Raw genomic sequence first — 56256 nt, 5'->3', positions numbered from 1 at the left:
AGCCGAGCTGGCCGGCGAAGCCCGAGGCGACGAAGAGCGCCAGCAGCGAGGAGCCGAGCACGATCTCGGGGGCGGCCATCGGCAGGAAGATCAGCAGGTTGGAGGCCGAGCGGCCGGCGAAGTCGTGGCGCACCAGCGCGAAGCCCGCCAGCGTGCCCAGCACCGTGGCCACCAGCGTGGCCAGCAGCCCGATCTGGATCGAGCGGCCCAGCGCCGAGCACATCCCCTCGGCGGCACACGGGTTGGCCCAGTTGTCGAGGGTGAAGGCGTCGAAGCGGTAGACGTTGCGGCTCGCGGGGGCGTTGAAGCTCATCAGGACCACCACCGCGATCGGCACGAAGGTGTAGACGAGCACCAGCAGCCCGAGCACCAGCACGATCCGCTCGCGGATCCAGCGCGCGGTCACAGCAGCTCCTCCGTGCCCGCGCGGCGTACGTAGAAGAGGACCATCACCACGATGATCACCATCAGCAGCATCGACAGCGCCGCGGCCGAGGGGTAGTCGTTGGCGTCGGTGAACTGGCTCTGGATGACCGAGCCGATCATCCGCTGGTTGGGGCTGCCCAGCAGCTGGGCGTTGATGTAGTCGCCCACCGCGGGGATGAAGGTGAGCAGCGTGCCGGAGACGACCCCGGGCAGCGACAGCGGCCAGGTGACCTTGAAGAACCCGACGAACGGGTGGGCGTAGAGGTCGGAGGAGGCCTCGATCAGCCGCGGGTCGATCTTGTCGATGCTGGCGAAGAGCGGCAGCACCATGAACGGCAGGAAGTTGTAGGTAAGCCCCGCCACCACCGCCACCGGCGTGGCCAGCAGCCGGCCGTCGTCGCCGAGCAGGTGCACCGTCTGCAGCGCGTCGACGACGAAGCCGTCGTCGGCCAGGATCAGCTTCCACGACAGGGTGCGCAGCAGGAAGCTGGTGAAGAACGGGGCGATGACCAGCACCAGCATCAGGTTCTTCCAGCGCCCGGCCTTGAACGCGATGGCGTAGGCCAGCACGTAGCCGAGCACCAGGCAGATCAGCGTCGCGACGGCGCCGTAGGCCAGCGAGCGCACGAACGGCTGCCAGTACTCGCGCAGCGCGTCGACGTAGTTGCTGACGTGGTAGGTCATCTCGTAGCCGCGGAAGTCCGAGCCCGCCGGGTCGTAGAGGCTGGTCGCGAGCAGCGAGTAGAACGGCACCACGAAGAACAGCGCCAGCCAGGCCAGCGCGGGCAGCAGGAGCAGGTAGCCGGTCAGGCCCCGCCGCCGCCCGGTCGTGGCGTCCCGGGGTGCTGCCGGCGAGGGCTCCGGCGGCGTCGCCGCCGAGGGCGCGGTCACCGGGGCCGCGCTGACCATCAGACGCTCCCCCGCTGGGCGCCGGCGCTGGCGTCCTGCGAGAAGTCGAGGAGGAAGGCGTACTCGGGGCGCCACGAGAGCTCGACCTGCTCGCCGGTGGCGAAGAGCCGGCTGCGACCGGTGTTCTGGGAGAAGACCTGCAGCTCCTGGCCCCAGGGCATCCGCACCAGGTACTGCGTGGAGACCCCGACGAAGCTGACGTCGGTGACCACCCCGCCGGGGATGGTGTTGCCGGGCGCGTCGAGGCTCTCCCCCGGCTCGCCGACCAGCACCTTCTCGGGCCGGATCCCGATCCAGCCGCGCTCGCCGTCGGTGTGGGTGCGCGCGGTCGGGACCGACACCGCGATGCCGTGCATGTCGACGGTGGTCAGGTCGGCGTCGCGGCGTACGACGCTGCCCTCGATGAGGTTGGACTGGCCCAGGAAGTTGGCCACGAAGGTCGAGCGCGGGTTCTCGTAGAGCTGCGCGGGAGCACCCATCTGCTCGATGACGCCCGCGTTCATCACCGCGACCGTGTCGGCCATCGTCATGGCCTCCTCCTGGTCGTGGGTGACGTGCACGAAGGTCAGGCCCACCTCGGTCTGGATGCGCTTGAGCTCGATCTGCATCCCGCGGCGCAGCTTGAGGTCGAGCGCGCCCAGCGGCTCGTCGAGCAGCAGCACCTCGGGCTTGTTGATCAGCGCCCGGGCCAGCGCGACGCGCTGCTGCTGGCCGCCGGAGAGCTGCACCGGCTTCTTGCGGGCCTGGCTGCCGAGCTCGACGAGGTCGAGCATGTCGCGCACCTGGGTGTCGACGTCCTTGGTGCGGCGCCGGCGCAGCCCGAAGGCGACGTTCTCGTAGATGTCGAGGTGGGGGAAGAGCGCGTAGCTCTGGAAGACGGTGTTGACCGGGCGCCGGTAGGGCTTGGCGTGGGTGATGTCGGCGCCGGCCAGCGTGATCGAGCCGGAGGTCGGCGTCTCGAGCCCGGCCACCATCCGCAGCGTCGTGGTCTTGCCGCAGCCCGAGGGGCCCAGCAGCGCGAAGAACGAGCCGCGCGGCACGTCGAGGTCGAGCTCGCGCACCGCGGTGAAGGTCGCGAACTCCTTGGTCACCGCGCGCAGCCGCAGCCCCTCGTACGACGCGTGGTCGCCGTCGCGGGGCCCGCCCGGGCCGGCGCTGGTCTGGTCAGCCACCTGTGACATCGGCGAACTCTCCTTCGTACTGCGTCGTCTGGCGGTCGTCGAGCGGCATGAAGTCGAAGGTGGCCGCGAGCGCCTCGTCGCTGGGGAAGATCAGCTCGTTGTCGACCAGCGACGGGTCGACCTGCTCCATGGCCTCGCGGGCACCCCTGACCGGGCAGATGTAGTTGACCCAGGCGGCGAGCCTGGCGGCGACCTCGGGCTCGTAGTAGTAGTCGATCCACTGCTCGGCGTTGGCGGTGTGGGTGGCCAGGTTGGGCACCAGCATGTTGTCGCTCCACAGCACCAGCCCCTCCTCCGGCGTGACGAACTTGATGTCGGGGTTCTCGAACTGCAGCTGGATGACGTCGCCCGACCACGCCTCGCAGGCGTAGATGTTCCCGGCGGCGAGGTCCTGGGTGTAGTCGTTGCCGGTGAAGGCGCGCACCTGGCCGCTGGCCACCACCTCGCGCAGCCGGTCGATGGCCACGCCCCACTGGTCGTCGGTGAAGTCGCGGGGGTCGGCGCCGGTGACGGCGAGCAGGAACGACATCGTGTCGCGCATCTCGGTGAGCAGGGTGACGCGGCCCTTGAGGTCGGAGCGGGTCAACAGCTCCTCGAAGCTGCCGACCTCCCCGGTCTTGGCGGCGTTGTAGGCGATGCCGGTCAGGCCGGTCTGCCACGGCGCGTGGTAGGTCAGGTCGGGGTCCCACTGCCGCTCGCGCAGCGGGTCGATGAGGTTGGCGTGCAGGTTGGGGACCCGGTCGGGATCGAGGGGCTGGACCCAGCCCAGCCCGATCATCCGGGCGGCCATCCAGTCGGTGAGCATCACCAGGTCGCGGTCGATGGGCTGGCAGCTGCCGAGCTGGTTGCGCACCTTGGCGTAGAACTCGGCGTTGTCGTTGACGTCGTCGGTGTAGGCGACCTCGATGCCGGTGCGGCGCTGGAAGGTCTGGAAGGTGCCCTCCTCCTTGCGCCGCGGGTCGATGTACTGCGGCCAGTTCGAGATGACCAGCCGGCGCTCGGCCTCGGACACGTCGGCGGCGGCGCAGGCGGCGGGGTCCTGCCGGGCGCCGGCGACCTCGAAGAGCGGCAGCTTGAGGGCGGCGGCGCTGAGCCCGGCGAACGCCAGCACGCCCCCGCCGCGCAGCAGCCCCCGGCGCGTGACCGGCGGGCGTCCAGGTCCTCGTTCTCCTGACATGACCCTCCTGTCGTCCGATGGGTCGGATCGTGCCACTTCGACACCATGACGACAAGCGATTCCGTCGATCAGAAACATGATCGCAACGAAATCCATCGGATCTCGATCCGCAGAGAACCTTTCCGGCAGGGACGACCAGACCGGTAGGTTCCTCCCATGAGCCCCCGCAGCGAGCGCCCCGCCACGCCCCTCGACGACGTCTCCAAGGCCATCATCGAGCAGCTCCAGCAGGACGGACGTCGCTCGTACGCCGCCATCGGCAAGGTCGTGGGCCTCTCGGAGGCCGCCGTGCGCCAGCGGGTGCAGCGCCTCGTCGAGGGCGGGGTGATGCAGGTCGTGGCGGTCACCGACCCGCTCGAGCTCGGCTTCGCCCGCCAGGCGATGGTGGGGGTCCGGGTCAGCGGCCCCCTCGAGCCGGTCGCCGACGCGCTGGCCGAGATCGCCGAGGTCGACTACGTCGTGATCACCGCCGGCTCCTACGACCTGCTCGCCGAGGTGGTCGCCGAGAGCGACGAGGGCCTGCTCGAGCTGATCTCGCAGCGGATCCGCACCATCGAGGGCGTCGTGGCGACCGAGACCTTCATGTACCTCCAGCTGCGCAAGCAGACCTACTCGTGGGGTGTGCGCTGAGCGCGCCCGCCTCCCCGGCCGAGGACTACGGGTCGCTGTCGCTGTGGCACGCCACGGCCGACGACGACTGGGCCCCGCGCGCCGCGCTGGACGGCGACCTCGACGTCGACGTGGCCGTCGTGGGCGCCGGCCTGACCGGCCTGTGGACGGCACACTACCTCGCCGAGGCCGACCCGGCGCTGCGGATCGCGGTGCTCGAGGCCGAGGTGGCCGGGTACGGCGCGTCGGGACGCAACGGCGGCTGGTGCTCGGCGCTCTTCCCCGCCTCCCCCGGCATGTTGGCAGCGCTGCCTCGCGCCGACGGGCAACCGCACGGGCGCGAGGGGGCGCTGGCCCAGCACGCCGCGATGCGGGCGAGCATCGACGAGGTCGCCCGGGCCGCGGCCGGGGAGGGCATCGAGGCCCAGCTCGCCAAGGGCGGCACCATCACCCTGGCCCGCGGCCCCGCCCAGCTGGCCCGTGCCCGGGCCGAGGTCGCGCACGCCCGTGCCTGGGGTCGCGACGAGGACGACCTGCGCCTGCTCGACCGGGCCGGTGCCGAGGAGGTCGTGCGGGCCGACGGCACCGTCGGCGCGACGTACACGCCCGACTGCGCGGCGCTGCACCCGGCGCGGCTGGTGCGCGGCCTGGCCCGGGCGGTGGAGCGCCGCGGCGTGCGGGTGCTCGAGCGGACCCCGGTCACCGCGATCGCGCCGGGTGGCTGCACGACCCCGCACGGTGTCGTGCGCGCCGACGTGGTCGTGCGGGCCACCGAGGGCTACACGCCGCGCCTGCCCGGGCACGAGCGCGACGTCGTGCCCGTCTACTCCCTGGTGATCGCCACCGAGCCGCTGCCCGACGCGGTCTGGGACGAGATCGGCCTGGCCCGGCGCGAGACGTTCACCGACCACCGCCACCTCATCGTCTACGGCCAGCGCACCGCCGACGGCCGCCTGGTCTTCGGCGGCCGCGGCGCGCCCTACCACCTCGGCTCGGCGGTCCGCCCCGGCCACGACCGCGACCCGCGCGTGCACGCCCGGCTGCTGGCGACCCTGCACGAGTTGTTCCCGGTGCTGGGCCGCGGGGCCGGGGTGCGGGTCACCCACGCCTGGGGCGGCCCGCTGGGCATCCCCCGCGACTGGTGCGCCTCGGTGGGGCTGGACCGCGCCAGCGGACTGGCCTGGGCGGGCGGGTACGTCGGCGACGGCGTGGCCACCACCAACCTGGCCGGGCGCACCCTGCGCGACCTCGTGCTCGGCCACGACACCGACCTGACCGGCCTGCCCTGGGTGGGCCACCGCTCGCCGCGCTGGGAGCCCGAGCCGCTGCGCTGGCTGGGCATCAACGCCGGCCTGCGCGCGACCACCCTCGCCGACGCCGAGGAGTCGCTGACCGGGCGCGCCTCCCTCGTCGCGCGCGCCGTCGCGCCGCTGCTCGGCTGAGCCGCGCCGAGGGGCAGGATGGACCCATGAGGAAGCTCGCCCTGGTCCGCCGCCCCGGCCCGCGCCTGGCCGACGGCATCGTGACCCACATCGACCGCTCCCCCGTCGACCTCGACCTGGCGCTGCGCCAGTGGGAGGGGTACGTCGAGGCGCTGCACGACCACGGCTGGCAGAGCGTCGAGGTCGACCCGGCCGACGAGTGCCCCGACGCCGTCTTCGTCGAGGACACCGTCGTCGTCTACGACGACCTGGCCGTCGTCGCCCGCCCGGGCGCCGACGAGCGCAAGCCCGAGACGCCCGCGGCCGAGGAGGCACTGCGCCGGCTCGGCTACCGCATCGCCCGCATCGAGGCGCCCGAGACCCTCGACGGCGGAGACGTGCTCAAGCACGACGGCACCGTGTGGGTGGGGCTCGGTGGGCGCACCACCCCCGGGGCCGTCGACCAGCTGCGGACGCTGCTGGCCCCGCTGGGCGCGCGCGTGGTCGGCGTACCGCTGGCCAAGGTGCTGCACCTGAAGTCGGCCGTCACCGCGCTGCCCGACGGCACCGTCGTGGGCTGGGACCCGGTCGTCGACGACGCCTCGGTCTGGGAGTCCTACCTGCCCGTGCCCGAGGAGCCCGGCGCCCACGTGGTGCTGCTCGACGAGGCCACGGTGCTGATGTCGACCAGCGCCCCCCGCACCAGGGCGCTCTTCGAGGAGCGCGGGCTGCGGGTGGTCGCCGTCGACATGAGCGAGTACGAGAAGCTCGAGGGCTGCGTGACCTGCCTGTCGGTGCGCCTGCGCGGGGCGCCGACGGCCTGAGCCGGCCGCTGCGGGCCCGCCACCGGGACCGCCGTCCCGGTTCGTCGATCGGTTGATCAACGCGCTCGCCCATTGGTCAACCGGTCGACGAACCGGCGACGTGGGGTCCTGGCCGGGGGTGGAGGCGAAAACCCGTTGCGGCGCGCCGACCCGGACCTCCACCCTGGACCGGAGCAGCACGGCGTACGAGCCGTGCGACATCGAGAGGAGCGTGACATGTCGACGACTGTCCCTGGCCTGCCCGCAGACCACCCCCTCTTCTCCCGATGGAGCACCCACCGTGACGTACGACGTCTCCCAGCAGACCCAGCAGACCCAGCACCCGCAGGACCGCACCGCCCCTGAGCCCCTCCACGGCGCCGACCGGCTCGGCTTCGACTTCCGCCCGCTCGACGACCTCGACGACGACCAGCGCTGGTCGACCTGGCTCGAGGTCGAGCCGCTCTCGCGCGGGCCCGAGCCCCGACCCGCCTGGGTCGTGACCAGCCAGGCCGCCGTCGACACCGAGCTGGGGATCCTCAAGACCGGCAAGGAGGCGGACGCGTTCCTGCTGGAGCGCGCCGTGCCCGACACCGACCCGTCCTTCGTGCCGGGCGCCGACGGGCAGTCGGTGGTGCTGGTCGCCAAGCGCTACCGCGGCGAGGAGCACCGCTCGTTCCACCGCTCCGGCGCCTACACCGAGGGCCGCCGGGTGCGGAACACCCGCGACGCCCGGGCGATGGCCAAGAAGACCGACTACGGCCGCCAGGTGGCGGCCGGCCAGTGGGCCTCCGCCGAGTGGCTGGCGCTGACCCGGCTGTGGACCCTCGGGCTCGCGGTCCCCTACCCCGTGCAGGTCGACGGCACCGAGCTGTTGATGGAGTGGATCACCGTCGAGGGTGAGCACGGTCCCGAGACCGCGCCCCGCCTGGCCCAGGCCCGTCCGTCGCCGCGGCTGCTGGCGTCGTGGTGGGAGCAGGTGCGCGAGGCGATGGCGCTGATGGTGCAGGAGGGCATCGTGCACGGCGACCTGTCGCCGTACAACGTGCTGGCCGCCGGCGAGCGGCTGGTGGTCATCGACCTCCCGCAGGTGGTCGACCTGGTCGGCAACGTCAACGGGATGGACTTCCTGCTGCGCGACTGCCGCAACATGGCCACCTGGTTCCGTGCCCGCGGGCTCGACGTCGACGAGCACGACCTCTTCGCCGACCTGGTGGCGCACGCGTTCTGACCGCGCCGAGCGCAACGACTACCCGAGGCCTACCCGAGCACGGTGCGGGTGCTGGCGGCGTTCACCGCCCGGATGCGGGAGAACGCCGCCAGGTCGATGTCGAGCCCGGTGTGCGCGCCGCGGTGGACGACCGGGTCGCGGTCGTGGTCGACGCCGCCGTCCTCGACCGCCGCGATGATCGCGGCCAGGAAGCAGCCGGCGACCGGAGCGTTCTTGAACTGGTTGCCGCTGGTGCCCATGGCGACGTAGAAGCCGTCGGCGTCGGTGCGGTCGTAGATCGGTGTCCAGTCGTCGGCCACGTCGTAGACGCCGACGACCCCCGAGGGCCGGTTGGGCACCCGCAGCTCGGGCAGGCGGCGCGCGGCCCGGGTCACCTGCGACTCGTAGCGCGCCAGCGAGACGTGGTCGTCGACGGCGTCGGGGTCCTCGATCCAGTCGAAGGGGTCGCACTCGGGCTCGGTGCCGCCGATCACCCACGCCTGCTGCGGGCCGGGGCGCATGTAGGTGCCGAGGTCGATGTCGAAGACCCCCGGGCCGGGTGCCTCCTCCGTGCCGTAGCCCACCGGCTGGGCCACCTGGTGCACCTCCTGGCGCAGCGGCCGGACGCCGACGGTGAACTCCGCCCCGACCCCCGCCATCCGGTTGAACGCGCCCGACCAGGGACCGGCGGCGTTGACCACGACCGGCGCCTCGACGCGCCGCCCGTCGGCCAGCGCGAGGTGCCACAGCGAGCCGCGGCGCTCGGCCGCGACCACCTGCGCCCGGTAGGTCGTGCGTGCTCCGTGCAGCCGAGCGGCGTACGCCAGGTTGTCGGCGGCCAGGCGCGGGTCGTCCATGTAGCCGGCGTCGGGGGTGTGGATCGCGCCGAGCCGGGCCTCGGCGTCGTCCCAGAACGCGTCGTCGGCGACCGGCTTGTTGGGCCAGTAGGCGCCGGTGTCGAGGTGCGGGAAGCGCGCCGCGAGCTCGTCGGGGCCCAGGTGCTCGCAGGGCACCCCGGCCGACTCCAGCAGACGCATCCCCTCGGTCCACGGCACGGCCGGCACGTCGAGGTGCAGCATCCCGGTGCGGTGGAAGCGCGAGAGCACCGGCGGGTCGGTCAGCGGCTCGCGGCCGGGCAGCCCCAGGTGCTCGGCCCACTGCTCCCACATGAACTTGGCCTCCCACGACGTCGCGACCGTGTCGTAGGTCGAGTAGAGGAAGCGGATGACCGCGCTCGAGGCGCAGGTCGAGCCGTGCCCGGGACCACCCGCCTTGTCGACGACGAGCACGTCGCGTCCGGCGCGGGCGAGCTCGAGGGCGACGGCCGAGCCGATCACCCCCGAGCCGACGACGACCGCGTCGGCGGTCAGGGTGGTGGTCACAGGTCTCTCCCTCTGGGGTCGGCGGGGTCAGGCGTCGACGACGATGTCGCCGTCGGGGGTCGAGCAGCAGGGCAGGAACTTGTCCTGCGCGATCTCGCGGGGCCGGATGCCGCCCTGGTGCACCATGTCGACCCGGCCCGCGAGCAGGGTCGACTTGCAGGTGCCGCAGAGGCCGGCCGAGCACGACGACGGCAGGCGTACGCCGGCCTGCTGGGCGGCCGCCAGCACCGTGGTGCCCGGCGGGCACACGATCTCGCGGTCGCTGCGCCCGAAGCGCACCCGTGCCCCGGGCACGACCTCGGGCACGCTCTCCCGTGCCGGAGCGGCCTCGTGCGCGGCGGGCGCACCCGGGGCGCCCAGCACGAAGCTCTCCTCGTGGCAGCACGCCGGGTCGGCCCCGACCTCGGCCAGCACGGCCCGCACACCGGCCATGTAGCCGGGCGGCCCGCAGGTCAGCACCTCGCGCCCGGTCGCGTCGGGCACGGCCGCGAGCAGGATCTCGGCGTCGAGGCGGCCCCGCCAGCCGGTCCAGGCGCCCGGGCGGCCCGGCGGGTCGTCCTCGCACACCCACACCACCCGCAGCCCCTCGTGCGCGGCGGCCAGGTGCTCGAGCTCGTCGCGTCCGACCAGGTCGTCGGGAGTGCGGGCGCTGTGCACCACCACGACGTCGAGCGCACCGTCCTCGAGCTCGGCCAGGTCGGCCATCGTGCGCAGGGTCGCGAGCGTCGGGGTGATGCCGCTGCCGGCCGAGAGCAGCAGGTAGCGGGCGGCGGGGTGCTCGGTGACGGTGAACCCGCCGAGCGGCCCGGCCGCGTGCAGCCGGTCGCCGACCGCGAGCCGGTCGTGCAGGTACGGCGACAGCCCACCGCCCTCGACCCGCTTGACGGTGACCCGGAGCAGGTGCGGGCGGGTCGGCGGCGACGAGATCGTGTAGCAGCGCTCGACCCGCTGGCCGTCGACGTCGACGCCGAGGGTCAGGAACTGGCCGGGGCGGAACGCGAAGGCGCTCGGGCTGGCCGGCTCGAGGACCAGCGACACCACGTCGTGGGTCTCCTGCACCCGGGCCCGCAGCACCAGCTCGGTGTCGAAGCCCTCCCCCTGGTCCGGGTCGGCCAGGACCCCCTCGCCCAGCGGCCGCACCGGCCGCCACGTGTCTGGCACCACCCGCAGCGCCGGGCCGGGCGGCTCGACCTGCACCTCGTGGGCCCGCGGGGCGGGCTGCACCTCGCTCATCGCGCGACCGCCTCGCGCACACGGGCGTCGTACCAGGCCACGAACGCCTCGACCTGCTCCTCCGCCTCGGAGTAGGGACCGGGCAGGTAGCCCGGGTCGGCGACCCCGGACTGGGTGCCGGCGACGAACGCGGCGTCCTGCTCGTTGGTCGCGCGCCAGGTCGCGGTGAGCTCGTCGACCTCGTAGTCCACACCCTCGACGGCGTCCTGGTGCACCAGCCACGTGGTGCGCACCAGCGTGCGGTCGACCGCGAGCGGCAGCGCCGCGAACGTCACCACGTGGTCGGCCTGGAAGTGGAACCAGGCGTTCGGCTGGGTGTGCAGCCCCAGGCGGCCCAGCCGCGCCTCGGGGAGGTCGCCGAGCAGCCGGCGGACCAGCCGCGTGCCGTCGGGGCTGAACGACTCCCCCGCGCCGTCGAGCGGCTCGCGCTGGACCCGGAAGCCCAGGGGCCGGTCGACGAGGTCCTCGACGAGGCCGTGCGGCAGCCCGAGCTCGTCGCTGCGCCGCTCGAGGTCGGCCAGGGCAGCGAGGTAGCGGTCGTGGTCGGCGCGCATCCGCTCGGGGACCTGGTCGTCGCTCAGCCCCCAGGTCGGGAAGAACGTGCAGCGCAGCTCGGGGTGGCCGTCGCAGTGGTAGCACTCGCGGTTGTTCTCCATGGTGAGCTTCCAGTTGCCGTCCTCGACGAGGTCGACCTGGGCGGCCACCTTGGTGCGGCCCAGCTGGTGCGGGGCGACGTACGGCGCCACGACGCGCGCGACGTGCTCGATGTCGGCGGGCGGGTCGTCGGCCAGGCACACGAAGAGCAGGCCGGCCACCTCGCGCAGGTGCACCGGACGCAGGCCCAGCGCCCCGGTGTCGGTGGTCGGCGGCAGCTGCGGGGCGTGCAGCAGCCGACCGTCGGTGCCGTAGGTCCAGTGGTGGTAGCCGCACACGATGTTGCCCACGCAGCCGTGGGAGCCGGTGACAAGCCGCGAGCCGCGGTGCCGGCACACGTTGCGCAGCGCCCGCACCTGCTCGTCGTCGTCGCGCAGCACCACCACGGAGGCGGTGCCGATGTCGACGGTGAGGAAGTCGCCGGCCTCGGGCACCTCGGCGACCGTGCCGACGAAGAGCCACTGCCGCTGCCAGACCAGGCGCAGGTCGGCCTCGTGCAGCGCGGGGTCGGTGTAGCAGGGGCCGGGCAGCGAGTGCGCCGGCGGGCGGGAGTCGAGGAGCTCCAGCAGCCGGGCCGCGACGGATCCCGCTGGACGCGCCGGGCGGGCGGGACGGAGGTCGGGGGCCGGGCGGGTGATCGTCATCGGTTCCTCCTGCGCGGGCGGGTCAGACGGTGACGCACAGTCGCAGCGCGTCGTAGATGGCGGCGTGGATGGAGCGGCTCGCGACCGCGTCGCCGATGCGGAAGAGCTGGTAGGCGCCGTCGGGGTGGGTGGCGACCTCCTGGGCCCGCCCGGCGAGCAGGGCCGGGTGGTCGACCTCGCCGAGGTTGCGCGAGCCGGGCACGAGGTCGAGGTAGAGCTCGTCGTTGGGCACGGTGCCGTGCTCGACGACCACGTGGTCGACCAGGCGCTCCTCGACCACGCCCGCGTAGTCGCTGCCGAGCACCGCCACCAGCCGGGCGTCCTGGTCGGGCGCAGCGCGCCGCACCGAGCGCAGCCGGCGGGCCACCGAGAGCGCCACCCCGTGCTCGGCGAAGGCCCGCAGGTAGGCGGGACTGTTCATGGCGCCGACCGAGATGCCGACCATCCGCTCCGGCGTGACCAGCTCGACCCGGGCCCCGCGGCGGGCCAGGTGCTCGGCGGCGTCGAGAGCCGGCTCACCGCCGTGGTCGTCGTAGACCAGCACCCGTTCACCCGGGCGCGGCCCCGCGCCTCCGAGCACGTCCCAGGTGTCGAGCACGAGCTCCTCGCCGCCCCCGGCCACCGAGCGGTCCGGCACCCCGCCGGTCGCGACGACGACCAGGTCGGGCTGCTCGGCCAGGACCGTGGCGGCGTCGGCGTACACGCCGTAGCGGACCTCGACGCCGCTGTGCTTGAGCTCGGCGACGCGCCAGTCGACGATCCCGACCAGGTCGCGGCGGCGCAGCGTGGAGGAGGCCAGCAGCAGCTGGCCGCCGGGGCGGTCGGCCGCCTCGAGGAGCACCACGTCGTGGCCGCGCTCGCCGAGCACCCGGGCGGCCTCGAGGCCGCCCGGCCCGGCGCCCACGACGACCGCGCGCCGGCGACGGCCCGGCGTGGGGACGATGACGTGCGGCAGCGACTGCTCGCGACCGGTCGCGGGGTTGTGCACGCACTTGGCGTCGCCCGACTCGTAGATCGCGTCGAGGCAGAAGCTGGCGCCCACGCACGGGCGCACCCGGTCCTCCTCGCCGCGGGCGACCTTGGCGACCAGGTGCGGGTCGGCGATCTGCGGCCGGGTCATCCCGACGAGGTCGAGCAGGCCGTCGCGGATCGCGTGGCGTGCCGTCGCGACGTCGCCGATGCGCGCCGCGTGCATCACCGGTACCCCGAGCGCGCGGCGCACGGTGCCGGCGAGCTCGAGGAAGGGCGCCGACGGGGTGCCCATCGACGGGATGGTCGCCGCCAGCCGGGCGTCGCTGTCGAGGCCACCCTTGATGACGGAGAGGAAGTCGACGCCGTGCTCGAGGTAGCGCCGCGCGATCGGGAGCGTGTCCTCGAGCCCCAGCCCGTCGGGCAGGTCCTCGTCCATCGCCATCCGCAGGCCGACCACGAAGTCGGGCCCCACCGCGCGGCGTACGGCGTCGAGCACGCGCAGCGGGAAGACCAGGCGCGCCTCGGGGTCGCCGCCGAAGGCGTCGGTGCGCAGGTTGGTGGCCGGGGACGCCCAGGCGTCGAAGAGGTGGCTGTAGGACTCGATCTCGATGCCGTCGAGGCCGGCCGCCTGGCACCGGGCCGCCGCGTCGGCGTAGTCGCGCACGATCCGGTCGACGTCCCAGGCCTCGGCGACCTTGGGGAACGAGCGGTGCTGCGGCTCGCGCAGGCGGGAGGGGTAGACCAGCGGCAGCCAGTCGCCGCTGGCGCTGCTGGTGCGCCGCCCCAGGTGGGTGACCTGGCACATCACGGCCGCGCCGGCCTCGTGGAGGTCGTCGCAGAGCCGGCGCAGCCACCCGACGACCTCGTCGCGGTAGAGCAGCATGTTGCCGAAGGCCGGCGGGCTGTCCGGCGAGACGACGGCCGACCCGCCGATCATCGTCAGCCCGACACCGCCGCGGGCCTTCTCGAGGTGGTAGAGCCGGTAGCGGTCCTTCGGCATCCCGTCCTCGGTGTAGGCGGGCTCGTGGGAGGTGCTGACGACGCGGTTGCGCAAGGTGGTGCCGCGGAGCCGGTACGCCTCGAGAAGCGGGTCCACCTGGTGCACGTCACCATGGTGTGGGTCACGCTCGATGAAAGAAAAGCGCACGATTTCGCCGCTGATCGTGCAATCTGGTCACATGATCGATCGTCGCCTCAAGGTGCTGCGGGTCGTGGCCGACCGGGGCACCGTCTCGGCCGCGGCCGAGCACCTCGGCTACACCGCCTCGGCCGTCTCGCACCAGATGCGCACCCTGTCCCGCGACCTCGGAGTGGCCCTGCTCGAGCCGGACGGGCGTCGGGTTCGGCTGACCCCGGCGGCGCTGACCCTGCTCGGCCGCTGCGACGACCTCTTCGCCCTGTGGGAGGAGATCCGCACCGAGGTGCAGAGCAGCTCGAGCACCGGGACCGGCCAGCTGCGCCTCGCCGGCTTCTCCACGGCCGCCTCGGCCCTGCTGCCGGCGGTCGCCGCCGAGGTGTCGCGGCGCTTCCCCCGCTCGACGGTGCGCATCACCGAGGCCGACCCCCAGGTCTGCTTCGAGATGCTCGTGGCCGACCGGGTGGACCTCGTGGTGGTCGTGGTCACCGACCTGCTGCCGCCCACCGACGACGCCCGCTTCGAGCAGCACCCACTGCTGGCCGACACCCTCGACCTGCTCGTGCCGACCGGGCACCGGCTGGCCGGCCGCTCGTGGGTCTCCCTGACCGAGCTGGCCCGGGAGCCCTGGATCATGGACCGGCCCGGGAGGCCGCACCACCAGATGGTGACCACGGCCTGCGCGGCGGCGGGCTTCACCCCGCACCAGGTCCACGAGGTGGTCGAGTGGGACACCGGGGCGGCGCTGGTCGCTGCCGGCTTCGGGGTCGCGCTGGTGCCCCGGCTGGCCCGGCTCCCGCCCGACGAGGACCTCGTGCGGGTGCCGCTGCGCGGGGTGGCCACCCCGGTGCGACACCTACGCACCGCGGTGCGCCGCGGCACCGCGGCCCAGCCCGAGATCGCGCTGGCGCTCGCCGAGCTGCAGCGCCTGGCCGCCGCGGTGGGCCGGGAGCGACCCGTCGGCTAGGTTGCCGCGGTGAGGCACACCCGCGGACGCACCGTCGACATCACCACCCTCGACGAGCTCGACCACCGGCTGCGCGCCGGGGCCCGCACCCTCTCGGGCTGGCGGGTGCGCTCGGTCGACCTCAGCGAGCGCGGCGCCGAGCTGGGCCGCTGCCGGCTCGCGGGAGCCACCTTCCTGGGCTGCCGCTTCGCCGAAGGTGACGCCGAGCGTGCCGAGGCCGCCGGCGCGGTGGTGCTCCCCCGCATCCCCGACGTGCCGGTCGACGTCTACCGCCACGAGCTCTACGACGCCCGGGAGCTCTTCGACGCGCTGCGCTGGAGCGACTCCCTCGACGGCCGCGCCTACGCCTGGTCCAAGCCGGGTGCGATCGACGGCGCCGAGGTCTCCGCCGAGGTGCCGCTGGCCCGCACCCTGCACGACCACGCCATCGACCTGGCACTGGACCGCTGGCGCCAGGACCGCCGCGTCGTCGGCGTGATGGGTGGTCACGCCGCCTCCCGGGGCACGCCGCTCTTCGCCGACGCCGCCGCGCTGGGGCACCGGCTGGGCTCGGCCGGGCTGACCGTCGCCACCGGCGGCGGGCCCGGGGCGATGGAGGCCGCGAACCTCGGGGCCCGGCTCTCCTCCCGCGACGACGCGGTGCTCGCGGAGGCGCTGCGGATGCTGGCGGCGGTGCCGTCGTACCGGCCCTCGGTCGACGCGTGGGTGCTCTCGGCCTTCGACGCCCTCGCCGCCCTCGACCCCTCCGACGCCGACGGCGGCCCCGTCGCCAACCTCGGGATCCCGACCTGGCACTACGGCCACGAGCCGCCCAACATCTTCGCCACCGCGATCGCGAAGTACTTCCGCAACGCCACCCGCGAGGCGATCCTGCTCGAGGTGTGCGACGCCGGCATCGTCTTCCTGCCCGGCGCCGGAGGCACGGTGCAGGAGATCTTCCAGGACGCCTGCGAGAACTACTACGCCGACGAGTCGTCGGTGGCGCCGATGGTGCTCGTCGGGCGCGAGCACTGGAGCGTCGAGCTGCCGGCCTGGCCGCTGCTGCAGGCGCTCGCCGCGGGGCGGGCCATGGAGCCGCACGTGCACCTGGTCGACACCGTCGAGGAGGCGCTGGAGGTCGTGACCACGTCGCGGTAGTGCCCGACCAGGGCCTCGTCGAGCGCGCGCCACGAGCGGTGCCGCACGCTGCGGCGCGCGGCCAGCGCGGTGCGGCGCAGCGCGAGGTCGTCGTGCAGCAGCCGGGCCACGCAGGCCTCGAGATCGGCGGCGTCACCCGGCTCGAAGAGCAGCCCGGCGCTGCCCTCGTCGACCAGGTCCTCGGCCACGCCGTTGCGGGGCGCGACCACCGGGACGCCCGAGGCCAACGCCTCCAGCCCGGCGCGCACGAGACGCCCGCAGGTCTCGCGGCGAGCGGTGTGCACCAGCACGTCGAGCGAGGCGTACGCCGCCGCGAGGGCCTCGCCGCGCAGGTCGCCCAGGAAGTGCGCGTGCGGGAGCAGCCGGCGCAACCGGGCCTCGTCGGGGCCGCTGCCCACCAGCACGAGCCGGTAGCGCTCGTCGCGGTCGAGACCGGTCAGCAGGTCGACCTCCTCGACGCGCTCCAGCGGACCCACGTGCCCCACCAGCCGCTGGCCGTCGGGGGCCAGCGAGCCACGCCACGACTCGCTGCGGCGGCTGGGGTGGAAGGCCGTCAGGTCGACCCCGCAGGGCCACAGCGCCAGCCGTTCGAGACCGTGGGCCTGCAGGTCGCGCAGCGCCGCCGCCGACCCGGCGAGCACCCGGTCGACCTGCTCGAGCACCCGCGGCGGCGGGCCGCTCTCCCCCGTGGGGCCGGTCGGCCCCACGTCGAGCACGACCGGCACCCCCAGGCTCGCGGCGACCGGCACAGCGCGGCGGCCCAGCCGGCCGTGACCGGCGACGTGCACCACGTCGGGCCCGAAGCGCCGCATCGTGCCCCGCAGCCTGGGCGCGGCGGGCCAGCTGCTGACCCGGCGCACCGGGAAGCCGGCGTACGTCGTGGGGCCGGCGTGGGTGACCAGCAGGGCCTCGTGCCCCTCCGCGGCCAGGTGCGCCAGCACCCGCGGCACGCTGCCCGAGCCGGGCTCGAAGGACTCGGCGACCACCAGCACCCGGAGCCGGGCCCGGCGCGGCGCGGCGGCGCGGCCGGGCGCGGGCTGGGGCTGGCTCATGGGCACACGCTCCTCCCCGCGCGCCAGCGGGCGGCGAGCACGCGGGGCGTGGCGGTGGACGATCGGGTGAACAGCACGCCAACTGGCCCGGCCGCCGGTGGGGCGATCCGGGCCCGGTCAGCGCGAGATCCGGGCCGGGTCGGCGCGAAGTTCAGGCCGGGTCAGACGTCGGTGGCGGCGAGCTGGCCGCAGGCCCCGTCGATCTCCGAGCCGCGGGTGTCGCGCACGGTGGTGGGGATGCCCTTGGCCTCCAGCCGGCGCACGAACTCGCGCTCGTCGGCGGGGTCGGAGGCGGTCCACTTGCTGCCCGGGGTGGGGTTGAGCGGGATCAGGTTGACGTGCACCCAGCCCCAGTCGCCGTAGCCGCGCAGCACGTCGGCGAGCAGGTCGGCGCGCCAGGCCTGGTCGTTGATGCCGCGCATCATGGCGTACTCGATCGAGACCCGGCGCCGGGTGACCCGGGCGTAGTCCCAGGCCGCCTCGACGGTCTCGGCGACCGAGGAGCGGGTGTTGATCGGCACCAGCTCGTTGCGCAGCTCGTCGTCAGGGGCGTGCAGGCTCAGCGCGAGGGTGACCGGGATGCCCTCCTCGGTGAGCTGGCGGATGCGCGGGACGAGCCCGACGGTCGAGACCGTGACGCCGCGCGCCGACATGCCCAGCCCGTCGGGCGAGGGGTCGGTGAGGCGGCGCACCGCGCCGATGACGGCCTTGTAGTTGGCCAGCGGCTCGCCCATGCCCATGAAGACGACGTTGTTGACGCGCCCACGGCCGCCGGGCACCTCGTCGCGGTCGAGCGAGCGCGCGCCCGCGACGACCTGCTCGACGATCTCGGCGGTGCTCATGTTGCGCTGCAGGCCGCCCTGGCCGGTCGCGCAGAAGGGGCAGGCCATGCCGCAGCCGGCCTGGCTGGAGACGCACATCGTGGTGCGGCCGGGGTAGCGCATCAGCACCGACTCGACCAGCGCCCCGTCGAAGAGCTTCCACAGCGTCTTGCGGGTGGTGCCCTTGTCGGCCTCGAGGGTGCGCAGCGGCGTCATCAGGTGCGGCAGCAGGGTGCCGACCAGCTCGGCGCGCTGGGCCGCCGGCAGGTCGGTCATCTGCTCGGGGTCGTCGACCAGGCGGCTGAAGTAGTGCGTGGAGAGCTGCTTGGCCCGGAAGCCCGGCAGGCCGTTGTCCTCGAGCAGCTGCTTGCGCTCGGGCGCGGTCAGGTCGGCCAGGTGGCGCGGCGGCTTCTTGCGCCCACGAGGCTCCTCGAAGACCAGCGGGAGCGCGCTCACGCCCTCGGCCGGCTCGGGGGCACGGGGCGGGACGGCGGCGGAGGCGGGCACGGGGGCGGCGTTGTCGTCGGGCATAGCACGACCAGTCTCCCACCCGCGCGGGCGCCCGGGCGAACTCCCGGCGCCGCTCAGGTCAGCGGCACCACGTCGGGCGCCCCGAGGCGCGCCGCGTCGGCGGTCTCGTCGTCGGGCTGCTGCTGGCTCTCGCGCTCGGCCGCGACCCGCGCCCGGTAGTGCTCGATCTCGAGGTCGACCTGCTCCTTGCTCCAGCCCAGCGGCTCGCTGACCAGGCCGGCCACCTCCTCGACCACCCCCAGGCCGCGGTCGAAGGTCTCGATCGAGATGCGGGTGCGCCGGGTCAGGATGTCGTCGAGGTGCCGCGCGCCCTCGTGGGTGGCGGCGTAGACCGCCTCGACGCGCAGGTAGTCCGACGCCCCGGCCAGGGGCTCGCCCAGCGAGGGGTCCTCGGCGACCATCGCCAGCAGCTCGTGGACCAGCGAGCCGTAGCGCTGCAGCAGGTGCTCGATGCGCACCTCGTGCAGCCCCGACTGCGCGGCCAGCCGGTGCCGGGCGTTCCACAGCGCCTGGTAGCCCTCGGCGCCCAGCAGCGGCACCTGGTCGGTCACCGAGGCCGGCACCTGCCGGCCCTCGTGGCGCTCCAGGCCGTAGACCGCCTCGTCGACGACGTCCTTGGCCATCACCCGGTACGTCGTGTACTTGCCGCCGGCGATGACGACCAGGCCCGGCGCGGGGTGGCCCACCGCGTGCTCGCGCGAGAGCTTCGAGGTCGCCTCGGACTCCCCCTCCAGCAGCGGGCGCAGCCCCGCGTAGACGCCCTCGACGTCGTCGCGGGTCAGCGGCGTCTCGAGCACCGCGTTGACGTGGTCGAGCAGGTAGTCGATGTCGGCCTCGCTGGCCGCGGGGTGGGCCTTGTCGAGCTCCCAGTCGGTGTCGGTGGTGCCGATGATCCAGTGCCGCCCCCACGGGATCACGAAGAGCACCGAGGTCTCGGTGCGCAGGATCAGCCCGGTCTCGGAGCGGATGCGGTCCTTGGGCACCACCAGGTGCACGCCCTTGCTGGCCCGCACCCGGAAGGCCCCCCGCTGCCCGCCCAGCGACTGCGTCTCGTCGGTCCACACACCGGTGGCGTTGACGACCTGGCGGGCGCGGACGGTGAGGGTCTCGCCGCTCTCGAGGTCGTCGACCACCGCGCCGGTGACCCGCTCGCCCTCGCGCAGCAGCTCCACCACGCGGGCCCGGGAGGCCACCTTGGCGCCGTAGGCCGCCGCGGTGCGGGCCAGGAACATCGTGTGCCGGGCGTCGTCGACCTGGGCGTCGTAGTAGTGCAGCGCCCCGACCAGGGCGTCCTTGCGCAGCGCCGGCACCAGCCTGCGCGCGCCGCGGCGGGTCAGGTGCTTGTGCAGCGGCAGCCCCGAGCGGCCCGAGAGCCGCGACAGGGCGTCGTACAGCGCGACGCCGGAGCCGGCGTAGAGCCGCTCCCAGCCCCGGTGCTGCAACGGGTAGAGGAAGCCCACGGGGCGCACCAGGTGCGGTGCGAGGGTCTGCATGAGCAGCCCGCGCTCCTTGAGCGCCTCGGCGACCAGCGCGAAGTCGAGCATCTCCAGGTAGCGCAGCCCGCCGTGGATGAGCTTGCTGGAGCGGCTGGAGGTGCCCGAGGCGAAGTCGCGGGCCTCGACGAGCCCGACCTTGAGGCCGCGGGTGGCGGCGTCGAGCGCGGCGCCGCTGCCGACCACGCCTCCCCCGACGACCAGGACGTCGAGCTCCTCGGCGGCCATCTCCCTCAGGGACGACGTGCGCAGCTGCGGGGACAGGGCGACAGGTCTCATGGTCCTACTCTCCGTGAGGGGTCAAGGCGGACGAGCGCGGGGTCGGTCCACGCGGGTCAGTCCACGCGGGTCAGTCCACGCAGGTCAGTCCACGTCGACCCAGTCGAGCGTGCGCTGCACGGCCTTGGTCCACTGCGCGTGACCCGCGGCGCGCTGCTCGTCGTTCCACTGCGGCGACCAGCGCCGGCCCTCGTTCCAGTTCGTGCGCAGCTCGTCGGTGCCCGACCAGAACCCCACCGCGAGCCCGGCGGCGTACGCCGCTCCGAGGCAGGTGGTCTCGGCGAGCACCGGGCGGCTGACCTCGACGCCGAGCGTGTCGGCCTGGATCTGCATGCACAGCTCGTTCGCGGTCACGCCGCCGTCGACCTTGAGCACCTCGAGCTTGACGCCGGAGTCCTGCTCCATGGCCGCGGCCACGTCGCAGCTCTGGTAGGCGATCGCCTCGAGCGTGGCCCGGGCGACGTGGGCGTTGGTGTTGTAGCGCGAGAGCCCGACGATGGCGCCGCGGGCGTCGGAGCGCCAGTGCGGGGCGAAGAGCCCGGAGAAGGCGGGCACGAAGTAGACCCCGCCGTTGTCCTCGACCTGGCGGGCCAGCGACTCGCTCTGCGAGGCACCCGAGATGATGCCGAGCTGGTCGCGCAGCCACTGCACCGCCGAGCCGGTGACCGCGATCGAGCCCTCGAGGGCGTAGACCGGCTCCTCCTTGCCGAAGCGGTAGCAGACGGTGGTCAGCAGCCCGTGCTCGGAGCGGATCAGCTCGGTGCCGGTGTTGAGCAGCATGAAGTTGCCGGTGCCGTAGGTGTTCTTGGCCTCGCCCGGCTCGAAGCAGACCTGACCGACCGTGGCGGCCTGCTGGTCGCCCAGGATGCCGGTCAGCGCCACCTCGCCGCCGAAGGGGCCGTCGCGGCGGGTGGTGCCGTAGCCCTCGGGCTCGCTGGAGGAGCGGATCTCGGGCAGCATCTGCCGCGGGATGTCGAAGAGCCCCAGCAGCTCGTCGTCCCACTCGCAGGTCTCGAGGTCCATCAGCATCGTGCGGCTGGCGTTGGTGACGTCGGTGACGTGCACCCCGCCGTCGGTGCCGCCCGTCAGGTTCCAGATCAGCCAGGAGTCGGTGGTGCCGAAGATCGCGTCGCCCGCCTCGGCTGCCTCGCGCACGCCGTCGACGTTCTCGAGGATCCACTGGATCTTGCCGCCGGCGAAGTAGGTGGCCGGCGGCAGCCCGGCGCGGTGCCGGATCAGGTCGCCGTGGCCGTCACGCTCGAGCTTGGAGGCGATCTTGTCGGTGCGGGTGTCCTGCCACACGATCGCGTTGTAGTAGGGCCTGCCGGTCCTGCGGTTCCACACCACGGTCGTCTCGCGCTGGTTGGTGATCCCCACCGCACAGAGGTCGTCGGCCTGCAGGCCGGCCTTGCCCATCGCCTTCTGGATGACCGAGCGGGTGCGCTCCCAGATCTCCACCGGGTCGTGCTCGACCCACCCGGCCTGCGGCATCACCTGCTCGTGCTCGAGCTGGTGGCGCGCCACCTCCTCGCCGGCGTGGTCGAAGATCATGAAGCGGGTGCTCGTGGTGCCCTGGTCGACGGCGCCGACGTACTGGATCTTGTCCTGGGCCTCGGTCACGGGTCTCTCCTCGTCGCTACGGGGTCGGTACGGGGTCGGTGCGGGGTCGGTACGGGGTCGGTGCTGGTGTTCACCTGGCTGCGGGCTGCGCCTGGCGCTGGTGCTGGTCCTGGGGCTGGTGCTGGTCCTGGGGCTCCGGGATCGGCTCGCCGACGGCCTCGCGGCCGCCGTCGGGGGTGACCTGCTCAGTCTGCTCCTCGTCGGGGTCGGTGAGGTGGTCGTCCACGAGGAGCTTGAAGAGCGCACCGCCGACGAGGCCGCCGACCAGCGGCGCGACGATCGGCAGCCAGAAGTAGAGGTAGCCGTTCTGGTCGCGCATCGCTCCCCCGTAGCCGGTGATCAACGAGGCGATGCGGGGGCCGAAGTCGCGGGCCGGGTTGATCGCGTAGCCGGCGTTCGCTCCCCAGGCCATCCCGATGGCCACCACCACGAGCCCGATCACGAACGGCCCCAGGTTGGCCATCGGCGGGTTGTTCCAGGCCGAGGTGAGCGCGAGGACGAGGAAGACCAGGATGGCGGTGCCCACCACCTGGTCGACGAAGGCGCTGCTGATGCTCACGTCGGCGGCCCCGTTGCCGGGCAGGGTCGAGAAGATGCCCTGGGTGGCGATCGTGTGCTCGGGGTCGACGGCGGCGATGAGGTCGGCGTAGGAGACCCGCACGACCAGCGCCGCCACGAACGCACCCAGTGTCTGGGCGAGGGTGTAGGGCAGCACCTTGCGCCACGAGAAGCCCTTGAAGACCGCGAGCGCCAGGGTCACGGCGGGGTTGAGGTGCGCCCCCGACAGCCGTGCGGCGACGTAGACGCCGAGGGTCACGCCGAGCCCCCACGCCCACGCGATCGAGTCGTGGTCGCCCAGCGCGCCGTCCTGGCTGGTCGTGACCTGGGCGACGACGCCCACACCGAAGAGGATGAGGATCATGGTGCCGGCGAACTCGGCACACATCTCCCCGACGAGAGCGGGTCTCCTGCTGCGCGACATCGTGGCCTCCGAGTAGGCGGTGCGTCGGTGTGGTGACGGTCACACCCGCCTACCCGCCCGCGGCGGCCTTCACACGTCTCGGAGGTGGCGCTCGCTCAGGAGCGGCTGACCAGGAACCACACGACCAGCGCGGCGACCCCCAGCACGACCACCGCGGTGGAGACCACGCCCAGCAGCATGTAGCGACCGAACCGGCGCGTGTGCGGCGCGAGCGTCAGCCCCACCGGCACGGCCAGCGCGACCAGCACGAAGGGGAACAGGCGCGAGGTCGTCTCGTCGTCGGCGAGCGTGCTCAGCACGCCGGCGTAGACCGAGGGCACCAGCAGCACGAAGAGCAGGCCGGCGAAGAAGCCGGCCAGCGGCGTGAAGACCGGGTGGTCGCGGTGCCACCAGCTGGGCCGCGACGCGGTGTCCTCCGCCGCCGGCGCAGCCTGGTCGTCCGTGGTCACCATGGGCTCAGTCTCCCACCCGGTCGCCGCCGGGGCCCTCAGGCACGACGGGCACCTCCAGCACGTCGGGCATCGCCAGCTCGCGCCAGCGCTCGAGGTCGGGCGGGCGACCGGTCAGCTCGGCCACCGCCAGGGTCCAGGCCGTGCCGTGGCCCACCAGCACGACCTCCTCGTCGCGGTGCACGTCGGCGATGCGGCGCACCGCGGCCCCCACCCGCTCGCGGCAGCGCGCCAACGGCTCCCACCCGTCGTACGCCGCCTGCTCGGGCTCGGCGAAGGCCCGCTCGACCGTGCCGGCGAAGTCCTCGAGCCAGCCGGCCCCGCGCTCGTGCTCGCGCAGGTCGTCGACGACGCCGACCTCGCCCTCGGTGAGCAGCTGGGCGGTGGCCACCGCCTTCGGCTCCGGCGAGCAGAACCAGACGGCGCGCCGCGGCAGCCGGCCCGACTCGCGCAGCGCCCACACGTCGTCGAAGCCGGCCGCGTCGAGCTCCCAGCGCGCGGCGGGCAGGGCGGGCTCGACCAGGGGCCGCCCGTGGCGGACCAGGTGCAGGCTCACGCCCGGAAGACCAGGTGGTGCAGCAGCAGCCAGACCGGGGCGATCGTGGCCAGCAGCGAGTCGAGCCGGTCCATCAGCCCGCCGTGGCCGGGGATGACCTGGCTCATGTCCTTGATGCCGAGGTCGCGCTTGACGACCGACTCGCACAGGTCGCCCAGGGTGGCCATCACCGCGACGATGAGGCCCAGGAAGATGCCGACCCACCAGCGCCCGTCGAGCAGCCAGACCATCGCGACGATGCCGGCCGCGACGCTGAAGACGACCGAGCCGGCGAAGCCCTCCCACGACTTCTTGGGCGAGATCACCGGGGCCATCGGGTGCTTGCCGAAGAGCACCCCGGCGGCGTACCCGCCGGTGTCGGAGAGCACCGTGACGGCGATGAAGACGATGATGCCGCGCACCCCGTCGTTCTCGAACCCGCCGCCGTAGAGCCCGCCCTCACGCAGCAGCAGCGCCACGAAGGCGCCCAGGAAGGGCACGTAGACCAGCGTGAACAGCGAGGCCGTGGCGTTCTGCACGTAGCCGTCGATGCCGCGGCGCAGCAGCCACAGCATCGTGACCAGGGCCGTCACGGCGGTGGCCGTCACCAGGGCGTCGGCGCCGAAGACGTAGGCGACCACGACCATCACCGCGCCGCCGAGCATCAGCGGCTCCTCGGGCAGGTCGATGTCCTTGGCGCCCAGCCCGCGGCCCAGCTCCCAGATGGCCACGACGACCGCCGCGACCACGATCACCATGAAGGCGGTCTTCCACAGCAGCAGCGAGGCCAGGATCGCCCCGATCAGCAGGAAGGCCGAGGTGAAGGCGGCGCGCAGGTCACGACCGGCGCGCCCGTGGTCCTTGACGGGCGGGCCTGCGGCGGGCGCGCCCGGAGGCGTGGTGGGGTTCGTCATCGGCATCGGGAGCAGGGAGGTCTCAGACCTCCAGCAGCTCGGCTTCCTTGTTCTTGAGCATCTCGTCGATGGCGTCGGTGTGCTTCTTCGTGGTCCCGTCGAGCTTCTTCTCGGCGCCGGTGACGTCGTCCTTGCCGACCTCGCCGTCCTTCTCGAGCTTCTCCAGGCCCTGCTTGGCCGAGCGGCGCAGGTTGCGCACCGCGACGCGGCCGTCCTCGGCCTTGGTGCGCGCGACCTTGATGTACTCCTTGCGGCGCTCCTCGGTCAGCTCGGGGAAGTTGCAGCGGATGACCTTGCCGTCGTCGGCGGGGTTGACGCCCAGGTCGGAGTCGCGGATGGCCCGCTCGATGGCCTTCATCGCGCTCTGGTCGAAGGGCGCGATCAGGATGACGCGCGCCTCGGGGGCGGTGAACGAGGCCAGCTGCTGCAGCGGCGTCGGCGAGCCGTAGTAGTCCACGACGATCTTGGAGAACATCGAGGGGTGGGCGCGCCCGGCACGGATGGCAGCGAACTCCTCGCGGGTCGCCTCCACCGACTTGCTCATCTTGGTGTCGGCCTCGTTGAGGATGTCGTTGATCACGGCTGCTCCTGGGTTCGTCGCGTACGTCGGGCTGTGCGGGACTGGTCACTCGGCGCTGACCAGCGTGCCGATCTTCTCACCCTTGAGCACACGGGGGATGTTGCCCTCGGGCTCCATGCCGAAGACCACCATCGGCAGCTTGTTCTCCGCGCACAGGGTGAAGGCGGTCTGGTCGACGACCTCGAGGTTGCGCTGGATGGCCTCGGCGTAGGTGATGGTGTCGAACTTGGTCGCGCTCGGGTCCTTGCGCGGGTCGGCGTCGTAGACGCCGTCGACGCCGCTCTTGGCGAAGAAGACCGCGTCGCAGCGGCTCTCGAGGGCGCGCTGGACCGCGACGGTGTCGGTGGAGAAGAACGGCATGCCCATGCCGGCACCGAAGATGACCACGCGCCCCTTCTCCATGTGCCGGATCGCGCGGCGCGGCACGTAGGGCTCGGCGACCTGGCCCATCGTGATCGCGGTCTGCACGCGGGTCTCGACGCCCATCTTCTCGAGGAAGTCCTGCAGGGCCAGGCAGTTCATCACGATGCCGAGCATCCCCATGTAGTCGGCGCGCACGCGGTCCATGCCGCGCTGCTGCAGCTCGGCGCCGCGGAAGAAGTTGCCGCCACCGGTGACGACGGCGATCTGCACGCCCGAGCGGGCGACCTCGGCCACGTCGCTGGCGATCTTCTGGACCACGTCGGGGTCCACACCGACCTTGCCGCCGCCGAAGACCTCGCCGGAGAGCTTGAGAAGGACACGCTGGTACTGCTGGGTCATCGGGGTTCCCTTCGTGGGGGTGGGGGCACAGCACGAAGGCCGGCCCGTTGATCCATCTGGTGGGGGATCAAGCGGACCGGCCTCCTTGGCGTCAGGTGCAACCTAGCGGATCAGCGCCTCTCAGGCACCGACCTCGAAGCGGGCGAAGCGCTTGAGGGTGGTGCCGGCCTCCTTGAGGACGGCCTCCACGCTCTTCTTGGACTCGGTCACCGACGGCTGCTCGAGCAGCACGACCTCCTTGAAGAAGCCGTTCACCCGGCCCTCGGTGATCTTGGCGATCGCCTGCTCGGGCTTGCCCTCCTCGCGCGACTTCTGCTCGGCGATGGAGCGCTCCGACTCGACGACGTCGGCGGGGACCTCGTCGCGGCTGAGGTACTGCGGGCGCATCGCGGCGATCTGCATCGCGGCGCCGCGCGCGGCCTCGTCGGAGCCGTCGTACTCGACCAGGACGCCCACGGCGGGCGGCAGGTCGGCGGCACGCTTGTGCATGTAGGTCACCACGGGGCCGTCGAAGTAGGCCACGCGACCGAGCTCGATCTTCTCGCCGATGGTGATGGCGAGCTGCTCGACGACCTCGCCGACGGTCTTGCCGTCGAGCTCGACGGCCCTGAGCGCCTCGGTGTCGCCGGCCTTGGCGGCGTCAGCGGCGGCGGCGATCTTCTCGGCGGCCGCGACGAAGTCGTCGTTCTTGGCGACGAAGTCAGTCTCGGAGCGCATCTCGACCAGCGCGTTGCCGGAGGTGACGACCAGGCCCGAGGAGGCCTCGCGCTCGGCGCCGCGCTTGGCGGCCTTGGCCTCGCCCTTGACCCGCAGGATCTCGACGGCCTTGTCCAGGTCGCCGTCGGCCTCGGTCAGCGCCTTCTTGCAGTCCATCATGCCGGCGCCGGTCTGCTCGCGGAGCTTCTTGACGTCGGCCGCGGAGATGTTCGTCATTGACGTTCCGTCCCTCGAAGAGAAAGTGGTGGAGTAGCGGGGAGATCCCCGGCGTGCCGCCGTCCGCGAGCCCCGGAGGGCCCGCGGACGGCGGTCAGCACGGAGAGGTCAGGCCTTGGCCTCGTCCTTGGTCTCGTCCTTGGCGGACTCGTCCTCGGGGGCCTCGGGAGCCACGGGGGCGTCGGTCGCCTCGGCGGCGGCCTCGTCGGAGGCGGCGGCCTCGGACGACGCGCCGGTGGCCTCGGAGGCCGCGGTGTCGTCGGCCTTGGTGGCGCTCTCGGCGGCCTTCTCGGCCTCACCGGCGAGCAGCTCGCGCTCCCACTCGGCCAGCGGCTCGTCGGTGGTGCCCGAAGCGGCACCCTCGCTCTTGCCACCGCCACGGGCGATGAGGCCCTCGGCCACGGCGTCGGCGATGACGCGGGTCAGCAGGCCGACCGCACGGATCGCGTCGTCGTTGCCCGGGATCGGGAAGTCGACCTCGTCGGGGTCGCAGTTGGTGTCCAGGATGCCGATGATCGGGATCCGGAGCTTGCGGGCCTCCTCGACGGCGAGGTGCTCCTTCTTGGTGTCGACGATCCACACGGCGGAGGGCACGCGGCCCATCTCGCGGATGCCGCCCAGGGTCCGGTCGAGCTTGTCGCGCTCCCGCTTCATCTGCAGGAGCTCCTTCTTGGTGCGACCCGAGCCGGCGACGGCGTCGAAGTCGACCTCGTCGAGCTCCTTGAGGCGGTTGATCCGCTGGTGCACGGTCTGGAAGTTGGTGAGCATGCCGCCCAGCCAGCGCTGGTTGACGTAGGGCATCCCGACGCGGGTCGCCTGCTCGGCGATCGCCTCCTGGGCCTGCTTCTTGGTGCCCACGAACATCACGGTGCCGCCCTTGGCGACGGTCTCCTTGATGAAGGCGTAGGAGCGGTCGATGTAGCTCAGCGACTGCTGCAGGTCGATGATGTAGATGCCGTTGCGCTCGGTCATGATGAAGCGCTTCATCTTGGGGTTCCAGCGACGGGTCTGGTGCCCGAAGTGGACGCCGCTCTCGAGGAGCTGGCGCATGGTCACGACTGCCATGGTGGTGATCTCCTGTGCTGAGCCGGCACCGCTGGTGGCGTCCTTGGTGCCTTGCGGCCAGGACGCACCGGTGTCGTGCTCCGGTGGTGGTTTACGGTTCGATGCGCCCGGCGGGTGCCGGTCGCCCTGACGTCTGCGCGCGACCCGACCCGGCTCTCCAGGCTCGCGCCTGTCGGTCCGGGACCGAGGATCGTCGCCCACGGGTGGCCACCCCTCCTCGCGGAGGCGTGTCGCGGTCTGCGGACGTGCGAAGTCAATCCCTGAGGATTGCGTCCGCCAGCGTACGCCAGCCCGGGCCCCGCCAGCGAATCCGTCGCGGGCCGCCTCGTGTGCACAGCGCGGGTCCCCTGCTGCGCCGTCCCCACGGGGGCCGCGGGGCCGCGACGCCGGCGGTCCGCGGCCCCAGCCTGGCGGGGTGCCCTCCTCCTCCGCCGCCACCCTGCTCACCGCCCTCCTCACCACCCTGATGTCCGCCATGGGCCCCACCGCCGAGCCGGACCCGGTGGGCAGCTGGCCGCTGCGCCCCGAGCCCGAGGTGGTCGCCGGCTTCGACGCCCCGTCCTCCCCCTACGGCCCCGGGCACCGTGGCGTCGACCTCCTGGGCCGGCCCGGCCAGCCGGTGCGCGCGGCCCTCGCGGGCCAGGTCTCCTTCGCCGGGCGCATCGCGGGCCGCGGCGTCGTCGTGGTCGCCCACGGGCCCACGCGCACGACGTACGAGCCGGTGGCGGGCGACCTCGCGGTGGGTGAGCCGGTGGCCGCCGGTGAGGTCGTCGGCCGCCTGGAGGTGGCGCCGTCGCACTGTGCCCCACGCGCCTGCCTGCACTGGGGCTGGATCGAGAGCGGCCCGGCGGGCGACACCTACCTCGACCCCCTGCGCCTGGTCGGCCTCGGCCCGGTCCGCCTGCTCCCCCTCTGGAGCACCTCCCCCGCGCCGACTCCCGTCGACACGCCGTACCGAGCGGTCCTCGACCACCTCGCTGCGCTCGGGTGACCGCGAGCCGGCTCGGCGGGAAGTAGCGCCGGGTCGGTCAGGCGCGCGGGTGGGCCTGGCGGTACGCGGCGCGCAGCCGGTCGGTGGTGACGTGCGTGTAGAGCTGGGTGGTGGCCAGCGAGGCGTGGCCCAGCAGCTCCTGCACCGAGCGCAGGTCGGCGCCGCCCTCGAGCAGGTGGGTGGCCGCGGTGTGCCGCAGCCCGTGGGGGCCGATGTCGGGGGCGCCGGGTACCTCGGCGATGCGCCGGTGCACCAGGGTGCGCACCGCGCGCTGGTCGATGCGCCCTCCCCTGGCACCGAGGAAGAGCGCGGGCCCAGAGCCGTCGACCGCCAGCAGGGGGCGGCCGTGGCGGGTCCAGAAGTCGAGCGCGTGGGCGGCCGGCCGTCCGAACGGGACGCTGCGCTCCTTGCGGCCCTTGCCCAGGACCCGCACCACGTTGCGCTCGCGGTCGACGTCGTCGACGTCGAGCCCGACCAGCTCGCCGACGCGGATGCCGGTGGCGTAGAGCAGCTCGAGCATCGCCACGTCGCGCAGCCCCACCGGGCTGCCGTCGTCGGCGAGCGCGGTGGCCGTGCGGATCAGGTCGTCGGCCTCGTCGCGGCGCAGGACCGGCGGCAGCGTGCGGTGCGCCTTGGGGCTGGCCAGGCTGGCGCCGGCGTCGTGCTCGGCGCGGCCGGTGCGCGCCAGCCAGGCGGTGAAGACACGGGCGGCGGTGGCGCGGCGGGCGATCGTGGTGCGCGAGCGGCCCAGGCTCTGCTGCTGGGCCAGCCAGCTGCGCAGGGTGCGCAGGTCGAGCCGGGCCACGTCGTCGAGCCCGAGCCGCCGGGCGTGCTCGAGCAGCCCGGCGACGTCGGTGAGGTAGGCGCGCACGGAGTGCGGGGTCAGGTCGCGCTCGACCGCGAGGTGGCGCTCGTAGTCGCCGAGGACCCGGACGAAGGCCTCGGGCAGCGCGTCCGCCTCCTGCTGCGCGTCGTCGGCCATGTCCGGAGTCTAGGAACCCGCCGGGGGCTCACGGCAGAGCCAGCCCGGCGAGCCGCCAGCCGTTGCCGTCGCTGCGCACCAGCCCGGCCTCCTGCAGCCGCACCAGGACCGCGTCGGTGGTGCCCGGGCCCACGCCGGCGGTGCGCGCGATCGAGACGCTGGCGACGCCCCGCGAGACGGGCACCGCGTCGAGCACCTGCCGGTCGACCGGGTCGAGCCGGTCGCGCAGCGTCTCGGGCCCCCGCGGGATCTCCAGCAGGTACTGCCCCGACTCGGCGACCATCTCGAGCACCTCGGGCCCGGTGGTGACCAGGCCGGCCGCCCCGGCCCGCACGAGCTGGTGCACGCCCTGCGACTGCGCCGACGTGACGGGACCGGGCACGCCCATGACCGGACGGTTGAGCTGCTGCGCCCAGTTGGCGGTGTTGAGCGCACCGCTGCGCAGCGCGGCCTCGACGACCACGGTGCCGGTCGTCAGGGCCGCGATCAGCCGGTTGCGGCTCAGGAACCGCACCCGCATCGGCGACCAGCCGGGCGGCGACTCCGAGACGACGGCGTGGTGGGTGGCGAGGTGCTCGATGAGGTCGCGGTGCGCCTCGGGGTAGATCCGGTCGGCGCCGCAGGCCAGCACCGCGACCGTCGAGCCGTCGGTGCCGAGCGCCCCGCGGTGGGCGGCCTGGTCGATGCCGAAGGCCGCCCCCGAGACGACGGGACGTCCGGCGCTCGCGACCGCGGCGGCGACGTCACCGGCGACCGAGGCGCCGTACCCGGTCGCGGTGCGCGCGCCGACCACCGCGACCGAGCCGCCGAGCGTGTCGAGCCGTTGCGGCCCGCGCACCCACAGCCCCACGGGCACTCCCCCGCGCCCCTGCACGCGCGGCTGCTCGAGGTCGCCCAGCTGCGCGGGCCACTCGGCGTCGGCCGGGGTGACGAAGCGGATGCCCTGCCGGGCGGCGAGCGCCAGGATGCGCTCGGGGTCGAGCCCCTGGCTGCGGGCCTGGGTCTCGGCCTGGAGGTCGGCGAGGTCGGGAGCGCTGCGAGCCAGCTGCTGCAGCGTCTCGACCGGCCCGATGCTGCCCACGCTCGCCAGCAGGCGCGGGTCGCCCGGCTCGACGATCCGCGAGAGCGCCACCCGGGCGAGCCGGTCGTCCTGCCAGGGCGCCATCACGCGCCCCGCTCGAGCGCGCTGAGCATCAGCGGGTGGCCGGAGCGCAGCCGCAGGGCGGTCTCGGCCTCGGCGGCACCCGGGCGGCGCTCGGGGTCGGCGCCGGGCAGCAGGTCGAGCACGCTCCAGGCCAGCCGGTGCACCCTGACGGCCCCGCGGCTGGTGACCTCGGCGTCGTAGAGCGCCTTGTCGAGCATGGCCTGGCCGTCCTCCGCCAGCGGCCAGCGCTCGCGCAGCGCCGCTCCCGGCACCTGGGAGTTCAGCCGCCAGGTGCAGCCGCGGTAGCGCTCCGCCTGGCGCCGCCGGGCCGCCGTGACGCGCACCCGTACGTCGGCGGAGGTCTCGCGCACCGCGAGGGGGTCGCGGCGCTCGTGGGGCCGCACCGGGTCGACCTGGCGGGTGATGTCGATGCGGTCGGTGACCGGGCCGGTGACCTTGCGCCGGTAGTCGCGGCGCACGGTGTCGCGGCACGAGCACCGGTTGGCCCCGGCGTGGGCGCGGAACTCGCCGCACGGGCAGGGGTTGGCGGCGAGCACCACCATGCCGCGGGCGGGCAGGGTCACGAGCTCCTCGGCCCGGGCGACGGTGATCTCGCCGTTCTCGAGCGGCTCGCGCAGCGCCTCGATCACGTCGGCGCGGAAGAGCGGGAACTCGTCGAGGAGCAGGACCCCGCAGTGCGAGCGGCTGAGCTCGCCGGGCCGGACCTGCCCGCTGCCACCGCCGACGATGGAGGCCTTGCTCGCGTCGTGGTGCGGGGCGGCGTAGGGCGGGCGTCGCAGCATGCCGCGGCTGGGGTCGAGCACCCCGGCCAGCGAGTGGATCGCGGTCAGCTCGAGCGACTCCTCGGCGTCGAGGTCGGGCAGGATCGTGGGGATCCGCTCGGCCAGCGTGGTCTTGCCGGAGCCCTTCGGGCCCTGCAGCAGCAGGTGGTGGCCGCCGGCGGCGGCGACCTCGGCGGCGTACCTGGCGTCGGCCATGCCGATCAGGTCGGACATGTCGACCTCGTCGTGGCGGTCGGAGCCGCGCCAGGACAGCAGGCTGGCCCCCGTGGACGACGCCACGGGCGGGGCGTCGGGCACCTCGTCGCCCTTGAGCTGGGCGACCACCTGGCGCAGCGAGCGCATGCCGAAGACGGTGGTGCCGGGCACCATGGCCGCCTCGGCGGCCTGCGGCTCGGGCACGAAGACGGTGCGCACCCCCGCCTCGCGGGCAGCGAGCACCATGGGCAGCACGCCGGTGACCGGGCGCAGGCCGCCGTCGAGGGTGAGCTCGCCGATGAAGAGGCACCCGTGGAGGGCCTGCTCGGTGATCACCGCGTCGGCGGCCAGCACCGACAGGGCCATGGCCAGGTCGAAGTGGGTGCCACGCTTGCGCAGGTCGGCGGGCGAGAGCAGGATCGTGATGCGCTTGGTGGCCGGCCAGCCGAGCCCGGAGTTGATGATGGCCATCCGCACCCGGTCGCGGGCCTCGCTGATGGCGATGTCGGGGCGGCCCACCAGGGTGGTGCCGACCTGGCCCGGCGAGACGTCGGCCTGCACGTGGATGAGGTGGCCCACCGCGCCGTGCAGGGAGACGGTGCAGGCGGTCGCGAACGGCATCAGACCAGCCCCCGCACGTGCTCGACCTCGGCGGCGCCCCGGGCCGCCAGGCGCACCGCCACCAGGTCGACCCGCACCTCGGGCAGCCGGGGGCCGTGGGAGACCTGCCACTGCTCCCCCAGGCGCTGGAGGCGCTCCAGCTTGGCGGGGGTGATCGCCTCGTGCGGCGAGCCGCCCACCTCACCGGCCCTGGTCTTCACCTCGCCCACGACGAGCACGTGGCCCTCGCGCAGCACCAGGTCGACCTCGCCCACCGGGCACCGCCAGTTCCGTTCGAGCAGGGTCATCCCCTGCTCCACCAGGTGGCGCGCCGCCACCGTCTCGCCGTACGCCCCGAGGGCCTGCCGGCTCGCTGCTGTCGCTGTCATCTCCGACCTCCTGCGCCCAGCGTGCGACCACTCGGCGGTGGGAGGAGAGCGGACGCTGCGGGCTGTGGACACACCTGAGCCGGCCCTGACCTGTGGACCGGAAGTGGTCAGCCGACCAGCCGCGGAGAAGCGCAGCTCAGCTCTGGAGAGCTGTCGAGGATCGCGTCGGAGCCCGCGATCCTCGCACCGACGAGAGCCAGGATCGGGGCGAAGACCGTGTTGGTGAGACTCCCGGCGTCGTCGGCGTCGAACAAGGACGTCAAGCCCGAGGCGACGATCGCGTCGATGAGCGCGGCCTGACGACCCGCATCCAGGTTGATCCCGACTCCGAGCAGCCCCCCGAGGAGCTCGACGTTCGCGGAGATGCTGGCGTGGCTCTTCGACGTGGACAGGATCGACACCCCGCCGCTGCCCGTCGGGTACGGCGTGTCGAACTGCTGCGGCGGCACCGTGATCGACAACGACGACACCCCGTTCGCACCCACCGTCGCGACGACGGTCACGGCGGCGTTGAGCCTGATGACGGCCCGGCTGTCCAAGAGGCTGCCCGGCAGCAAGCCCGGGAGCACGTTCTTGAGCTCTCCCTTCACCTCTGCTCGCAGGGGGGTGGTGAGCGTGACCGTCGCCAGCCCGTTCTCGACGTCGAGGACGACACCGTCAGGGCTGTCACAGCTGATGGACCGCAACGAGGAGCTGGTGCCGGCGACCGAGACGTCGATCGACACGTGGTTCTGCGCGGTGATCGTCGACGAGGTGATCGACCCCAGGAACGGCAACGACGGCATCGAGAAGTCGAGGTCCGTGGGCGCCAGCGTCCCGTCGATGTGGACGTTGAGCTGCTCGGTGTCGGAGGCGACACCGATCGTGGCCCCGGTCCCGGGTGCGCCGCAGTACTGGCGCGGCCCCTGCAGCAGCGTGGCAGCGAAGTTGACGTTGCTCAGTCCCGGCAGCGTCGAGGCCAGGTACACGTTCGCCACGTTGGTCCCGTTGAGCAGCGAGAGCGAGCCACCGACCAGGTCCAAGACGTTGGCGCGTGCCTCGGCGAGGGAGCCAGCACCCGTCTCGGCGGACAGCAGACGGCCCATCTGCACCATCGCCGAGGACTTCGCGTTGGCCGCCAGGACGCCCAGCACCGACACGGTCGTGGCGTTGGTGGGCGTCGCCAGGGCCTCGATGGCGGCGTACAGGCTGTGCAGCGACACCGTCGACGTCGCGAGCTGGTCGACGGAGCCGGCACCCAGCTCCACGGCCAGGTCGTCGAGATCGACCGAGCCGGACGCGAGGGCGCGGTAGTCGAGCACGCGGACGGCTCCCCCGTTCGTGAAGCCTCCCCCCTGCTCGGCCAGCTTCTGCAGGAGGGGATTGAGCAGGACCGAGTCCGAGGTGTCGAGCGCGGCGGCCCAGGACCCCAGCTTGTAGCAGGCGAACGAGGTCGAGGCCGACAGGGCGCTGCGCTGCGCTGCTCCCGAGCCAGGCCGGAAGGCGAAGTCGACCTCACCAGCGGCCTCGACGAACACTCCGTCGGGGACCTGTCCGTCGGGCACCTCGAGCAGCGCGCCACCGGCACCGCGCCGCGGCACCAGGGCACCCCGGGCATCGGTCTCGACGAAGACGAGCGTCGCCTCGACCTGCTCGACGTCGCCGAGCGTGGTGCCGTTGCGAGCGACGCTGCCAGCCACCACCGAGTCGAGCGAGGGTGGCCCGGCACGGACCTGACCAGCGGTGCTGCTGCCGTCCAGCAGTCGGGCGGCATCGAGGGCCACGACGTCAGCCAGCGCCTGCATGTCGGCACGCACGACACGCTGCATCCCCAGGTCGACGGCGAAGGCGGCCACCGTCACCAGGAGCAGCGAGGCGGCCGCTGCCACCAGTGCCACCGCACCTCGGTCACCTCGGTCGCTGAGGCCTCTGCGTGCCACCGCTCAGCTCACCGTCGCCGTGGCCGTGTAGCTCAGGGTGTCCGGCAGGGCGAACCCGAAGACGAGCTCGGGCTTGCTCGGATCACCGGCATAGTCGTAGGACACCTCCACCGCGAGACAGCTGCTGCAACCAGCGACCGGTGGGAACGAGCAGGTCAGGTAGGCGCTGCCGCAGGCCACTCCCATGGCGTCCTCGATCGCATCGGTCGCGATGGTCTCCCGGTCGGCGCCGGCGGGGGCCACCACTGCGGCGCGCGCGCCCTCGGCGGCCGCCTGGCTGATGGACTGGCGGAAGCTGAGCATGAACCCGAAGCTGATGATCCCGAACAGCAACGTGATGAGCAGCGGCACCACGAGGGCGAACTCGACCGCGGCCGCACCACGCTCACGCCCGGGCGCGCGCCGAGACCCTCCAGCCATGCTCCCACCCCGCCTTCGACACGGACTCCCGTTCCCGAGCCTAGGGAGCCGCGACCGCCGCCGGGGGCAGCACTGGGGCAGATGGCCCAGAAGGACTAGTCATCGTGCACGCTCGGCCCCCGCAGGCGCGCTCAGGACTTGGGCGGCTCGACGTCGGAGGACTGCAGCTCCTCGACGTTGACGTCCTTGAAGGTCAGCACCTTGACGTTCTTGGCGAAGCGGGCGGGACGGTACATGTCCCACACCCAGGCATCGCTCATGGAGACCTCGAAGAAGACGTCGCCCTGCTCGGTGCGGGCCTTCACGTCGACCTGGTTGCACAGGTAGAAGCGACGATCGGTCTCCACGACGTACTTGAAGATCCCCACGACGTCGCGGTACTCGCGGTAGAGGGTCAGCTCCATCTCGGCCTCGTACTGCTCGAGCTCCTCGGCGCTCACACGTGCTCCTCACTCGACCGGCGGACCTGATCGCCCACCCCCGCGGTGAGGTGGGCACTGGCATCGTAGACGCGTGCCACCCACCGCGAGCACGACTCCCCCGGGCCAGGGCCCACCCTTGGCCGGCCGCGCGATCATGGACCAGTGCTGGCGCGACATCACGTTCCTGCACTGGCCCGTCGACCCCGCCCTGGTGGCGCCGTTGCTGCCGCGCGGGGTGCGCCCCGACCTGTACGACGGCGCCGCCTGGGTCGGGCTGATCCCGTTCCGGATGGTCGACGCGGGCGTGGGGTCGGGTCGACCCGTCCCCTGGCTGGGGACGTTCCTCGAGACCAACGTGCGGCTCTACTCGACCGACGACCGGGGTCGCCGCGGCGTGGTCTTCCGCTCCCTCGACGCCGACCGCCTGGCCGTGGTCGCCGGCGCCAACACCGGCTTCGGCGTGCCCTACAAGTGGGCGCGGATGACGGCCGCGCAGGTCACCGGCGGCTGGCGCTACGAGATGCGCCGCCGCACCGGCGCCCGGCCCCGCAGCGTCATCGACGTCGAGGTCGGGGAGCCGGTCGAGCCCGGCCCGCTCGAGCTCTTCCTCACCGCCCGCTTCGGGCTGCACACCTCCGTGCTCGGGCGCACCCTGTGGGTGCCCAACACCCACGGCCCCTGGCCGCTGCACCGCGCCACGGTGCGCGAGCTGCACGACGAGCTGGTCACCGCCGCCGGCCTGCCGGGCGTGGCCACCGCCGCCCCCGCCTCGGTGCTGCACTCCCCCGGCGTGCGCACCTGGTTCGGGATGCCCCAGGCGCTCTGAGCTACGAGCGGCCTACGACGGCAGCCCGGCCGCGCGGCGCACGTTGACGAAGCGCATCCGGTGCACCGGCGAGGGCCCGTGCTGCTCCAGCGCCCGGGTGTGGGTGTCGGTGATGTAGCCCTTGTGGGTCCCGAAGTCGTACGCCGGCCACTCGCGGTCGAGCTCGCGCATCAGGCGGTCGCGGGTCACCTTCGCCAGCACCGAGGCGGCCGAGATGCAGGCGGCGACCCGGTCGCCCTTCCAGACCGCGAGCCCCGGCACCCCGAGCCCGTCGACGGGGAAGCCGTCGGTGAGCACGTAGTCGGCCGGCACGTCGAGCAGCGCCACGGCCCGCCGCAGCGCCTCGATGTTGGCCACGTGCATGCCGAGCCGGTCGCACTCCTCGTGCGAGAGCACCACCACCGACCAGGCGACGGCTCGCCGCACGACCTGGTCGTAGCAGCGCTCACGGGCCTTCTCGGTCAACAGCTTGGAGTCGGCCAGGCCGGGCACCACGCCGCTGCGCCCCGGCGGCAGGATGCAGGCGCCGGCCACCAGCGGCCCCGCGCAGGCGCCCCGGCCGGCCTCGTCGACCCCGGCCACGGACTCGAGGCCGTGGCGGCGCAGGGCGCGCTCGTAGCCGTAGAGCCCGGCGTCGCGACGGACCGTGGAACCCTTCGGCAGCAACGACATCGTCGATCCCGCCTAGGAGGCGTCCGGCACGTCGTCGAACGCGTCGGTGTCCTCGAGGCCGCCGAAGCGGTCGGTGGGCCACAGCAGCAGCCAGACCTCGCCGACGACCAGGTCGGTGGGCACGTACTCGTCGCCGGGCACGCACTCGGTCTCGTCCTCGAGGCACATGTGCACCGTGGAGTCCGCGGACCGGCCACGGTTGTCGCCCATGACGAAGATCGACCCCTCCGGCACGGGCCCGGCCTCCCAGGCGCAGTTGCCGGTCATCGGGCCGCGGCAGCCGCGCACCCGGCGGTCCTCGAGCACGTAGTCGTCCTCCTCGAGCGCGACCCCGTTGACCACGAGCCGCTTCTGGGCGTCGCAGCACACGATGGTGTCGCCCTCGACCCCCACGACGCGCTTGACCAGGAAGCCGGTGTCGGGCAGCAGGCCGATGGCGGCCAGGGCGCCGGCGACCGGGTTGGTCGGCTCGTCGACCTCGCCACGGGTCAGCCAGCCGCCCGGGTCCTCGAAGACCACGACGTCGCCGCGCTCGACCTCGCCCCCGAACCAGCCCGACCACTTCTCGACCAGGATGCGGTCGTCCTCGACGAGTCCGGGCTCCATGGACTCGGAGGGGATGTAGAAGGCCTGCACCACGAACGACTTGAGCAGCACCGCGAGCACCACCGCGAGCGCGAGCAGGAGCAGGGACTCCTGCCACACCGGCAGGCCCCGCCGGCTCTTGTCGCGGGCGGCCGCGACGCGTTGGGCCGGGGACGGCACGACCCCGCCGGCCTCGTTCGTCGGGCCTGCGGGGTCGTGGTCGTCGCTGCTCACGCGGCGAGTGTAGAGAAGGAGTCGCCGATCAGGAGTCGCGACGCTCCTTGATCTTGGCGGCCTTGCCGCGCAGGTTGCGCAGGTAGTACAGCTTGGCGCGGCGCACGTCGCCGCGGGTCACGACCTCGATGGTCTCGAAGATCGGGGAGTGCAGCGGGAAGGTGCGCTCGACGCCGACGCCGAAGGAGACCTTGCGGACGGTGAAGGTGCGGCCGACGCCGGAGCCCTGCACGCGGATGACGACGCCCTGGAAGATCTGCACGCGCGAGCGCGAGCCCTCGATGACCTTCACGTGCACCTTGACGGTGTCACCGGCGCGGAAGTGGGGGTTGTCGTCGCGCTTGACGTCGTTGCCGATCTGGGCGACCAGGTTGTTGCTCATGGTGTCTCCTCGCGGGTGCCACAGACCAGCCGCGGTATCAGGTGGTGCAGGAATTGTCGCGGCCCGCCGTGTGCTCCGGTGGCGTGGGCCGCCCTCTGTGGCAGGCGTCCGACGCGGGCCCCCCGTGCGTTCCTCGGGGCTGCCCTCCGGTCCGGCAGGACCAGCGACGAAGTCTGCCACAGCCGCCCGTGCGGGCCACAATCAGCCGCGGCCGCTCCGGCGTCGCTGCTTGGTCAGCACCGCGGGCCCCGACGGCCCGTCGAGCACCTCGCGCACCCGGTAGCCCGCGCGCTGGTAGCGGCGCAGGTTGGCCTGGCTGCCCTTCCCCGTCACCAGTCGGTACGCCGCCGCCGCGGGCGGGGCGGCCCGCTCGGCGTGCTCGAGCAGCACCCGGCCCAGGCCGCGGCCCTGCAGGTCGGGGGCGACCATCAGCCGGCCGATCTCCCACGTGGTGTCCTCGAGCCGGCCTCGCACCGAGCCCACGAGGCGTCCACCGACCCGCACGACGTAGGTGTCCCACTGCGCCAGCGAGGCCGCGGTGTCGGCGACCGACTCGTGCAGCGGCGGGATCGTGAGGTCGTCGTTGACCAGCGCCTCGCCGACCCAGCAGGCGAGCGTGAGCACGTGCAGCTCGGCGGTGTCGCCGGGTGCCGCGGGCACGACCTCCCACTCCCCCGCCACGTGGCTGGCGTGCAGCAGGTCCGGGCGCCGCTCGGCGGTGCGCTCGAGCGACTGCGCGTGGCGCCAGGCGGCGATCGCGGCGTGGTTGCCGCTGAGCAGCACCGGGGGCACGTCGTGGCCGCGCCACGAGGCGGGCTTGGTGTAGACGGGGTACTCCAGGAGCCCCTGCTCGTGGGACTCCTCCTCCAGGGAGGCGGCGTTGCCCATGAACCCGGGCAGCAGCCGCACCACGGCCTCGGTGACCGCCAGGGCGGCGACCTCGCCGCCGTTGAGCACGTAGTCGCCCAGCGAGACCTCGACGACCTCCGCGACGTCGTCTCGCCCCCGGGCGTGGTCGAGCACGCGCTGGTCGATGCCCTCGTAGCGCCCGCAGGCGAAGACCAGGCGGGGCCGGGTGGCCAGCTCGCGGGCCAGCGCCTGGGTCAACGGCCGCCCGGCGGGGCTGGGCACCACCACGGTCGCTGCCGAGCCGGGCGCCCCGAGGCCACCGGGGCCGCCCAGCAGCTCGTCGAGCGCCTCGCCCCACGGCTCGGGCCGCATCACCATGCCGGCGCCGCCGCCGTACGGCGTGTCGTCGACGGTGCGGTGCCGGTCGTGGGTCCAGCCCCGCAGGTCGTGCACGTGCAGCTCGACCAGGCCCTTGGCGGCCGCCTTACCGGGCAGCGAGAGCCCGAGGGGGGCGAGGTAGTCGGGGAAGATCGTCAGGTAGTCCAGGCGCACGGTGCTCGTCCTCGCCGGCTCAGTCGTCGTCGGGCAGCGGCGAGACGAGGCCGGGGCGGTCGGCCACCACGACCCGCCCGGCCGCCAGGTCGACCTCGGGCACCAGGGCCGCGACGAAGGGCACCAGGGTGTCGCGGCCGTCCAGCGCCTTGACGCCCAGCAGGTCCTGCGCGCCGTGCACCACCGAGGTGATCGTGCCGAGCGCGACGCCGTCGGTGTCGACGACGGCGAGACCGACGAGCTGGTGGTCGTAGAACTCCTCGGGGTCCTCCGGCGTCGCGTCGGCGGGCAGCTGCGCGTGCAGCACGATCCCGCGCGCGGCCTCGGCGCCGTTGCGGTCGGCGAGCTCCTCGAAGGTCACCAGCAGCACCCCCTGGTGCCAGCGGGTGCGCGCCACCTGCAGGGTCCGCCACGTCACGGCCGAGCCGCGCGGCGCCTCGACCTCGAGCACCGCGCCGTCGGCGAAGCGCAGGCCCGGCTCGTCGGTGCGCACGTCGATGGTCACCTCGCCGCGCAGCCCGTGCGGCTTGCCGATCCTGCCCACGACCACGTCGATGGTCTCCACCGCTGTCTCCTGTCGAAATGACACCGACCCGCCCGAGTGTCCCGGGCGGGTCGGTGTGTGTGTCTGGTGCTGGCTCGGTGCTGGATCAGTGCCGGCGGTCGACGTCGACGAAGTCGACGCGCGCCCCACCGCGACCGGCGAGCGCACCGACGACGGTGCGGAACGCCGAGGCGGTCCGACCGCCCCGGCCGATCACCTTGCCGAGGTCGTCGGGGTGGACCCGGACCTCGAGCACCGAACCTCGGCGCAGCTCCTTGTCGCGCACGCTGACGTCGTCAGGGTTGTCGACGATGCCGCGCACCAGGTGCTCCAGCGCCTCCGCGAGCACGGGACTCAGGCCCCGGTCTCGTCAGCGACCTTGTCGGCCAACTTGTCAGCGTCGGCGGTGCCGGGCTCGCTGTCGGCCTTCGACTCGGCGGCCTCGATGGCCGCGCCCTCGTCCTCAGCACCCTCCGGCGACATGCCGGCGGTGACGGGAGCAGGCTCCTCGGCCTTGGTCTCCGCCTTGGCCTCGGCCTTGGCGTCGCTCTTCTTGGCGGCCGACTTCTTGGTCGTCGCGGCGGCGCCGGACGAGCCGTGCGCCTCCTTGAGGGCCTCGTTGAAGATGTCGAGCTTGTCGCGCTTGGCGTCAGCGGTCTTCAGCGTGCCCTCGGCGCCCGGGAGGCCGTGGTACTTCTGGAAGTCACCGGTGATCTTGAGGATCGCGGCGACCGCGTCGCTGGGCTGCGCGCCGACGGAGAGCCAGTACTGCGCCCGGTCGGAGACGACGTCGATGTACGACGGGTCCTCCTTGGGGTGGTACTTGCCGATCTCCTCGATCACGCGACCGTCGCGCTTCTTGCGCGAGTCGACGACGACGATGCGGTACTGCGGCACCCGGACCTTGCCCAGGCGCTTCAAACGGATCTTGACGGCCACGGTTGTGGTGTCTCCTTGATGTCGTGTGTGGTGAGGACCGGGGCTCCAGGTGGGGACCGGGACACGATTCCTCGATGGGCTCCACGCGTCCGGTTGAGAGGGGCCGCACGCGCGGGACTCAGCGTGGAATGATGCCAGACCCGAGGGGGCCGGGAGAAATCGCCTGCCCCTCAGGCGACCACGCGCCCCCGCAGCACCACGCAGACGGGCTCCCACAGCGCCGTCAGGTCCTGGGCCGGGTCCCGGTCGTAGACCACGAAGTCGGCGCCGGCTCCCTCCACCAGCCCGTCGAAGCCCAGCCACTCGCGCGCCTTCCACGACGCGGCGGCGAGCACGTCGGCGGCCGGCATCCCCAGCTGCGCCATCGCCAGCACCTCGCCGGCGAGGTGGCCGTGGCGCTGGGCGCCACCGCCGTCGCTGCCGACGTAGAGCGGGACACCGGCCTCGTGCGCCGACATCAGCACCTCGCGGCGGCGGGCGTGCAGCTGGTCCATGGTGGCGGCGTACGCCGGGAACTTCTCGCGGCCCTGGGCGGCGAACCCGGGGAACTTGTCGGTCTGCATCACCGTGGGCACCAGCGCGACCCCCGCGGCCGCCATCTGCTCGACCTGCTCGAGGGCGAGCCCGGTGCCGTGCTCGATGCAGTCGATGCCCGCGTCGAGCAGGCCCTGCAGCACCTCGTGGCCGAAGCAGTGCGCGGTCACCTTGGCTCCGTGGCGGTGCGCCACCTCGATGGCCTCGGCGAAGCTCTCCTGCGGGAACGAGGGCGCCAGGTCGCCGGCGTCGCGGGAGATCCAGTCCCCCACCAGCTTGACCCACCCGTCACCGGCCTGCGCCTCCTGCGCGACGTACGCCGACAGCTCGGCGGGCTCGACCTCGTGGGCGTAGCTGCGGATGTAGCGCCGGGTGCGCGCGATGTGGCGCCCGGCACGCACCAGCCGGGGCAGGTCGTCGCGCTCGTGCACCCAGCGGGTGTCGGCGGGCGACCCGCAGTCGCGCAGCAGCAGGGCGCCGGCGTCGCGGTCGGCGAGGGCCTGGCCCTCGACCTCGTCGTCGCCCACGGCGCCGTGGTCCTCCATGCCCAGGTGGTTGTGCGCGTCGACGAGGCCCGGCACGATCCACCCGCGCGCGGCGGTCTCGGCACCGGGCTGGGCCTCGAAGGTGACCCGGCCGTCGACGACGTACAGGTCGCGGCTCTCGCCGTCGGGCAGGACCGGGCCGGTGAACTTCAGCGCGCTCATGCCCGCGAGGCTAACCCGTCGGCCGACGAGGCGAGGAGGCTCAACCGTGGTCGAGCTTGTCGAGCTGGTCGAGCAGCCAGGTCGGGCCCACCACGGTGGCGCCGGTGGCCGAGACGTTGGCGGCCAGGGCCCGGTCGGCGGTCACGACCGTGACGGTGCAGCCGCGCTGGCCGGCGCGCTGGGCCTCGGACAGGATCGTCGCGTCACCCTCCTTGGGCGCGTGCACGATGCGCACGTGGGCGTCCTTGCCGGGCCGGGCGCCCCCGCGGGCACCGCCCTCGAGGACCATCACGATCTCGTCGCCGGGCACGTCGGCCACCAGCAGCGCCTCGTGCAGGCGCCGCGTCGCCGCGGCGCGGTCCTTCCACCAGCCGTCGGGACGGCTGCCGATCACGTTGGCCGAGTCGACCACCACCACGGACCTCACTTGAGGAACTTCGAGAAGTCCTTGGGCAGGTCGAGGTCGGCTGCCGCCTTCTCGTAGTCGACCGGCTCACCGCCCGGCGTGCCGAAGGGGTTGGCCGGCGCGGCCGCCGCCTTCTCCTTGGCCGCCTGCTCCTGCTGGGCGGCCTTGGCGGGGTTGCCCGAGCGCTTGGCGCCCTTGCCCTTCTTCTGCTGCGGCTTGGCCTTGCCGCGCTTGCCACCACCCATGCCGGGCATGCCCGGCATCCCCGGCATGCCGGGCATCCCGCCGCCGCGAGCCATCTGCATCATCATCTTGCGTGCCTCGAAGAAGCGGTCGACGAGCTGGTTGACGTCGGAGACCTGGCGCCCGCAGCCCTTGGCGATGCGGGAGCGGCGCGATCCGTCGATGAGCTTGGGGTTGGCCCGCTCGGCCGGTGTCATCGACTGGATGATCGCCTGGATGCGGTCGATCTCGCGCTCGTCGAAGTTCTCGAGCTGCTCGCGGAACTGCCCCATGCCGGGCAGCATCCCCATGATCTTCGACATCGAGCCGAGCTTGCGGACCTGCTGCATCTGCTCGAGGAAGTCGTCGAGGGTGAACTCGCCGCCCTGGCCGCTGAGCTTCTGCGCGGCCTTGAGCGCCTGCTCGGAGTCGAAGCTCTTCTCGGCCTGCTCGATCAGGGTCATCACGTCGCCCATGTCGAGGATCCGTGAGGCCATGCGGTCGGGGTGGAACAGGTCGAAGTCGGTCAGCTTCTCGCCGTTGGAGGCGAACATGACCGGCTTGCCGGTGATCGAGGCGATCGACAGCGCGGCACCACCACGGGCGTCGCCGTCGAGCTTGGTGAGCACCACGCCGTCGTAGCCCACCCCGTCGAGGAAGGACTGCGCGGTGACGACGGCGTCCTGGCCGATCATCGCGTCGACGACGAAGAGCACCTCGTCGGGCGAGACGGCGTCGCGGATGTCGGAGGCCTGCTTCATCAGCTCGGCGTCGATGCCCAGGCGACCGGCGGTGTCGACGATGACGACGTCGTGCAGGGTGCGCTTGGCCTCCTCGATCGAGGCCTTCGCCACGCCCACGGGGTCGCCGACGCCGTTGCCCGGCTCGGGGGCGAAGACGGTCACGCCGACCCGCTCGCCGTTGACCTGCAGCTGCTTGACGGCGTTGGGGCGCTGGAGGTCGGCGGCCACCAGCATCGGCGACTTGCCCTGGTCCTTGAGCCACAGCGCCAGCTTGGCGGCCAGCGTGGTCTTGCCGGCGCCCTGGAGGCCGGCGAGCATGATCACGGTCGGGCCGCTCTTGGCGTAGCGCAGCCGGCGGGTCTCGCCGCCCAGGATCGTCACGAGCTCCTCGTTGACGATCTTGATGATCTGCTGGGCCGGGTTCAGCGCGCCGCTGACCTCCTCGCCGCGCGCCCGCTCCTTGACGGCGCCGACGAACTCCTTGACCACCGGGAGGGCGACGTCGGCCTCGAGCAGCGCGATGCGGATCTCGCGCGCGGTCGCGTCGATGTCGGCCTCGGACAGGCGACCCTTCCCCCGGAGGTTCTTGAAGGTGTCGGCGAGCCGGTCGGACAGTGTGGCGAACAAAGGCGTCCCTCGGTGAGTCGGCGGAGCGTGGTGGAGGCTCCAGCCTACCGGGGCTCCACCGTGAGAGCCGCACGGACGGCGTGGGCGGCGTCGGCGGCCCGGGTCTCGGAGAGCGCGCCGGCGGCGGCCTCCTGCAGGTAGAACACGTCGACCGCCTGCGGACCGAGGGTCTCGACATGGGCCGAGCGCACCGCCACGTCGAGCTGGGCCAGCGCCGCGCAGACGCGGTGGACGACGCCGGGCTGGTCGGCGGCGCGCACCTCCAGCACCGTCGCGGTGCGCGAGGCGTCGGGACGCACCTCCACGGTGGGAGCCAGGGCCCGGGGGTCGGGACGCAGCCGGCTGGCCGGGTCGACCCGGCCCTCGGCGATCGCCTCGTACCGCTCCCGCAGGTAGGGCACGTCGAGGCCCGGCTCGGCGACCTCCCAGACCGAGACGCTGTAGACCTCCTGGGCCCAGGCGCGCGCGGCACGCACGGGGATGCGCTGCAGGGCGAACAGGCCCGAGAAGTCGGCCAGCAGCCCGACCCGGTCGGGGGCCATGGCGGTCACGCGGGTGCCGTCGGGGGTGGCCTCCACGGCGAAGTGGACCGCGCCGTTGCGCACCTCGCGCGGGATCTGCACCTCCTCGTCGGCGACCGGCGGCAGGCTGCGCCCGGTGTCGAGGGCGGTGTGCACCCGGCGCGAGAGCTCGACCACCAGGCCCGCCCGCCAGGTCGACCACGCCTGGGACGAGGCCGCCTTGGCGTCGGCCTCGGTCAGCGCGGTCAGCAGGGAGAGCGCCTCGGTCGAGCCCACCCGCGAGGCGACCCGCTCGATGGTGGCCGGGTCGTCGTGGTCGCGGGTCGTGGCGGTCTCGGCGAGCAGCAGGTGCCAGCGCACCAGGCCGGCGATCAGGTCGACCGAGGCCGGCTCGAAGCCCATCCGGGCCGCGATCTCCCGCGCGATCGGCTCCCCCGCCACGCTGTGCTCGGTCAGGCTGCCCTTGCCGATGTCGTGCAGCAGCGCCGCGACCATCAGCACGTCGGGCCGGTTGACCTGACGGATCAGCGACGACGCCTCGATGCAGGTCTCGACGACGTGGCGGTCGACGGTGAAGCGGTGGATCGCCGAGGCGTGGGGCAGCAGCCGGATGCGCTCCCACTCGGGCAGCAGCCGCGGGAGCGCGCCGGTCTCCTCGAGCGTCTCCCAGACCGGAAGCAGGCCGCGCCCCGAGGCCAGCAGCCGCACCAGCTGCTGGCGCGCCTCGGTGGGCCACGGGTCGGGCAGGTCGGCGACCTCGCGGGCCAGCCGGGCCGCGGTCGGGGGGGCCAGGACGGCGTCCATCTCGGCGGCCGCCGCAGCGGCACGCAGCAGCAGCACGGGGTCCTCGGCCGGCCGGGCCTTGCGGTCCAGGACGATCTCGCGCCCGGCGAGCGCCACGCCGCGGGCGATCGGGAACAGCGCCGGCTTGCGGGCGGTGCGCACCGAGACCGGGCGCGCCAGGAAGTCGTCGACGCGGCGCCAGCTCAGCCGCGACAGGTGGGTGATGCGCCGCCCCAGGGTGCGCACGTGCACCTGGGCGCTGCGCGCGTCGCTCATCCCCAGGCCGGTGGCCAGCTCGCTCCACATCTCGGGCTGGATGCGGTCGTTGGCCCGGCCGGCCCCGGCCTGCACCAGGTCGCGGACGTCGAGCAGCGCCTGGCGGCCACGCTCCAGGTCGGTGTGCGGCACGTCGACGAGCCAGGTGGCCACCAGTGCGCGCAGCACGGTCGCGTCGCGCAGGCCGCCCTCGGCCTCCTTCACGTCGGGCACCGACATGTGCGCCAGCTCGCCCACGAGCTCGTGGCGGGCGCGCACCAGCTCGCGCAGCGCGGGCAGGCGCTCGCGGGCGTTGCGACGCCACTGCGCCAGCACCGTGGCGCGCAGCCGCAGCGTCAGGTTCGCGTCACCGGCCAGGTGCCGCACGTCGAGCAGCCCGAGCGCGACCCGGAGGTCGGCCTCGGCCGCCGACAACATCTCGGGCAGCGCGCGCACCGAGTGGTCGATGGTGGTGCCGGAGTCCCACAGCGGGTACCAGACCCGCTCGGCGACCTCGCCTGCCTCCACGCCCTCGTCGAGCACCAGCACCACGTCGAGGTCGGAGTGCGGCGCCAGCTCGCGGCGGCCGTAGCCGCCCACGGCCACCAGCGCGGAGCCGACCTCGCCCCCGCCCGCCTTCTCGTACGCCGCCGCGCACAGCGCGTCCGCCTCGCTCGTGCGCTGCTCCCGCTCGGTGGCCGTCACATCGGTCTCCTGGGGTCGGGGTGCGGGTGGGAGCGGGGCTGGTGGTGGCCCCCGATCATGCCGGACGCGACGACGGCCCGGCCCACCGCAGGGGTGGACCGGGCCGTCGCGGCTCTCACGGGAGCATCACTGCGTGGCTGACGCCGTCGTTCACAGGGCCGCCGCGTCGCGGTCGCCGGTGCGCACCCGCACCACGCTGTCGACGGGGCTGGTCCACACCTTGCCATCACCGATCCGGCCGGTCTGCGCGGCCTTGACGATGATGCCGGCCACGTCCTCGGCGTCGGCGTCGTCGACGACGATCTCGAGGCGGATCTTGGGCACCAGCGCGACGTCGTACTCCGCGCCGCGGTAGACCTCGGTGTGGCCCTTCTGGCGGCCGTAGCCGCTGACCTCGCTGACGGTCATGCCGGCGACGCCGAAGGTCTCGAGGGCCTCGCGGACGTCTTCCCACTTGTGCGGCTTGATCACCGCGGTCACGAGCTTCATGCGTGTGCCCCTTCCGTGCGGGTGGAGGGATCGGGCCTCGTGGCGGCGGCGAGCGCACCGCCGCTGCCGCTGGAGAGGCTGGTGTTCAGATCGTAGGCGGACTCGCCGTGCTGGTCGAAGTCGATGCCCTCGACCTCGGACTCCTCGTCGATGCGCCAGCCCATGGTGAACTTGATGGCCAGGGCGATCAGCAGGGTGACCACGCCGGACCAGGCGATCGCGACCAGGACACCGAGCACCTGGTCGACCAGGGAGCCGACGCCGCCGCCGTAGAACAGGCCGTCGACCGCGCCGCCGGCGATGTTGTCGCCCTCGCTGGAGGTGACCGAGAAGAGGCCGATCATCACGGTGCCGACGATGCCGCCGACCAGGTGGACGCCGACCACGTCGAGCGAGTCGTCGTACTTGAGCTTGAACTTCAGGCCCACGGCCCAGGCGCACAGCGCACCGGAGACCAGGCCGATGGCCAGCGCCCCGAGGATGTTGACCGCGCCGGCGGCGGGGGTGATGGCCACGAGGCCGGCGACGATGCCCGAGGCGGCACCCAGGGTGGTGGCCTTGCCGTGCAGCACCTTCTCCACCACGAGCCAGCCGATGATCGCGGCCATGGTCGCCAGGGTGGTGTTGGCGAAGGTCAGGCCGGTCTCGGCCAGGAACTGGTCGCTGGCGTCGAGGTCGTCGCTGAAGACGATCGAGCCGACGTTGAAGCCGTACCAGCCGACCCACAGCAGGGCGGCGCCCAGCATGGTCAGGGTCAGGTTGTGCGGGCGCATGGGCTCACGGCCGAAGCCGATCCGCTTGCCGATCACCAGGGCCAGCACCAGGCCGGCGACACCGGCGTTGATGTGCACCGCGGTGCCACCGGCGTAGTCCTGCGCACCGATCTGGGTGCAGATCAGGGCCGAGTCGGTGCAGCCGAAGACCATGTGGGCCAGCGGGAAGTACGACAGGGTCGCCCAGAGCGGCACGAAGACCAGCCAGGCCGAGAACTTCACCCGGTCGGCGATCGCGCCGCTGATCAGCGCGGTGGTGATCACCGCGAAGGTCAGCTGGAACATCATGAACGTGTAGCCGTCGTAGCCGACGCCGTCGAGGGCGAAGTTGGCGAACGGCGAGTTGAAGAACGTGTCGATGCCCCCCTCGCCGCTGAACACCATCGAGTAGCCCCACAGCACCCAGATGATGCCGACGATCGCCATGGCGGCGTACGACATCATCATCATGTTCAGCACCGACTTCGACCGCGTCATGCCGCCGTAGAAGAGCGCCAGGGCCGGGGTGGTCATCATCAGCACCAGCAGCGTGGCCACCAGCATGAACGCGTTGTAGCCGTCCACAGAACCTCCAAGATCAACTTCGAAGGACGCTCCCCCGGCCCCCGACGGCGGTGTCGGGTGCGGGGTGCGTCCCCATCAGTGCTGAGCCTGGCGACGACGTGTTTCAGGGTCCGGCGGGCGGTGTTACGCCGGGGCAACGAGTGGGCCGCCCGTGTTACGCCTCTGTGAACTCAGCCGCCGAGCAGGGCGTCGACGAAGGCGCCGGCGTCGAAGGGGGCCAGGTCGTCGGCGCCCTCACCGAGCCCCACGAGCTTCACCGGCACACCGAGCTCGCGCTGCACGGCGACCACGATGCCGCCCTTGGCCGAGCCGTCGAGCTTGGTCAGCACGATGCCGGTCACGTCGACGGCCTCGCTGAAGACGCGGGCCTGGATCATCCCGTTCTGGCCGGTGGTGGCGTCGAGCACCAGCAGCACCTCGGTGACCGGGGCCTGCTTCTCGACGACGCGCTTGACCTTGCCGAGCTCGTCCATCAGGCCCTGCTTGTTCTGCAGCCGGCCGGCGGTGTCGACGATGACGGTGTCGACACCCGTGCGCCGGCCCTCCTCCACGGCACGGAAGGCCACCGAGGCCGGGTCGGCGCCCTCCTCGCCCTTGACGGTCTCGACCCCGACCCGCTCTCCCCAGGTGCCGAGCTGCTCGACGGCGGCGGCGCGGAAGGTGTCGGCCGCGCCGAGCACCACGCTGCGCTCCTCGGCGACCAGGATGCGGGCGATCTTGCCGACGGTGGTGGTCTTGCCGGCGCCGTTGACCCCGACGACCAGCACCACGCCCGGCTCGTCGCCCTCGCCGCTCACGCGCAGCGCGCGGTCCATCGTCGGGTCGACCAGGGCCAGCAGCTCCTCGCGCAGCACCTCTCGCGGGTCGGCCGTGCCCTCCACCCGCAGCCGGGTGCGCAACCGCTCGACCAGCTCCTGGGTCGGGGCGACGCCGATGTCGGCGGTCAGCAGGGTGTCCTCGATGTCCTCCCAGGTGTCCTCGTCGAGCCGCTCGCGCGAGAGCAGGGCCAGCAGCCCGCGACCCAGCGCGCCCTGCGAGCCGGCGAGGCGCTGGCGCAGCCGCACCAGGCGCGAGGCGGTGCCCTCGGGACGCTCGACGGGCGGCGCGACCGGCTCGGCGGGCGCCTCCGGCTCGACCGGGGCCTCGGGCTCGATCGTCGCCGGCGGCGAGCTGAGCTCGACCGGCGGCGCCTCCGGGTCGGCGGTGGGGGTGCCGAGGACGTCGGTGTGGGTGTCGGGCAGCGGGCCCGGCTTGCGGCGCCGGGTGACGACGAGGCCGGCGACGGCGCCCACGAGGGCGACACCGACGACGGCGATGACGAGGATCACGAGGGCGAGGGTCTCCATGGCCCTCATCCAACCACCCGGGACGACCCCGGCCTCAGCCGGTCAAGGGCGCTGCTGGTCGTCCCCGTGGTCGTGCCCGTGGTCGTGCTCGTCGTCGTCCTGGCCCAGGGTGCGCACCGAGCCGCGGGCCCGGCGCATCGTCTGCTCGAGCCAGCCCCCGGAGCCCGCCTGGTCGCCGCGGTGGGGGACGGCGACGTAGTAGAGGACCAGGGCGGCCAGGACCACGATGACGACCATGGCGACGACGATCGAGAGCACGAGGGATCTCCGAGGGGGGAAGGGGGGAACCGGGGGTGGAGCACCCCACGGTGGCACACCCCCGGCTACTGGCCCCCGCCCACGCGCAGGAGCGGCTCGACTGCGGCGCGGATCACGTCGGGCATGGGGGTGACGCGGCGTGCCGGGTCGGTGTTGTCGACGTAGACGTGCACGAAGCGGCCCTCGGCGGCCGCCTCGTCGCCGTCGCCCTGGAAGAGCCCGATGCGGTAGACCACCGACGAGGAGCCGACCCGGTCGACCACGAGGCCCGTCTCGACGGGCGCCGGGAAGCCGATCTCACGGAAGTAGCGGCACGAGGTCTCGGCCACTACGCCGATCTGCGGCAGCGAGCGCACGTCGACGCCGGAGGCCTCGTAGAGGTGGGCGTTGACGGCGGTGTCGAACATCTCGTAGTAGGTGGCGTTGTTGAGGTGCCCGTAGGCGTCGTCGTCGCGCCAGCGCGTCGTGACCGTGCGCCAGGCGACGTAGTCGCCACGGGTCGGTCGGGCCGGCCGGCCCGGGCTGTCGGCAGGATCGGGGCGGTTGCTCACACGGGCTCCGTCTCTCGCAGGCGCTGGCTGATGACGGCCGAGACGCCGTCGCCGCGCATGGTCACGCCGTAGAGGGCGTCGCCGACCTCCATGGTGCGCTTCTGGTGGGTGATGACGAGCAGCTGCGAGTTCTCGCGCAGCTCCTCGTAGATCTCGAGCAGCCGGCCCAGGTTGGTGTCGTCGAGCGCGGCCTCGACCTCGTCGAGGATGTAGAAGGGCGAGGGACGGGCCTTGAAGAGCGCCACCAGGAAGGCCACCGCGACCAGGGAGCGCTCGCCGCCCGAGAGCAGCGAGAGCCGCTTGACCTTCTTGCCGGGCGGGCGGGCCTCGACCTCGATGCCGGTGGTGAGCATGTCGTCGGGGTCGGTGAGCACCAGGCGGCCCTCGCCACCCGGGAACAGCCGCGCGAAGGTCGCGTCGAAGGCCTTCTCGACGTCGGCGTAGGCCTGGCGGAAGACCTGCTCGACCCGGTCGTCGACGTCCTTGACGATGTCGAGGAGGTCCTTGCGGGTGCGGCGCAGGTCCTCGAGCTGCTCGGTGAGGAACTTGTGGCGCTCCTCCATGGCCGAGAACTCCTCGAGCGCGAGCGGGTTGACCTTGCCGAGCATCGCCAGGGCCCGCTCGGCCGACTTGAGCCGCTTGCGCTGCTCCTCGCGCACGAACGGGACCGCGGCCGGGGTGCCCTCGGGGGCGTCGTCGGCGACCTCCTGCGGCACCGGCTGGTGCGGGCCGTAGTCGGCGACGAGCGAGTCGGGCTCGACGCCCACCTCGTCGAGGGCGCGCTCCTCGAGCTGCTCGATGCGCATCCGCTGCTGGGCGCGTGCCATCTCGTCGCGGTGCACCGAGCTGACCAGCTCCTCGTGGTCACGGGCCAGGTCGCGCAGCCGTGACCGCACCTCGCGCAGCCCCTCCTCGCGCTCGCGCCGGGCCTCCTCGACCGCCGCGCGGTCGTCGGCCGCCAGCTGCACCGAGACCTCGAGCCTCGCCAGGGCCCAGGCCACCGCCGTGGCGACCGCCTCGGCGGCCCGGCCCTCGCGCAGCAGCCGGTCGCGGCGCTCCGCGGCCCGGGCCCGCTGCTCGCGCTCCTTGGCAGCCGCCCGCAGCAGCGAGTCGGCCCGCCCGTGCACCGCTCGCGCGCGCTCCTCGGCGGTGCGCAGCGCCAACCGGGCGTCCATCTCGGCCTGGCGCGCGGCGCGGGAGGCCTCGACCAGGCGCTCGCGCTCGGCGGTGTCGGGCTCCTCCTCGGGAGCCTCCTGCGCCCGGGCGAGCCGCGCCTCGAGGTCGGCCAGACCGGCGACGGCATCGACGCTCGCCTGCTCGGCCCGGGCGATCGCCTGCTCGACGCGCTCGGCCTCGGCGCGAGCCGACCGGGCCTGGGAGCCGTGCTGGCCGAGCTCCTCGGCGACGGCCGCCAGCGTCGCGTCGGACTCGTGCAGCCGCGCCAGCGCGACGTCGACACGCTGTTGGACGTCGTGGCGGCGCGCCTCGAGCCGCGAGGTCTCGAAGCCGGCCCGCTCGCTGGCCGCGACCGCCTCCGCCAGCGCCGCCGCGGCCTCGTCGACCGCGGCCTGCACCTCGATCAGGCTGGGTTGCGCGCTGGAGCCACCGGCCACCAGGTGCGCCCCGACCACGTCGCCCTCGCGGGTGACGGCGCCGAGCGCCGGGTCGGCCCCGACGAGGCGGCGCGCGGTGGCCAGGTCGTCGACGACGGCGACGCGGTCGAGGAGCCGGGTCAGCGCGGGCCGGAGGCCGGGTGGGCAGTCCAGCACCTCGACGGCGTACGCCGCTCCCGCGGGCAGGTCGGGCCAGCCCTCGGGCCCGGGCAGCCCGGGGCCGTCGGCGAGCAGCATGGCGGCGCGACCCAGGTCGTCGCTCTTGAGCCGCTCCACCGCGGCCAGGGCGTCGTCGGCGCCCCCGACGGCCAGGGCGTCGGCGTGCGGGCCGAGCGCCGCCGCGACGGCCGCCTCGTAGCCGGGGCGCACGGTCAGCAGCGAGGCGAGCGAGCCCAGCAGACCGGCCACCTGGTCGCTGCCGAGCAGCGCCCCGGCTCCGTCCTTGCGGTTCAGCCCCATCTCCAGCGCATCCTTGCGGGCGGCCAGCGTGTGCCGGTCGCGGTCGGCGGCCTGCGCGCGTTCGCGCACCTGCGCCAGCAGGGCCTCGACCTCGTCGAGCTCGTCGACCGCCTGCTCGTGCTCGGCGTCGAGGCCCTCCTCCCCCGCGTCGAGGCCCGCGACCCTGGTCTCCAGGGCGGTGAACGCCTTCTGGGCGCGCTCGGCCCGCTCGAGGGCCTCCTCGCGACTGTGCCGCAACCGCCCGACCTCCTCGTCGGCCGCGGCGGCACGCGACCTGAGCGCGTTGACCTGGCCGTGCAGGCGCGCAAGACCCTCACGCCGGTCGGCGGCGGCACGCTGCAGCGCCGCGATGCGCCGTTCCTCCTCGGCGGCGGCGTCCTCGGCGGCCTTGCGCGCCGTGACGGCCTGCTCGAGGCCCGTGCGACGGGTGTCGACCTCGGCGCCGGTGCGCTGCTCCTGCTCGCGGGCCCGGGCGGCCTCGGCCTCCAGGTCGGCCGGGTCGCGCCCGCTCGCCGTCTCGACCTCGGTGGAGGCCGCGGCGTTGCGCACCCGCTCGGCCGCCAGCGACTGGGTGCCGCGCAGCCGTTCGCGCAGGCCGGTCAGTGCGTACCAGGTGTCCTGGGCCGCCGCGAGCACCGGCAGGTCCTCGCGCAGCGCCGCCTCCAGCGCGCCCTCCAGCTCGCGGGCCTGCGCGGTGGCCTTCTCGACCTCCTCGCGGCGTTGCAGCAGCACCGACTCGTCGGCCATCTCCTGCTCCAGCGTGGTGCGCGCGGCGACCAGGTCGTCGGCCAGCAGCCGGGCCCGGGCGTCGCGCACGTCGGCCTGCACCGTGGCGGCGCGCCGTGCCACCTCGGCCTGGCGTCCCAGCGGCTTGAGCTGTCGGCGGATCTCGCTGAGCAGGTCGTTGAGCCGGTGCAGGTTGCCGTCGGTGGAGTCGAGCTTGCGCAGCGCCTTCTCCTTGCGCTTGCGGTGCTTGAGGACCCCGGCGGCCTCCTCGATGAAGCCACGCCGGTCCTCGGGCGTGGCGTGCAGGATCTGGTCGAGCTGCCCCTGGCCGACGATGACGTGCATCTCGCGCCCGATGCCCGAGTCGCTGAGCAGCTCCTGGACGTCGAGCAGGCGGCAGGTCTGGCCGTTGATGGCGTACTCCGAGCCCCCGGAGCGGAACATCGTGCGGCTGATCGTGACCTCGGCGTACTCGATCGGGAGGGCGCCGTCGGTGTTGTCGATGGTCAGCAGCACCTCGGCACGGCCCAGGGGCGGGCGGCCGGAGGTGCCGGCGAAGATGACGTCGTCCATCTTGCCGCCGCGCAGGCTCTTGGCGCTCGCCTCGCCCATCACCCAGGCCAGCGCGTCGACCACGTTGGACTTGCCCGAGCCGTTGGGGCCCACGATGCAGGTGATGCCCGGCTCGAGCTGCAGGGTCGTCGAGGAGGCGAAGGACTTGAACCCTTTGAGGGTCAGGCTCTTCAGGTACAACGCAGGGGCCCTTCCGCCGAGGTGGGCCTCAGGCTACCCCTGGGCGCGCCGGCGCCGCAGGAGCAGCGCGCCGGCCGTCGCGGCCCCGACGAGACCCAGCGGGAGGGCGTTCGCGGCGGCCCGGTCGGAGACCGAGACCCCGGCGGTGGCCGCGGTGGGCGGCTCGGCGCCCCGGCCGTCGCCCGGCACGTCGACGGCGTACACGTCGAGACCGCGCACCAGGTCGATGCTGTAGACCAGGTTGGTGCGCGCGTCGGTACGGCGGCCGCGGGCGTCGTAGACCGGCGCCCACATGGCGTCCCAGACCTCCGAGAGGCCCCACACGGCATGGGCGTGGGTGCGGATGCGACGCGGGTCGCTGACGTCGAGCACCTGGGTGCCGCCGCCGTAGAAGCCGGCCGCGACCAGGCCGCCGGGGCGGTAGTCGAACCAGTGCGAGGAGCAGAACGCGCCCCGGGGCAGCGGGAACGTGCCGAGGTCGGAGAGCTCGACCTTGTCGAGCGGCACGATCCGCCCCGGCTTGCCGTTGAGCCGCTTGACCCACCAGGTCTGGAACGAGCCGGCCAGCGAGCAGTCGGTCTGCTCGTAGTCCTCCTCGGTCACCAGCAGCACGTTGCCTCGGCGCAGCGAGGGCTTGCGGCCGGGCTTGAACCGCTCGGCGTGCGGGCGGAAGGCGTTGTGCAGGATGAAGTCGTTCCAGCCCTCGTGGTCGGGGTCGACGCCCTGGCCGGCCTTGCCGGTGGTGGTCAGCACACGCGGGCGGCGCGGCTTCGAGACGTCCCACATCGAGGCGCCGTTCCAGCCGGTGTGGGTGCCGATGCCGGCTGCGTCGAAGTTCCACTTGTGCCCGCCCGTGGGCGTCGCGAAGGGCTGCACGCCGGGCGTGGAGCGGTCGGAGTCGACCTCGACCGGGTTCTCGAGGTCGCGCAGGTCGAAGATCGAGAACGTGGAGCGTCCGCCGGCGGAGTAGGCGTAGCGGCACCTGGTGTCGTCGACGCAGGCCACGGTGTGCGTCGAGGTCGTGCCCGGGGCCCGCGAGAGCACGGTGGGCGTGGCCGGGTCGGTCACGTCGACGACCACGAGCTCGCCGCCACCGACGTTGACGTGCTCGATGTCGCCGGGCGAGGCCTGCACGAGGTCGACGCCGACCAGCGCGAATCGGCGGGTGCCGTCGCCGGTGCGGCGTTCGCCGCAGGTCATCGCCTCGTTCTCGAACATCACGCTGGGCAGCACGCCGGTGAGCTCGGGTCGGGCGGGGTCGGAGACGTCGAAGACCCGCAGGGAGTCCAGGCCGCTGGTCACGAAGAGCGGCGCGGTGGCGGTGAAGCAGCCGGAGATGCCGACCTGGCCGGGGTCGCTGTCGACCTGGGCGATGTTCCGGCTCGAGACCAGCGAGGCGGTCGTGCCGGGCTGGGCGGCGGCCCGCTCGAGCATCTGGCGCCGGACCTCGCCAGGGTCGCCGGGGCCCCCGGCCAGGGCCGGGGCGGTGATGCCGAGGGAGGTCAGCGCGAGGGCGGCGGCGCAGAGCACGCCGGGGAGGAGCCGGGGACGACGGGTCATGTCGACCCAACGACCAGGGGGCCCCGCGGTCACGGCGCCGCGCGGGTCGCGCTCAGGCGGGCTGCATCTCCTGCAGGTCCTGCATCTCCTCGCGCAGTCCCTGCTCGGCGAGGTGCTCGGCCACCTGGGCGCTGAGCCGGTCGTTCTCCGCGCACAGGCGCAGGACGAGGGCCTCGAGCTCGCCGACACGCGCCCGCAGGCGGGCGTTGTCGGCGCTGAGGCGGGGGTCGAGCAGGTCGCTGCTGCGGTAGCCGATCAGCGCCTTGGCCATGGGGGTCACTCCAGTGCGGGTGGGAAGTAGGGGGCGGGGGGGGGGGGGGGGGGGGGGGGGGGGGGG

Annotated in this window: 53 protein-coding genes and 2 pseudogenes (1 of these 55 only partly in view); 8 read left to right on the top strand and 47 right to left on the bottom strand. The window is 73.4% G+C overall.

Annotation, left to right across the window (positions count from 1 at the left end):
• The 4 genes in view from ABKW28_RS06060 to ABKW28_RS06045 are tightly spaced (each overlapping or abutting the next) and all read right to left on the bottom strand, a layout consistent with a single transcriptional unit that may run on beyond the window.
• Positions 1-406, bottom strand: the 5' portion of a protein-coding gene (locus ABKW28_RS06060; RefSeq protein ID WP_348607267.1) for an ABC transporter permease. 398 nt of this gene lie to the left of the window's left edge; the window shows 406 of its 804 coding nt (coding positions 1-406); its start codon is at positions 404-406; the stop codon falls past the left edge of the window.
• Positions 403-1335 (bottom strand): ABC transporter permease, encoded by a 933-nt coding sequence (locus ABKW28_RS06055; RefSeq protein WP_348607264.1) that lies wholly within the window; start codon positions 1333-1335, stop codon positions 403-405. The genes ABKW28_RS06060 and ABKW28_RS06055 overlap by 4 nt, the downstream gene beginning before the upstream one ends.
• Positions 1335-2516: an ABC transporter ATP-binding protein gene (locus ABKW28_RS06050; RefSeq protein WP_348607261.1), complete on the bottom strand. Its 1182-nt coding sequence runs from the start codon at positions 2514-2516 to the stop codon at positions 1335-1337. The genes ABKW28_RS06055 and ABKW28_RS06050 overlap by 1 nt, the downstream gene beginning before the upstream one ends.
• Positions 2500-3693, bottom strand: coding sequence for a spermidine/putrescine ABC transporter substrate-binding protein (locus ABKW28_RS06045; RefSeq protein ID WP_193667983.1), 1194 nt, complete (start codon positions 3691-3693; stop codon positions 2500-2502). Before ABKW28_RS06045 ends, ABKW28_RS06050 begins: the two co-directional genes overlap by 17 nt.
• A gap of 156 nt (positions 3694-3849) precedes the next feature.
• Here ABKW28_RS06045 and ABKW28_RS06040 point away from each other — a divergent pair, with 156 nt between their 5' ends.
• The 4 genes from ABKW28_RS06040 (at position 3850) to ABKW28_RS06025 (ending at position 7757) form a co-directional block, all read left to right on the top strand.
• Positions 3850-4323 carry an Lrp/AsnC family transcriptional regulator gene (locus ABKW28_RS06040; protein ID WP_193667982.1) on the top strand — a complete coding sequence of 158 codons (474 nt, stop codon included), beginning with the start codon at positions 3850-3852 and terminating at the stop codon, positions 4321-4323.
• Positions 4308-5744, top strand: a complete 1437-nt coding sequence (locus ABKW28_RS06035; protein WP_348607258.1) for an FAD-dependent oxidoreductase — start codon at positions 4308-4310, stop codon at positions 5742-5744. Before ABKW28_RS06040 ends, ABKW28_RS06035 begins: the two co-directional genes overlap by 16 nt.
• A 26-nt stretch (positions 5745-5770) precedes the next feature.
• Entirely contained in the window at positions 5771-6547 is a 777-nt protein-coding gene (ddaH, locus tag ABKW28_RS06030; RefSeq protein ID WP_348607255.1) for a dimethylargininase, read from the top strand.
• A gap of 280 nt (positions 6548-6827) precedes the next feature.
• Positions 6828-7757 carry an RIO1 family regulatory kinase/ATPase gene (locus ABKW28_RS06025; protein ID WP_348607252.1) on the top strand — a complete coding sequence of 310 codons (930 nt, stop codon included), beginning with the start codon at positions 6828-6830 and terminating at the stop codon, positions 7755-7757.
• Positions 7758-7786: 29 nt separating this feature from the next.
• On the opposite strand, the gene ABKW28_RS06020 is transcribed toward ABKW28_RS06025, so the two are convergent.
• Genes ABKW28_RS06020 through ABKW28_RS06005 form a run of 4 tightly spaced genes read right to left on the bottom strand, consistent with a single transcriptional unit; the run spans position 7787 to position 13726 of the window.
• A complete protein-coding gene (locus ABKW28_RS06020) occupies positions 7787-9118 on the bottom strand; it encodes an FAD-dependent oxidoreductase (RefSeq protein ID WP_348607245.1) in 1332 nt (443 codons plus the stop codon).
• 27 nt (positions 9119-9145) lie between these two features.
• Positions 9146-10351, bottom strand: a complete 1206-nt coding sequence (locus ABKW28_RS06015; RefSeq protein ID WP_348607242.1) for a hybrid-cluster NAD(P)-dependent oxidoreductase — start codon at positions 10349-10351, stop codon at positions 9146-9148.
• On the bottom strand, positions 10348-11649 hold the full coding sequence (locus ABKW28_RS06010) for an aromatic ring-hydroxylating dioxygenase subunit alpha (protein ID WP_348607239.1): 1302 nt from the start codon (positions 11647-11649) through the stop codon (positions 10348-10350). Before ABKW28_RS06010 ends, ABKW28_RS06015 begins: the two co-directional genes overlap by 4 nt.
• A gap of 22 nt (positions 11650-11671) precedes the next feature.
• Entirely contained in the window at positions 11672-13726 is a 2055-nt protein-coding gene (locus ABKW28_RS06005) for an FAD-dependent oxidoreductase (RefSeq protein ID WP_348607236.1), read from the bottom strand.
• A 73-nt stretch (positions 13727-13799) separates the two neighbouring features.
• Here ABKW28_RS06005 and ABKW28_RS06000 point away from each other — a divergent pair, with 73 nt between their 5' ends.
• On the top strand, positions 13800-14723 hold the full coding sequence (locus ABKW28_RS06000; protein ID WP_348607234.1) for a LysR family transcriptional regulator: 924 nt from the start codon (positions 13800-13802) through the stop codon (positions 14721-14723).
• Positions 14724-14732: 9 nt separating this feature from the next.
• The gene (locus ABKW28_RS05995; protein ID WP_348607232.1) at positions 14733-15860 is read left to right on the top strand and encodes a Rossmann fold nucleotide-binding protein; all 1128 of its coding nucleotides are present in this window, start codon (positions 14733-14735) and stop codon (positions 15858-15860) included.
• A 47-nt stretch (positions 15861-15907) separates the two neighbouring features.
• On the opposite strand, the pseudogene ABKW28_RS05990 reads toward ABKW28_RS05995, so the two are convergent.
• From ABKW28_RS05990 to rpsB, 12 genes and pseudogenes are all read right to left on the bottom strand, one after another.
• Positions 15908-16912, bottom strand: a pseudogene (locus ABKW28_RS05990) (glycosyltransferase); the annotation flags it as partial.
• Positions 16913-17073: 161 nt separating this feature from the next.
• The gene (rlmN, locus tag ABKW28_RS05985) at positions 17074-18264 is read right to left on the bottom strand and encodes a 23S rRNA (adenine(2503)-C(2))-methyltransferase RlmN (protein WP_193667974.1); all 1191 of its coding nucleotides are present in this window, start codon (positions 18262-18264) and stop codon (positions 17074-17076) included.
• A gap of 53 nt (positions 18265-18317) precedes the next feature.
• Positions 18318-20036, bottom strand: coding sequence for a glycerol-3-phosphate dehydrogenase/oxidase (locus ABKW28_RS05980; protein WP_193667973.1), 1719 nt, complete (start codon positions 20034-20036; stop codon positions 18318-18320).
• A gap of 84 nt (positions 20037-20120) precedes the next feature.
• Complete coding sequence (gene glpK / locus ABKW28_RS05975; RefSeq protein WP_348607229.1) at positions 20121-21656, bottom strand: glycerol kinase GlpK; 1536 nt, start codon at positions 21654-21656, stop codon at positions 20121-20123.
• 70 nt (positions 21657-21726) lie between these two features.
• A complete protein-coding gene (locus tag ABKW28_RS05970; protein ID WP_348607226.1) occupies positions 21727-22638 on the bottom strand; it encodes an MIP family channel protein in 912 nt (303 codons plus the stop codon).
• A 95-nt stretch (positions 22639-22733) separates the two neighbouring features.
• A complete protein-coding gene (locus ABKW28_RS05965) occupies positions 22734-23090 on the bottom strand; it encodes a hypothetical protein (protein WP_193667971.1) in 357 nt (118 codons plus the stop codon).
• A 4-nt stretch (positions 23091-23094) separates the two neighbouring features.
• Positions 23095-23643 carry a histidine phosphatase family protein gene (locus tag ABKW28_RS05960; RefSeq protein WP_348607223.1) on the bottom strand — a complete coding sequence of 183 codons (549 nt, stop codon included), beginning with the start codon at positions 23641-23643 and terminating at the stop codon, positions 23095-23097.
• Positions 23640-24542, bottom strand: a complete 903-nt coding sequence (locus tag ABKW28_RS05955) for a phosphatidate cytidylyltransferase (protein WP_204797135.1) — start codon at positions 24540-24542, stop codon at positions 23640-23642. Before ABKW28_RS05955 ends, ABKW28_RS05960 begins: the two co-directional genes overlap by 4 nt.
• 16 nt (positions 24543-24558) lie before the next feature.
• On the bottom strand, positions 24559-25113 hold the full coding sequence (gene frr, locus ABKW28_RS05950; protein WP_348607317.1) for a ribosome recycling factor: 555 nt from the start codon (positions 25111-25113) through the stop codon (positions 24559-24561).
• 48 nt (positions 25114-25161) lie between these two features.
• On the bottom strand, positions 25162-25878 hold the full coding sequence (gene pyrH / locus ABKW28_RS05945; protein ID WP_348607220.1) for a UMP kinase: 717 nt from the start codon (positions 25876-25878) through the stop codon (positions 25162-25164).
• A gap of 120 nt (positions 25879-25998) precedes the next feature.
• A complete protein-coding gene (gene tsf / locus ABKW28_RS05940; protein WP_193667967.1) occupies positions 25999-26811 on the bottom strand; it encodes a translation elongation factor Ts in 813 nt (270 codons plus the stop codon).
• A gap of 108 nt (positions 26812-26919) precedes the next feature.
• Positions 26920-27876, bottom strand: coding sequence for a 30S ribosomal protein S2 (rpsB, locus tag ABKW28_RS05935; protein WP_348607213.1), 957 nt, complete (start codon positions 27874-27876; stop codon positions 26920-26922).
• Between the two features lie 415 nt (positions 27877-28291).
• Between rpsB and ABKW28_RS05930 the strand changes: the two genes are divergently transcribed.
• Positions 28292-28867: a M23 family metallopeptidase gene (locus tag ABKW28_RS05930; RefSeq protein WP_348607210.1), complete on the top strand. Its 576-nt coding sequence runs from the start codon at positions 28292-28294 to the stop codon at positions 28865-28867.
• A gap of 37 nt (positions 28868-28904) precedes the next feature.
• On the opposite strand, the gene ABKW28_RS05925 is transcribed toward ABKW28_RS05930, so the two are convergent.
• The 7 genes from ABKW28_RS05925 to ABKW28_RS05895 all read right to left on the bottom strand — a co-directional run bounded on the left by ABKW28_RS05925 (position 28905) and on the right by ABKW28_RS05895 (position 35759).
• Complete coding sequence (locus ABKW28_RS05925; protein WP_348607207.1) at positions 28905-29849, bottom strand: tyrosine recombinase XerC; 945 nt, start codon at positions 29847-29849, stop codon at positions 28905-28907.
• 28 nt (positions 29850-29877) lie between these two features.
• Entirely contained in the window at positions 29878-31014 is a 1137-nt protein-coding gene (gene dprA, locus ABKW28_RS05920; RefSeq protein WP_348607204.1) for a DNA-processing protein DprA, read from the bottom strand.
• The gene (locus ABKW28_RS05915) at positions 31014-32612 is read right to left on the bottom strand and encodes a YifB family Mg chelatase-like AAA ATPase (protein WP_348607201.1); all 1599 of its coding nucleotides are present in this window, start codon (positions 32610-32612) and stop codon (positions 31014-31016) included. Before ABKW28_RS05915 ends, dprA begins: the two co-directional genes overlap by 1 nt.
• Positions 32612-32980: a YraN family protein gene (locus ABKW28_RS05910; protein WP_348607198.1), complete on the bottom strand. Its 369-nt coding sequence runs from the start codon at positions 32978-32980 to the stop codon at positions 32612-32614. The genes ABKW28_RS05915 and ABKW28_RS05910 overlap by 1 nt, the downstream gene beginning before the upstream one ends.
• A 107-nt stretch (positions 32981-33087) precedes the next feature.
• Positions 33088-34857, bottom strand: coding sequence for a hypothetical protein (locus ABKW28_RS05905; RefSeq protein ID WP_348607195.1), 1770 nt, complete (start codon positions 34855-34857; stop codon positions 33088-33090).
• A 45-nt stretch (positions 34858-34902) separates the two neighbouring features.
• Positions 34903-35319, bottom strand: coding sequence for a TadE family protein (locus tag ABKW28_RS05900; RefSeq protein ID WP_348607192.1), 417 nt, complete (start codon positions 35317-35319; stop codon positions 34903-34905).
• Between the two features lie 131 nt (positions 35320-35450).
• Positions 35451-35759: a DUF2469 domain-containing protein gene (locus ABKW28_RS05895; RefSeq protein WP_193667959.1), complete on the bottom strand. Its 309-nt coding sequence runs from the start codon at positions 35757-35759 to the stop codon at positions 35451-35453.
• Between the two features lie 73 nt (positions 35760-35832).
• Here ABKW28_RS05895 and ABKW28_RS05890 point away from each other — a divergent pair, with 73 nt between their 5' ends.
• Complete coding sequence (locus ABKW28_RS05890) at positions 35833-36567, top strand: DUF2071 domain-containing protein (RefSeq protein WP_348607189.1); 735 nt, start codon at positions 35833-35835, stop codon at positions 36565-36567.
• Positions 36568-36579: 12 nt separating this feature from the next.
• Here ABKW28_RS05890 and ABKW28_RS05885 read toward each other — a convergent pair whose 3' ends face one another.
• From ABKW28_RS05885 to ABKW28_RS05790, 20 genes and pseudogenes are all read right to left on the bottom strand, one after another.
• On the bottom strand, positions 36580-37239 hold the full coding sequence (locus ABKW28_RS05885) for a ribonuclease HII (protein WP_348607186.1): 660 nt from the start codon (positions 37237-37239) through the stop codon (positions 36580-36582).
• 12 nt (positions 37240-37251) lie between these two features.
• Positions 37252-38058, bottom strand: coding sequence for a signal peptidase I (gene lepB / locus ABKW28_RS05880; protein ID WP_348607183.1), 807 nt, complete (start codon positions 38056-38058; stop codon positions 37252-37254).
• Between the two features lie 28 nt (positions 38059-38086).
• On the bottom strand, positions 38087-38440 hold the full coding sequence (gene rplS, locus ABKW28_RS05875; RefSeq protein ID WP_193667957.1) for a 50S ribosomal protein L19: 354 nt from the start codon (positions 38438-38440) through the stop codon (positions 38087-38089).
• 201 nt (positions 38441-38641) lie between these two features.
• Entirely contained in the window at positions 38642-39064 is a 423-nt protein-coding gene (locus ABKW28_RS05870; RefSeq protein WP_348607314.1) for a GNAT family N-acetyltransferase, read from the bottom strand.
• 72 nt (positions 39065-39136) lie between these two features.
• Positions 39137-39841, bottom strand: a pseudogene (trmD, locus tag ABKW28_RS05865) (tRNA (guanosine(37)-N1)-methyltransferase TrmD); the annotation flags it as partial.
• A 19-nt stretch (positions 39842-39860) separates the two neighbouring features.
• Entirely contained in the window at positions 39861-40406 is a 546-nt protein-coding gene (gene rimM, locus ABKW28_RS05860) for a ribosome maturation factor RimM (protein ID WP_348607180.1), read from the bottom strand.
• Positions 40407-40491: 85 nt separating this feature from the next.
• Positions 40492-40734, bottom strand: coding sequence for an RNA-binding protein (locus ABKW28_RS05855; RefSeq protein ID WP_193667955.1), 243 nt, complete (start codon positions 40732-40734; stop codon positions 40492-40494).
• Positions 40735-40739: 5 nt separating this feature from the next.
• Positions 40740-41324: a 30S ribosomal protein S16 gene (gene rpsP / locus ABKW28_RS05850; RefSeq protein WP_348607177.1), complete on the bottom strand. Its 585-nt coding sequence runs from the start codon at positions 41322-41324 to the stop codon at positions 40740-40742.
• A gap of 170 nt (positions 41325-41494) precedes the next feature.
• Positions 41495-42565: an amidohydrolase family protein gene (locus ABKW28_RS05845; RefSeq protein WP_348607174.1), complete on the bottom strand. Its 1071-nt coding sequence runs from the start codon at positions 42563-42565 to the stop codon at positions 41495-41497.
• 40 nt (positions 42566-42605) lie between these two features.
• Positions 42606-42992, bottom strand: a complete 387-nt coding sequence (locus ABKW28_RS05840) for an NYN domain-containing protein (protein ID WP_193667952.1) — start codon at positions 42990-42992, stop codon at positions 42606-42608.
• Positions 42989-44563: a signal recognition particle protein gene (ffh, locus tag ABKW28_RS05835; RefSeq protein WP_341230856.1), complete on the bottom strand. Its 1575-nt coding sequence runs from the start codon at positions 44561-44563 to the stop codon at positions 42989-42991. The genes ABKW28_RS05840 and ffh overlap by 4 nt, the downstream gene beginning before the upstream one ends.
• Positions 44564-44607: 44 nt before the next feature.
• Positions 44608-46827 carry a [protein-PII] uridylyltransferase gene (locus ABKW28_RS05830; RefSeq protein ID WP_348607171.1) on the bottom strand — a complete coding sequence of 740 codons (2220 nt, stop codon included), beginning with the start codon at positions 46825-46827 and terminating at the stop codon, positions 44608-44610.
• A 150-nt stretch (positions 46828-46977) separates the two neighbouring features.
• Entirely contained in the window at positions 46978-47316 is a 339-nt protein-coding gene (locus ABKW28_RS05825; protein WP_193667949.1) for a P-II family nitrogen regulator, read from the bottom strand.
• Positions 47313-48653, bottom strand: a complete 1341-nt coding sequence (locus ABKW28_RS05820) for an ammonium transporter (RefSeq protein ID WP_307822787.1) — start codon at positions 48651-48653, stop codon at positions 47313-47315. Before ABKW28_RS05820 ends, ABKW28_RS05825 begins: the two co-directional genes overlap by 4 nt.
• 170 nt (positions 48654-48823) lie before the next feature.
• Positions 48824-49999, bottom strand: a complete 1176-nt coding sequence (gene ftsY, locus ABKW28_RS05815; protein WP_193667948.1) for a signal recognition particle-docking protein FtsY — start codon at positions 49997-49999, stop codon at positions 48824-48826.
• Between the two features lie 42 nt (positions 50000-50041).
• Positions 50042-50257, bottom strand: coding sequence for a hypothetical protein (locus ABKW28_RS05810; RefSeq protein WP_193667947.1), 216 nt, complete (start codon positions 50255-50257; stop codon positions 50042-50044).
• Between the two features lie 65 nt (positions 50258-50322).
• A complete protein-coding gene (locus ABKW28_RS05805) occupies positions 50323-50808 on the bottom strand; it encodes a thioesterase family protein (protein WP_193667946.1) in 486 nt (161 codons plus the stop codon).
• Positions 50805-54359 carry a chromosome segregation protein SMC gene (gene smc, locus ABKW28_RS05800; RefSeq protein WP_193667945.1) on the bottom strand — a complete coding sequence of 1185 codons (3555 nt, stop codon included), beginning with the start codon at positions 54357-54359 and terminating at the stop codon, positions 50805-50807. Before smc ends, ABKW28_RS05805 begins: the two co-directional genes overlap by 4 nt.
• Before the next feature lie 33 nt (positions 54360-54392).
• On the bottom strand, positions 54393-55919 hold the full coding sequence (locus ABKW28_RS05795) for a hypothetical protein (RefSeq protein ID WP_348607169.1): 1527 nt from the start codon (positions 55917-55919) through the stop codon (positions 54393-54395).
• Between the two features lie 52 nt (positions 55920-55971).
• Entirely contained in the window at positions 55972-56190 is a 219-nt protein-coding gene (locus tag ABKW28_RS05790; RefSeq protein ID WP_193667943.1) for a hypothetical protein, read from the bottom strand.
• Between the last annotated feature and the right edge of the window lie 66 nt (positions 56191-56256).

This window comes from Nocardioides sp. 31GB23 (genome assembly GCF_040012395.1).
GTDB lineage: Bacteria > Actinomycetota > Actinomycetes > Propionibacteriales > Nocardioidaceae > Nocardioides > Nocardioides salarius.
The sequence above is the reverse complement of the archived record's forward strand: the minus strand, read 5'-3'. Positions and strand labels throughout refer to the sequence as shown.

Excerpts from the sequence above, each read along its gene's own strand:
- ABKW28_RS06055 (WP_348607264.1), bottom strand. The coding sequence starts at position 1,335 with ATGGTCAGCGCGGCCCCGGTGACCGCGCCCTCGGCGGCGACGCCGCCG.
- ABKW28_RS06050 (WP_348607261.1), bottom strand. The coding sequence starts at position 2,516 with ATGTCACAGGTGGCTGACCAGACCAGCGCCGGCCCGGGCGGGCCCCGC.
- ABKW28_RS06045 (WP_193667983.1), bottom strand. The coding sequence starts at position 3,693 with ATGTCAGGAGAACGAGGACCTGGACGCCCGCCGGTCACGCGCCGGGGG.
- ABKW28_RS06040 (WP_193667982.1), top strand. The coding sequence starts at position 3,850 with ATGAGCCCCCGCAGCGAGCGCCCCGCCACGCCCCTCGACGACGTCTCC.
- ddaH (WP_348607255.1), top strand. The coding sequence starts at position 5,771 with ATGAGGAAGCTCGCCCTGGTCCGCCGCCCCGGCCCGCGCCTGGCCGAC.
- ABKW28_RS06015 (WP_348607242.1), bottom strand. The coding sequence starts at position 10,351 with ATGAGCGAGGTGCAGCCCGCCCCGCGGGCCCACGAGGTGCAGGTCGAG.
- ABKW28_RS06010 (WP_348607239.1), bottom strand. The coding sequence starts at position 11,649 with ATGACGATCACCCGCCCGGCCCCCGACCTCCGTCCCGCCCGCCCGGCG.
- ABKW28_RS06000 (WP_348607234.1), top strand. The coding sequence starts at position 13,800 with ATGATCGATCGTCGCCTCAAGGTGCTGCGGGTCGTGGCCGACCGGGGC.
- rlmN (WP_193667974.1), bottom strand. The coding sequence starts at position 18,264 with ATGCCCGACGACAACGCCGCCCCCGTGCCCGCCTCCGCCGCCGTCCCG.
- ABKW28_RS05980 (WP_193667973.1), bottom strand. The coding sequence starts at position 20,036 with ATGAGACCTGTCGCCCTGTCCCCGCAGCTGCGCACGTCGTCCCTGAGG.
- ABKW28_RS05970 (WP_348607226.1), bottom strand. The coding sequence starts at position 22,638 with ATGTCGCGCAGCAGGAGACCCGCTCTCGTCGGGGAGATGTGTGCCGAG.
- ABKW28_RS05965 (WP_193667971.1), bottom strand. The coding sequence starts at position 23,090 with ATGGTGACCACGGACGACCAGGCTGCGCCGGCGGCGGAGGACACCGCG.
- ABKW28_RS05955 (WP_204797135.1), bottom strand. The coding sequence starts at position 24,542 with ATGCCGATGACGAACCCCACCACGCCTCCGGGCGCGCCCGCCGCAGGC.
- pyrH (WP_348607220.1), bottom strand. The coding sequence starts at position 25,878 with ATGACCCAGCAGTACCAGCGTGTCCTTCTCAAGCTCTCCGGCGAGGTC.
- tsf (WP_193667967.1), bottom strand. The coding sequence starts at position 26,811 with ATGACGAACATCTCCGCGGCCGACGTCAAGAAGCTCCGCGAGCAGACC.
- rpsB (WP_348607213.1), bottom strand. The coding sequence starts at position 27,876 with ATGGCAGTCGTGACCATGCGCCAGCTCCTCGAGAGCGGCGTCCACTTC.
- ABKW28_RS05925 (WP_348607207.1), bottom strand. The coding sequence starts at position 29,849 with ATGGCCGACGACGCGCAGCAGGAGGCGGACGCGCTGCCCGAGGCCTTC.
- dprA (WP_348607204.1), bottom strand. The coding sequence starts at position 31,014 with ATGGCGCCCTGGCAGGACGACCGGCTCGCCCGGGTGGCGCTCTCGCGG.
- ABKW28_RS05915 (WP_348607201.1), bottom strand. The coding sequence starts at position 32,612 with ATGCCGTTCGCGACCGCCTGCACCGTCTCCCTGCACGGCGCGGTGGGC.
- ABKW28_RS05910 (WP_348607198.1), bottom strand. The coding sequence starts at position 32,980 with ATGACAGCGACAGCAGCGAGCCGGCAGGCCCTCGGGGCGTACGGCGAG.
- ABKW28_RS05900 (WP_348607192.1), bottom strand. The coding sequence starts at position 35,319 with ATGGCTGGAGGGTCTCGGCGCGCGCCCGGGCGTGAGCGTGGTGCGGCC.
- ABKW28_RS05885 (WP_348607186.1), bottom strand. The coding sequence starts at position 37,239 with ATGTCGTTGCTGCCGAAGGGTTCCACGGTCCGTCGCGACGCCGGGCTC.
- rplS (WP_193667957.1), bottom strand. The coding sequence starts at position 38,440 with ATGAGCAACAACCTGGTCGCCCAGATCGGCAACGACGTCAAGCGCGAC.
- ABKW28_RS05845 (WP_348607174.1), bottom strand. The coding sequence starts at position 42,565 with ATGAGCGCGCTGAAGTTCACCGGCCCGGTCCTGCCCGACGGCGAGAGC.
- ABKW28_RS05825 (WP_193667949.1), bottom strand. The coding sequence starts at position 47,316 with ATGAAGCTCGTGACCGCGGTGATCAAGCCGCACAAGTGGGAAGACGTC.
- ftsY (WP_193667948.1), bottom strand. The coding sequence starts at position 49,999 with ATGGAGACCCTCGCCCTCGTGATCCTCGTCATCGCCGTCGTCGGTGTC.
- ABKW28_RS05795 (WP_348607169.1), bottom strand. The coding sequence starts at position 55,919 with ATGACCCGTCGTCCCCGGCTCCTCCCCGGCGTGCTCTGCGCCGCCGCC.
- ABKW28_RS05790 (WP_193667943.1), bottom strand. The coding sequence starts at position 56,190 with ATGGCCAAGGCGCTGATCGGCTACCGCAGCAGCGACCTGCTCGACCCC.